Source organism: Cytobacillus sp. FSL K6-0129 (assembly GCF_038007625.1).
Lineage (GTDB): Bacteria > Bacillota > Bacilli > Bacillales > Cytobacillaceae > Cytobacillus > Cytobacillus kochii.
The window spans coordinates 1-57,671 of the sequence record NZ_JBBOXM010000001.1; the positions used below are offsets into that span (position 1 = coordinate 1).

The 57,671-nt window shown below is 34.9% G+C and carries 59 protein-coding genes, 1 tRNA gene and 1 pseudogene (1 of these 61 running past the window's edge); 37 read left to right on the forward strand and 24 right to left on the reverse strand.

Going from position 1 to position 57,671, the window contains the following annotated elements:
• Positions 1–317 precede the first annotated feature (317 nt).
• Positions 318–830, reverse strand: a complete 513-nt coding sequence (locus MHI57_RS00005; RefSeq protein WP_095373485.1) for a DUF3231 family protein — start codon at positions 828–830, stop codon at positions 318–320.
• An 874-nt stretch (positions 831–1,704) separates the two neighbouring features.
• Complete coding sequence (locus MHI57_RS00010) at positions 1,705–2,028, reverse strand: DUF378 domain-containing protein (RefSeq protein ID WP_340974246.1); 324 nt, start codon at positions 2,026–2,028, stop codon at positions 1,705–1,707.
• 186 nt (positions 2,029–2,214) lie between these two features.
• On the opposite strand from MHI57_RS00010, the gene MHI57_RS00015 reads away from it, so the two are divergent.
• Positions 2,215–2,406, forward strand: a complete 192-nt coding sequence (locus MHI57_RS00015; RefSeq protein WP_095369764.1) for a hypothetical protein — start codon at positions 2,215–2,217, stop codon at positions 2,404–2,406.
• A gap of 322 nt (positions 2,407–2,728) precedes the next feature.
• Here MHI57_RS00015 and MHI57_RS00020 read toward each other — a convergent pair whose 3' ends face one another.
• Positions 2,729–2,881 (reverse strand): hypothetical protein, encoded by a 153-nt coding sequence (locus MHI57_RS00020; protein ID WP_157733742.1) that lies wholly within the window; start codon positions 2,879–2,881, stop codon positions 2,729–2,731.
• A 145-nt stretch (positions 2,882–3,026) separates the two neighbouring features.
• Here MHI57_RS00020 and MHI57_RS00025 point away from each other — a divergent pair, with 145 nt between their 5' ends.
• Positions 3,027–3,599 carry a hypothetical protein gene (locus tag MHI57_RS00025; RefSeq protein ID WP_095369763.1) on the forward strand — a complete coding sequence of 191 codons (573 nt, stop codon included), beginning with the start codon at positions 3,027–3,029 and terminating at the stop codon, positions 3,597–3,599.
• 386 nt (positions 3,600–3,985) lie between these two features.
• Here MHI57_RS00025 and MHI57_RS00030 read toward each other — a convergent pair whose 3' ends face one another.
• Positions 3,986–4,174 (reverse strand): alpha/beta-type small acid-soluble spore protein, encoded by a 189-nt coding sequence (locus tag MHI57_RS00030; protein ID WP_095369762.1) that lies wholly within the window; start codon positions 4,172–4,174, stop codon positions 3,986–3,988.
• A 251-nt stretch (positions 4,175–4,425) separates the two neighbouring features.
• On the opposite strand from MHI57_RS00030, the gene MHI57_RS00035 reads away from it, so the two are divergent.
• The 7 genes from MHI57_RS00035 (at position 4,426) to MHI57_RS00065 (ending at position 10,963) form a co-directional block, all read left to right on the forward strand.
• A complete protein-coding gene (locus MHI57_RS00035) occupies positions 4,426–5,703 on the forward strand; it encodes an ammonium transporter (RefSeq protein WP_322909183.1) in 1,278 nt (425 codons plus the stop codon).
• Between the two features lie 53 nt (positions 5,704–5,756).
• A complete protein-coding gene (locus tag MHI57_RS00040; RefSeq protein ID WP_340974261.1) occupies positions 5,757–6,737 on the forward strand; it encodes a DUF294 nucleotidyltransferase-like domain-containing protein in 981 nt (326 codons plus the stop codon).
• Positions 6,737–7,456 (forward strand): exonuclease domain-containing protein, encoded by a 720-nt coding sequence (locus tag MHI57_RS00045; protein ID WP_095369759.1) that lies wholly within the window; start codon positions 6,737–6,739, stop codon positions 7,454–7,456. Before MHI57_RS00040 ends, MHI57_RS00045 begins: the two co-directional genes overlap by 1 nt.
• 147 nt (positions 7,457–7,603) lie before the next feature.
• Positions 7,604–8,503: an ABC transporter ATP-binding protein gene (locus MHI57_RS00050; RefSeq protein ID WP_095369758.1), complete on the forward strand. Its 900-nt coding sequence runs from the start codon at positions 7,604–7,606 to the stop codon at positions 8,501–8,503.
• Positions 8,500–9,234 carry an ABC transporter permease gene (locus MHI57_RS00055; RefSeq protein WP_095369757.1) on the forward strand — a complete coding sequence of 245 codons (735 nt, stop codon included), beginning with the start codon at positions 8,500–8,502 and terminating at the stop codon, positions 9,232–9,234. The genes MHI57_RS00050 and MHI57_RS00055 overlap by 4 nt, the downstream gene beginning before the upstream one ends.
• Before the next feature lie 5 nt (positions 9,235–9,239).
• Positions 9,240–10,355, forward strand: a complete 1,116-nt coding sequence (locus MHI57_RS00060) for a sensor histidine kinase (RefSeq protein ID WP_307314758.1) — start codon at positions 9,240–9,242, stop codon at positions 10,353–10,355.
• Positions 10,356–10,360: 5 nt separating this feature from the next.
• Complete coding sequence (locus MHI57_RS00065) at positions 10,361–10,963, forward strand: response regulator transcription factor (RefSeq protein ID WP_340974266.1); 603 nt, start codon at positions 10,361–10,363, stop codon at positions 10,961–10,963.
• Positions 10,964–10,967: 4 nt separating this feature from the next.
• Here the strand turns inward: MHI57_RS00065 and MHI57_RS00070 are convergent, their stop codons facing one another.
• The gene (locus tag MHI57_RS00070) at positions 10,968–11,216 is read right to left on the reverse strand and encodes a helix-turn-helix domain-containing protein (RefSeq protein ID WP_306469957.1); all 249 of its coding nucleotides are present in this window, start codon (positions 11,214–11,216) and stop codon (positions 10,968–10,970) included.
• Positions 11,217–11,444: 228 nt separating this feature from the next.
• Complete coding sequence (locus MHI57_RS00075) at positions 11,445–12,875, reverse strand: carbon starvation CstA family protein (RefSeq protein ID WP_307314746.1); 1,431 nt, start codon at positions 12,873–12,875, stop codon at positions 11,445–11,447.
• Positions 12,876–13,104: 229 nt separating this feature from the next.
• Here MHI57_RS00075 and MHI57_RS00080 point away from each other — a divergent pair, with 229 nt between their 5' ends.
• Together MHI57_RS00080 and MHI57_RS00085 are read left to right on the forward strand one after the other, a co-directional pair.
• Positions 13,105–13,872 carry a protein-glutamine gamma-glutamyltransferase gene (locus MHI57_RS00080; protein WP_095369753.1) on the forward strand — a complete coding sequence of 256 codons (768 nt, stop codon included), beginning with the start codon at positions 13,105–13,107 and terminating at the stop codon, positions 13,870–13,872.
• Positions 13,873–13,967: 95 nt separating this feature from the next.
• Complete coding sequence (locus MHI57_RS00085; RefSeq protein ID WP_307314743.1) at positions 13,968–15,410, forward strand: UDP-N-acetylmuramoyl-L-alanyl-D-glutamate--2,6-diaminopimelate ligase; 1,443 nt, start codon at positions 13,968–13,970, stop codon at positions 15,408–15,410.
• Positions 15,411–15,413: 3 nt separating this feature from the next.
• Here MHI57_RS00085 and MHI57_RS00090 read toward each other — a convergent pair whose 3' ends face one another.
• Both MHI57_RS00090 and MHI57_RS00095 read right to left on the reverse strand, forming a co-directional pair.
• Complete coding sequence (locus MHI57_RS00090) at positions 15,414–16,208, reverse strand: glycerophosphodiester phosphodiesterase (protein WP_095369750.1); 795 nt, start codon at positions 16,206–16,208, stop codon at positions 15,414–15,416.
• 56 nt (positions 16,209–16,264) lie between these two features.
• Positions 16,265–16,564: a hypothetical protein gene (locus MHI57_RS00095; protein WP_095369749.1), complete on the reverse strand. Its 300-nt coding sequence runs from the start codon at positions 16,562–16,564 to the stop codon at positions 16,265–16,267.
• Positions 16,565–16,743: 179 nt separating this feature from the next.
• Here MHI57_RS00095 and MHI57_RS00100 point away from each other — a divergent pair, with 179 nt between their 5' ends.
• Together MHI57_RS00100 and MHI57_RS00105 are read left to right on the forward strand one after the other, a co-directional pair.
• Positions 16,744–17,268: a hypothetical protein gene (locus MHI57_RS00100; RefSeq protein ID WP_322909186.1), complete on the forward strand. Its 525-nt coding sequence runs from the start codon at positions 16,744–16,746 to the stop codon at positions 17,266–17,268.
• A gap of 14 nt (positions 17,269–17,282) precedes the next feature.
• Positions 17,283–18,803 carry a flotillin family protein gene (locus MHI57_RS00105; RefSeq protein WP_095369747.1) on the forward strand — a complete coding sequence of 507 codons (1,521 nt, stop codon included), beginning with the start codon at positions 17,283–17,285 and terminating at the stop codon, positions 18,801–18,803.
• A gap of 53 nt (positions 18,804–18,856) precedes the next feature.
• On the opposite strand, the gene MHI57_RS00110 is transcribed toward MHI57_RS00105, so the two are convergent.
• From MHI57_RS00110 to MHI57_RS00120, 3 genes are read right to left on the reverse strand one after another with little or no spacing between them, the layout of a single operon-like run.
• Positions 18,857–19,744 carry a glycine betaine ABC transporter substrate-binding protein gene (locus MHI57_RS00110; protein ID WP_307314735.1) on the reverse strand — a complete coding sequence of 296 codons (888 nt, stop codon included), beginning with the start codon at positions 19,742–19,744 and terminating at the stop codon, positions 18,857–18,859.
• 12 nt (positions 19,745–19,756) lie between these two features.
• A complete protein-coding gene (locus MHI57_RS00115) occupies positions 19,757–20,596 on the reverse strand; it encodes an ABC transporter permease (RefSeq protein WP_340974286.1) in 840 nt (279 codons plus the stop codon).
• 2 nt (positions 20,597–20,598) lie between these two features.
• Positions 20,599–21,852 (reverse strand): quaternary amine ABC transporter ATP-binding protein, encoded by a 1,254-nt coding sequence (locus tag MHI57_RS00120; RefSeq protein WP_095369744.1) that lies wholly within the window; start codon positions 21,850–21,852, stop codon positions 20,599–20,601.
• 504 nt (positions 21,853–22,356) lie between these two features.
• On the opposite strand from MHI57_RS00120, the gene MHI57_RS00125 reads away from it, so the two are divergent.
• The 6 genes and pseudogenes from MHI57_RS00125 to MHI57_RS00150 all read left to right on the forward strand — a co-directional run.
• On the forward strand, positions 22,357–22,893 hold the full coding sequence (locus MHI57_RS00125) for a GbsR/MarR family transcriptional regulator (RefSeq protein ID WP_095369743.1): 537 nt from the start codon (positions 22,357–22,359) through the stop codon (positions 22,891–22,893).
• A gap of 400 nt (positions 22,894–23,293) precedes the next feature.
• Positions 23,294–23,497: a hypothetical protein gene (locus MHI57_RS00130; RefSeq protein ID WP_340974291.1), complete on the forward strand. Its 204-nt coding sequence runs from the start codon at positions 23,294–23,296 to the stop codon at positions 23,495–23,497.
• Between the two features lie 103 nt (positions 23,498–23,600).
• On the forward strand, positions 23,601–23,801 hold the full coding sequence (locus MHI57_RS00135) for a hypothetical protein (RefSeq protein WP_340974292.1): 201 nt from the start codon (positions 23,601–23,603) through the stop codon (positions 23,799–23,801).
• Positions 23,802–23,906: 105 nt separating this feature from the next.
• Positions 23,907–24,284 (forward strand): hypothetical protein, encoded by a 378-nt coding sequence (locus tag MHI57_RS00140; RefSeq protein ID WP_340974293.1) that lies wholly within the window; start codon positions 23,907–23,909, stop codon positions 24,282–24,284.
• A 467-nt stretch (positions 24,285–24,751) separates the two neighbouring features.
• Positions 24,752–24,856 (forward strand): YjcZ family sporulation protein, encoded by a 105-nt coding sequence (locus tag MHI57_RS00145; protein WP_095369741.1) that lies wholly within the window; start codon positions 24,752–24,754, stop codon positions 24,854–24,856.
• A gap of 113 nt (positions 24,857–24,969) precedes the next feature.
• Positions 24,970–25,050 (forward strand): annotated as a pseudogene (locus tag MHI57_RS00150) (YjcZ family sporulation protein); the annotation flags it as partial.
• Between the two features lie 68 nt (positions 25,051–25,118).
• Here MHI57_RS00150 and MHI57_RS00155 read toward each other — a convergent pair.
• Positions 25,119–29,441 (reverse strand): S8 family serine peptidase, encoded by a 4,323-nt coding sequence (locus MHI57_RS00155; RefSeq protein ID WP_340974295.1) that lies wholly within the window; start codon positions 29,439–29,441, stop codon positions 25,119–25,121.
• A 702-nt stretch (positions 29,442–30,143) separates the two neighbouring features.
• Between MHI57_RS00155 and MHI57_RS00160 the strand changes: the two genes are divergently transcribed.
• From MHI57_RS00160 to MHI57_RS00190, 7 genes are all read left to right on the forward strand, one after another.
• Positions 30,144–30,668: an RNA polymerase sigma factor gene (locus MHI57_RS00160; protein ID WP_307314729.1), complete on the forward strand. Its 525-nt coding sequence runs from the start codon at positions 30,144–30,146 to the stop codon at positions 30,666–30,668.
• Positions 30,669–31,161: 493 nt separating this feature from the next.
• Complete coding sequence (locus MHI57_RS00165; protein WP_180316982.1) at positions 31,162–31,803, forward strand: cell wall hydrolase; 642 nt, start codon at positions 31,162–31,164, stop codon at positions 31,801–31,803.
• A 202-nt stretch (positions 31,804–32,005) separates the two neighbouring features.
• Complete coding sequence (locus tag MHI57_RS00170) at positions 32,006–32,200, forward strand: twin-arginine translocase TatA/TatE family subunit (protein ID WP_095369736.1); 195 nt, start codon at positions 32,006–32,008, stop codon at positions 32,198–32,200.
• Positions 32,201–32,432: 232 nt separating this feature from the next.
• Positions 32,433–34,013: a peptide chain release factor 3 gene (locus tag MHI57_RS00175; protein ID WP_233435266.1), complete on the forward strand. Its 1,581-nt coding sequence runs from the start codon at positions 32,433–32,435 to the stop codon at positions 34,011–34,013.
• 539 nt (positions 34,014–34,552) lie between these two features.
• Complete coding sequence (gene nhaC / locus MHI57_RS00180) at positions 34,553–35,932, forward strand: Na+/H+ antiporter NhaC (RefSeq protein ID WP_340974301.1); 1,380 nt, start codon at positions 34,553–34,555, stop codon at positions 35,930–35,932.
• Between the two features lie 412 nt (positions 35,933–36,344).
• A complete protein-coding gene (gene sigI / locus MHI57_RS00185) occupies positions 36,345–37,100 on the forward strand; it encodes an RNA polymerase sigma-I factor (protein WP_340974304.1) in 756 nt (251 codons plus the stop codon).
• Positions 37,097–38,263 carry an anti-sigma factor domain-containing protein gene (locus MHI57_RS00190; RefSeq protein WP_095369733.1) on the forward strand — a complete coding sequence of 389 codons (1,167 nt, stop codon included), beginning with the start codon at positions 37,097–37,099 and terminating at the stop codon, positions 38,261–38,263. Before sigI ends, MHI57_RS00190 begins: the two co-directional genes overlap by 4 nt.
• A 57-nt stretch (positions 38,264–38,320) precedes the next feature.
• Here the strand turns inward: MHI57_RS00190 and MHI57_RS00195 are convergent, their stop codons facing one another.
• The gene (locus tag MHI57_RS00195) at positions 38,321–38,518 is read right to left on the reverse strand and encodes an alpha/beta-type small acid-soluble spore protein (protein ID WP_095369732.1); all 198 of its coding nucleotides are present in this window, start codon (positions 38,516–38,518) and stop codon (positions 38,321–38,323) included.
• Between the two features lie 197 nt (positions 38,519–38,715).
• On the opposite strand from MHI57_RS00195, the gene MHI57_RS00200 reads away from it, so the two are divergent.
• Positions 38,716–40,080, forward strand: coding sequence for a TrkH family potassium uptake protein (locus MHI57_RS00200; RefSeq protein WP_307314723.1), 1,365 nt, complete (start codon positions 38,716–38,718; stop codon positions 40,078–40,080).
• 43 nt (positions 40,081–40,123) lie between these two features.
• On the opposite strand, the gene MHI57_RS00205 is transcribed toward MHI57_RS00200, so the two are convergent.
• Positions 40,124–40,462, reverse strand: a complete 339-nt coding sequence (locus tag MHI57_RS00205; protein ID WP_095369731.1) for a DUF3905 domain-containing protein — start codon at positions 40,460–40,462, stop codon at positions 40,124–40,126.
• Positions 40,463–40,605: 143 nt separating this feature from the next.
• Between MHI57_RS00205 and MHI57_RS00210 the strand changes: the two genes are divergently transcribed.
• Positions 40,606–40,764 (forward strand): hypothetical protein, encoded by a 159-nt coding sequence (locus MHI57_RS00210; protein ID WP_180316980.1) that lies wholly within the window; start codon positions 40,606–40,608, stop codon positions 40,762–40,764.
• On the forward strand, positions 40,765–40,902 hold the full coding sequence (locus MHI57_RS00215; protein ID WP_322909191.1) for a hypothetical protein: 138 nt from the start codon (positions 40,765–40,767) through the stop codon (positions 40,900–40,902). It abuts the gene before it with no gap.
• Positions 40,903–40,952: 50 nt separating this feature from the next.
• On the opposite strand, the gene MHI57_RS00220 is transcribed toward MHI57_RS00215, so the two are convergent.
• Positions 40,953–42,683 (reverse strand): B12-binding domain-containing radical SAM protein, encoded by a 1,731-nt coding sequence (locus MHI57_RS00220; protein WP_340974310.1) that lies wholly within the window; start codon positions 42,681–42,683, stop codon positions 40,953–40,955.
• Positions 42,684–42,911: 228 nt separating this feature from the next.
• Between MHI57_RS00220 and MHI57_RS00225 the strand changes: the two genes are divergently transcribed.
• Positions 42,912–43,106: a hypothetical protein gene (locus MHI57_RS00225; RefSeq protein ID WP_224937811.1), complete on the forward strand. Its 195-nt coding sequence runs from the start codon at positions 42,912–42,914 to the stop codon at positions 43,104–43,106.
• 74 nt (positions 43,107–43,180) lie between these two features.
• Here the strand turns inward: MHI57_RS00225 and MHI57_RS00230 are convergent, their stop codons facing one another.
• Positions 43,181–43,345, reverse strand: a complete 165-nt coding sequence (locus MHI57_RS00230; protein WP_180316979.1) for a hypothetical protein — start codon at positions 43,343–43,345, stop codon at positions 43,181–43,183.
• A 457-nt stretch (positions 43,346–43,802) separates the two neighbouring features.
• On the opposite strand from MHI57_RS00230, the gene MHI57_RS25010 reads away from it, so the two are divergent.
• Complete coding sequence (locus tag MHI57_RS25010) at positions 43,803–43,949, forward strand: YopX family protein (RefSeq protein ID WP_445293118.1); 147 nt, start codon at positions 43,803–43,805, stop codon at positions 43,947–43,949.
• Positions 43,950–44,083: 134 nt separating this feature from the next.
• Here MHI57_RS25010 and MHI57_RS00235 read toward each other — a convergent pair whose 3' ends face one another.
• The 4 genes from MHI57_RS00235 to MHI57_RS00250 all read right to left on the reverse strand — a co-directional run bounded on the left by MHI57_RS00235 (position 44,084) and on the right by MHI57_RS00250 (position 46,958).
• Positions 44,084–44,635: a DUF3231 family protein gene (locus tag MHI57_RS00235; RefSeq protein ID WP_307314720.1), complete on the reverse strand. Its 552-nt coding sequence runs from the start codon at positions 44,633–44,635 to the stop codon at positions 44,084–44,086.
• 397 nt (positions 44,636–45,032) lie between these two features.
• Positions 45,033–45,332, reverse strand: a complete 300-nt coding sequence (locus MHI57_RS00240) for a hypothetical protein (protein ID WP_095369726.1) — start codon at positions 45,330–45,332, stop codon at positions 45,033–45,035.
• Between the two features lie 323 nt (positions 45,333–45,655).
• Positions 45,656–45,729 (reverse strand) — tRNA-Arg (locus tag MHI57_RS00245).
• Between the two features lie 185 nt (positions 45,730–45,914).
• Positions 45,915–46,958 carry an acyltransferase family protein gene (locus tag MHI57_RS00250; protein WP_095369725.1) on the reverse strand — a complete coding sequence of 348 codons (1,044 nt, stop codon included), beginning with the start codon at positions 46,956–46,958 and terminating at the stop codon, positions 45,915–45,917.
• Between the two features lie 277 nt (positions 46,959–47,235).
• On the opposite strand from MHI57_RS00250, the gene MHI57_RS00255 reads away from it, so the two are divergent.
• From MHI57_RS00255 to MHI57_RS00265, 3 genes are all read left to right on the forward strand, one after another.
• Complete coding sequence (locus MHI57_RS00255) at positions 47,236–49,014, forward strand: methyl-accepting chemotaxis protein (protein ID WP_307314718.1); 1,779 nt, start codon at positions 47,236–47,238, stop codon at positions 49,012–49,014.
• Positions 49,015–49,140: 126 nt separating this feature from the next.
• Positions 49,141–50,592: a PAS domain-containing sensor histidine kinase gene (locus MHI57_RS00260; protein ID WP_095369723.1), complete on the forward strand. Its 1,452-nt coding sequence runs from the start codon at positions 49,141–49,143 to the stop codon at positions 50,590–50,592.
• Positions 50,593–50,713: 121 nt separating this feature from the next.
• Entirely contained in the window at positions 50,714–51,295 is a 582-nt protein-coding gene (locus MHI57_RS00265; RefSeq protein WP_224937820.1) for a DUF2087 domain-containing protein, read from the forward strand.
• A 173-nt stretch (positions 51,296–51,468) separates the two neighbouring features.
• On the opposite strand, the gene MHI57_RS00270 is transcribed toward MHI57_RS00265, so the two are convergent.
• Positions 51,469–52,257 carry a carbon-nitrogen family hydrolase gene (locus MHI57_RS00270; RefSeq protein ID WP_095369721.1) on the reverse strand — a complete coding sequence of 263 codons (789 nt, stop codon included), beginning with the start codon at positions 52,255–52,257 and terminating at the stop codon, positions 51,469–51,471.
• A 253-nt stretch (positions 52,258–52,510) separates the two neighbouring features.
• On the opposite strand from MHI57_RS00270, the gene MHI57_RS00275 reads away from it, so the two are divergent.
• Positions 52,511–52,747, forward strand: coding sequence for an aspartyl-phosphate phosphatase Spo0E family protein (locus MHI57_RS00275; RefSeq protein ID WP_095369720.1), 237 nt, complete (start codon positions 52,511–52,513; stop codon positions 52,745–52,747).
• A gap of 2 nt (positions 52,748–52,749) precedes the next feature.
• On the opposite strand, the gene MHI57_RS00280 is transcribed toward MHI57_RS00275, so the two are convergent.
• The 3 genes from MHI57_RS00280 to MHI57_RS00290 form a co-directional block, all read right to left on the reverse strand.
• Positions 52,750–53,484: a ZIP family metal transporter gene (locus MHI57_RS00280; RefSeq protein ID WP_095369719.1), complete on the reverse strand. Its 735-nt coding sequence runs from the start codon at positions 53,482–53,484 to the stop codon at positions 52,750–52,752.
• A 154-nt stretch (positions 53,485–53,638) separates the two neighbouring features.
• Positions 53,639–54,862, reverse strand: coding sequence for an MFS transporter (locus MHI57_RS00285; protein ID WP_340974328.1), 1,224 nt, complete (start codon positions 54,860–54,862; stop codon positions 53,639–53,641).
• Between the two features lie 389 nt (positions 54,863–55,251).
• Positions 55,252–56,748: an ATP-binding protein gene (locus MHI57_RS00290; RefSeq protein WP_095369717.1), complete on the reverse strand. Its 1,497-nt coding sequence runs from the start codon at positions 56,746–56,748 to the stop codon at positions 55,252–55,254.
• Between the two features lie 139 nt (positions 56,749–56,887).
• On the opposite strand from MHI57_RS00290, the gene MHI57_RS00295 reads away from it, so the two are divergent.
• Complete coding sequence (locus MHI57_RS00295) at positions 56,888–57,322, forward strand: MarR family winged helix-turn-helix transcriptional regulator (protein WP_095369716.1); 435 nt, start codon at positions 56,888–56,890, stop codon at positions 57,320–57,322.
• Between the two features lie 254 nt (positions 57,323–57,576).
• Positions 57,577–57,671: the 5' end (the start) of a M3 family oligoendopeptidase gene (locus tag MHI57_RS00300; RefSeq protein ID WP_340974331.1), read on the forward strand. The gene runs 1,600 nt beyond the window's last position; the window shows 95 of its 1,695 coding nt (coding positions 1–95); its start codon is at positions 57,577–57,579; its stop codon lies off the right edge, out of view.

Here is a 57,671-nt window from a genome sequence, read left to right on the forward strand (position 1 = left end):
TCATACTAAAAGTCTTGATACATCAAGGCTTTTTTTTATGTCTAAATTTCGATGAGTCATACGAAGTATCAGTTTGTCGTTAAAATAGAGGATTTAAAATTGTTCTTCAGTATTAAAATAAAACACAACGAGTTTCAATAGGGACAAAGAATGAGCAATGAGAAAAGGCGCTATAGACTCTTAAAGGAGAAAGTAAAATGAGGTAAATCAGCCACGTTAAATAGCGAGTGTAAACAAGTCTTACTGCGAAGAAAATGCGAAAAGTGAGTGGGGTGTAAATTAGTAAAAAAAGCACCTCATTTCGAGGCGCCTATAAATTATGATTCTGTTCCTTTACTCATGTGCAAAGGAGGCGGGATTAACCAACCTTTTTCCTTATTTAACTTTAACATTTTGGCACCAAACTGAGCTTTATTCATATGGAACTGACCATACATCATTGCGACATCTTCTCTGATTGATTGACCAATTGCTTGACTACATGCAACTAATCCAGCTGCAGTATCAGCAGAGATTGCAGCACTGATCTCTGGGTCAGTGGATCTTGCACCAACAGGAATATCATTTAAATCTGCATTAGGGCGGGCAGGTGGTGCAGGTGGTAACCCGATTCCATTACTTTTTAAAAGCTCTTCTAATTGTTGGTTCTCAGCACGTAACCCTTTAATAGCTTCTTCTATTAGCTTTTTTAAGTCATCATCGCCAGCATGGTTCATAAGTGTCTCATAACCAGATATCGTTCCATTGTTTGTAAAAAGGTTAGTGAATAGTCCATAAACTTCACCATAATGTAGTGGTTCATCTTTTGGATTTCCGCTTAAAATTCCCATAATTACACTCCCTATCTTATTAAGTTTCATGATTTTCTCCTTATGTAAGGATTGGCCACGATAGATAGTTTGTGTATGCAATATATAAATTATTCATGAGTGAAAATAGTTAATAAAGGCCCGTTTTAAAACGAGGCGTTTCTTTAAGCTCTGCTTAATTGGATATAAGAATATAAGTAACAAAGCTCACGATATAAATGATAAAAAATAGAAAAGCGGTTTTGGCGGTTTTAGATTGGAGATATCCTTTTAAATTATTTTTAAAAATACCTGAAATGAAAACTATAAGCGAAATGACGAAAGCTACAATAGCAATTATAAAGGTGAGCTGTTCCATAAAAAATATTCCCCTTTCAAAATAGGTTTCATCAAAAGCTTAAATTGTGGAGGAATTCCACACAATCGAAATACATTACAAAATATGTATTAGTGTGATAATTTCGTCATATTAAGAAAAAGTGGGTAAATAAATTATGATATTACAAAAAGGTAAATTTGAAGTTAAAGATTCCCTATTTTGCCTAACTCACCTTCTTTGCAGAATTCCTCGGTTCAGGATTTTAAGTGTGGTGAAATTCAGATTAAGTAGTAGGTGCCATGTTGTGTTGAGAAAAGTTATTCTGATTTTTTGGAAGATGGAGGTACGAACTAAGCCAAAAACATAAAGACGAATTATGAATGTAGGTAGGTCTATTGGAGAAACTTAAAAACATAATAAAGGAAGCCTCGCTAAACAAGGCTTCTTGGTATTTAGAGTAGGGTAGAAAGAGTTTGTATTCACAGTTTGTTTAAGGATACTACTTTTTGTAGTACCAGTAGGATAGAAGTTAACGCCATAAATACAGCCCGAACATATATGTCCGGACTTTTTTATTTATTGATCTCGATTTTCTTTATCTTCTTCTTTTATATCAGATAAATCATTTTCCTCAGCGAATTCTGTAGAGTAACTCACTTGTCTTCCATCAATAACGCGATTATCGACGTCTCTGTCTTCTTCTTCTGTCATTGGTGCAAAGAGAAGAGATAGGCAAATGAGGCCGCTAATTCCGACTAATGTATAGACAATGCGAGAAAGAATGGCATCTTGGCCTCCGAAAATCGTTGCAACTAAATCAAATTGGAATAATCCAATAAGTCCCCAGTTAATCGCGCCAATAATAACAAGCGCTAAAGCGATGCGTTGTAATGTTTTCATTGTATGATCTCCTTATTTTAATTTTTATTACATCTATATTTTTTGATAACAGGATTTTTTTATACACGAAGACATTTGTGTCTATTTGATATTTTTTCCTAATTATGGTATTATTAGAATAATCAAAAAAATAATGATAGCAATTGTTCTTTTTTTAGGATTTCCTAATAAAGAGGTGATAAAAGAATGTGGTGGTTTCTTATCTTGATTCTTTCCCTTCTAGGATTTGGACTTGTGATTGACTGGGTAGCGAAGAAGAAAGGTTTAACAAAATTTGATCCTGAAGAGAATGAAAAAAATGTCCCAGATTCACAACGTATTTATACGGAGAATTATTTACAACAAATACGAAATCAAGACGATCAAGGTTTCCATTAAAATAATTAGAGGGTGTCCCACAAGGGCAGCCTCTTTTTTCATTAGTATTAGTAAAAATATTTACAAATCCTTGGGGTGTGTCAGGAAGATAAATAGCATAGTTGAACTTAATTATAAGTATTGGGAGAGACAAAACAAATACAGAAGTGCATTTTACTTAGAATCACTGTATTTATTAAAGGAATAAAGACAACTTTGGCAAATAGTTCGAGGTTAATATCGACAGTAGAGAGCACTCGATTATAAAAAGAAGTTAAAGGAATAATCATGAATAGCTTTTTGGTGAGTCTTCTAGCTTTATGAGGACTCACCTATTGTACTTTTAATTTGATTGCTCATCCATAACCGTACTTAACTTTCCTTTGACCTCAGAAATTAAGCTGATTTGAATAATATTAAAAATAATAGATACCGCCAGACTGCCAATAAAGAAACCGAGTAAGGTTTTTAACTTTGCATTGATTATTTTCATCATCTTATTTGCCACTCCTTCCGTTATTATTAGGTATTTTTAGCTTTTATTTGTAAATTATGTATGTCGATAAAGCGATGAACGGTGAATAAAAAACTATCTCTTGAAACATATTGAGAAAGAGGTTAATTGTGAAGGAGGTAAAGTTATGAGTAAGGAGGAATATCTAACAGCATTACATATAGATAGTAAACAATTTCAACAATTGCTATCTGATTATTGGAAGTCATATTCTGACTATACACATTGGCAATTTTGGATGGTACTCTTTCTCTTTATTGCTCCTTTAGTGTTCGTCTATTTTTTTATTGATCGAAAGCGGATATTTGAGGTGTTTTTCTACGGATATACAGTGAATATGTTATGGACCTTTATCGATACAATGTTATTGCGGAAAGGTTTGTTTATTCATAATTATTTTCTCATTCCTTCATTACCTAGTGCAACAAATATGACGACCTCTTTACTTCCGGTTGTTTTTTTATTTGTTTATCAATATTGTACAAATAGACAAAGAAACTTTTATTTATATACAATTATTGTGAGTGCTATTATTGCATTTGGTTTTGCAACGATTGAAGAGAAGGTAGGCTTCGTAAGCTTTTATGGAAGTATGAATCAGTTCTATATATTTTTGATTGACCTAGGGATATGTTTTACTTCATATTGGTTCACTATATTTTTTCTAAGGTTAAAAGAAAATGCGTTTGCCAATAATTGAAAAAGAGATGTTCTAATGCAGTTGGAGTGCTAATTATGGCTCCCCTCTAGGTAATTGACAATAGAAAGGTCTTTATCGTCATGGCTTTTACGATAAAGATCTTTTTCGCTTTGATATACCTCTCACTTAATATCGTTTAACAAGGAAATATAAAAAAAGCTGAACAAATAAGGAGTGTGCATGAGAAGTGGAATGCAGTAAAGAAGCCGAACGAGAAGTATATAATTATTAATTTTTTCATTTATCATTTGCGTGGTAATGGTGAGTACATACAAACAAATTAAAAATAGCGAGGGAGTGAACGTTAAATCGATTCACTTCCTCGCTTTAAGATCCGTGGGAGACCTTTTCTTTGCCTCCCTAGGGCATTGCTTTTTACTTAATGGTTATTTTTGATTACGGAGCTGTTGTTCACCTAAAGCAACCAGTCGTTTAGTCATTTCCCCTCCGACTGATCCGTTAGCACGTGCAGTGGTTTCTGCGCCAAGTTGTACACCAAATTCTTGAGCGATTTCTTCTTTCATTTGATTTAATACTTGACCTGATTCGGGAACGACTAATTTATTTCTGCTCATTGAACAAATCACTCCTTCGTCATTTTGAGCAAGTGAAACATTGCTCTTTTATAAGGTTTCCTAATGTAAGGGCTATCATTCATATGGGTAAAAACTAACAGGTAAAAAGATGAGTAAATTTTCTAAAAAATATAAAATTGAGCATTGACTTATGAGAATTTTGCGATAAAATAAGAATAACTTAATAGATGTCATATAATCTAACATCTATTAGTTAAGTTATATGACGCGGGAAATGGGGGAGAAAAGATATGGATGAAATATTTTATCTGAACAGTGTGTGGACAATGATTGCTGCAATTTTAGTTATTTTTATGATTGGTGGATTTATATTACTTGAAGCAGGATCTACACGAATGAAAAATGCAGGTCATATTACCGGGAAAACTATTTTTACAGTGGGATTAACTTTCCTTGTTTTCTGGGCTGTAGGTTATGGATTTATATTTGGAGGAAACGCGAATTTCTTTGTTGGCATGACGGACTTCTTCTATTCAGGAGCTGAAAGTGGAGATTCAGGTTTATCTGATACGGTTTTCTTTGTATTCCAAAGTGCCTTTGCTGCTATTGCTGTTTGTATCGCCTTAGGTGGTTTTGCTGAAAGAGCAAAGTTCCCAGTCTATGTTGTTTTTACTATTTTATTCTCTGCTGTTATTTATCCGGTTGTTGCACATTGGATATGGGGTGGAGGCTGGTTAGCGGGACATGAGAAGCAAGATTTCGCAGGCTCAACAGTTGTCCATTTAACAGGTGCAATGGCTGCCTTAGCTGCAACTATTTTATTAAAGCCTCGTATCGGGAAGTTCAATAAAGATGGTTCTAGTAACAATATTGCAGGACATAACCAAGTCTATACTTCATTAGCTGTGCTTATTCTTTGGGTAGGATGGTTTGGATTTAATGCAGGTAGTACAACATCAGTTGATGGTGCATTTTTCGGATTTGTTGCACTAAACACAAATTTAGCTGCAGCGATGGGTGCGGTTGCAGCATTAGCTATCTCTTGGATCGTTCTTGGTAAATCTGATATTGTTACAACATTAAATGGTGCACTTGCAGGTTTAGTTGCCATTACGGCATCGTGTGCTTTCGTTGAACCTTGGGCTGCTGTTGTTATAGGTTTAGTTGCCGGACTTTTAGTATTCTTTAGTGTAAAGTTCTTTGATAAAATGAAAATTGATGATCCAATCTTCGCATTATCTGTTCATGGTGCAGCTGGAGTATGGGGTACTTTATCTACAGGATTCTTTGCAACACCAGAATTAGCAGAGCAGGTAACTGGTCAAGCAGGATTATTCTATGGTGGCGGATTTGGCCAATTAGGCGTTCAAGCGTTAGGAGTTGTAACATCAGGACTTTTTGCCTTTGTTGCTTCATTTGTCATTCTCTTCGTAATGAAGAAAATGATGAATGGTCTCCGTGTTAGTGAAGAAGAAGAAGTGATGGGCTTAGACATGAGTGAACATGGTAGCTATGGTTATCCAGAAGAGTTTATGTCAAGTGAGAAACAAACGAAATTAACATCATAAGGTGAAGCCTCCTATAGTGGGAGGCTTTTACCCTCTGTAAGGAAGTGTTGTTTTTGCCGACGGATGATTTTGAGACATATGAAGCGATTAGAGATTGGCGGGATTATGAATTAACTAAGAAAAAGTTTAATCAAGTGCAATTAAACAATTTTCATGATGAAGTAATGAGAGCTACGTTTCATTATGCTGTAAAAAGATTAGGGGAAAAACCACCGAGCGAGTTTGCTTGGTTTATAACAGGTAGCGGTGGAAGAGAAGAACAAGGTTATATAAGTGATCAAGATCATGGGATCATCTATGAAGAAAAAGACGCCACCTTGCAAAGATATTTTCATCAGTTAGGCAAAGAATTAGCCGAGGGGCTCAATATTGTTGGTTACCCATACTGTGACGGTAATATTATGAGTAGTAATCCCCTTTGGTGTAAGTCACAACCTGAGTGGTTTGAGCAACTACAGTCATGGCTAGATGAAAAATCTTGGGCAACAATGAGGCATCTGCAAATATTCTTTGATGCAAGAGTGTTAGTGGGAGAAAGCGAATATATTAATCATTTAAAGAGAAGTGTGCATGAGGCAATTCAAAAAAATCCTTATAACTTAAAGAGATTATTGGATAATATACAGCATATAAAAACCTCTATTGGGCCGTTGGGGCAAATATTAACGGAAAATCATGGATCACATAAAGGGGAAATCAATATAAAGTACGCAGCATTCTTACCTTTCGTTAATGGCATTCGATTACTTTCTATAAAGGAGGGAATAGTTGAAAGCTCGACATTGTCACGGTTAGAAAGATTAATGTGTAAAAAGCCATATAAACACGCATTATTACCGTATCATCATGATTTCCAACAGTTACTAAAATTACGCCATTCACTACTTACCCCTATGTCAACCTATGAAGATGGCCATTATTTAAATGTGAGAAACATGAATAGGGAAGAAAAAAGTAAGATAAAGGTGATTTTGAAAAATGGCAGAAGACTTCATCAATATGTAGAAGATGTAATTGAGCAGGAAGTGAAATAATGGCTTTTGAACCCTTTTTTCAATTTGTCCGAAAGTTAAATCAAACTAGGTTCGGTGGGCTCCAGACGCAAGACTCTAAATCAATGGCTTTCATGAGACAGCTTCAAAAAGATTTAAATCAAGATCGATTGATACAAACGTCATTAAATCAAATGAGTGCTGTAGTTGTCGATATAGAAACAACGGGGTTTAGTCCAGATAATGGTGATCAGATACTATCAATTGGAGCTGTCAAAATCCTAAATGGAAGAATTGATCATGACAATTACTTTTACTCTTTAATACAATATGAAAAAGATTTAGCTTCATCAATAAAGCATTTAACGGGATTGAAGGAAGAGGAGTTAAAAAATGCGCCACCTTTAGCAGATGTGTTAATGGAATTTTTGAAATATACGGAGAGCTTACCTTTCATTGCTCATCATTCAAACCATGAAAAGCGCTTCTTTCAGCATGCGTTTTGGCAGCTTTATCGAACATCATTTAAACATCGCGTATTTGATACCTCCTTTTTATATCGTATCATTGATACAGTGGAACACTCTGTTAGGCTAGAGACATTATGTGAAAAAAATCAGATTGAAGTCAAACATCGCCATCATGCTTTAGGTGATGCCATGTTAACAGCTAAACTTTGGGTATGTTATGTTGAAAAAGTCAAAGAAAAGGGCTGCTTTACAATGCAAGATGTTTATGAAAAGTTAGCTAAATTACCTTAATTGAAGTAATGCCACAGATGATTGAACTGTGGTTTTTTTTATGAAAAGAATTTCAAGTAGTGACATTTGTCATGTGAGGGGGGTGACATCACACACTAAACGGACAAGTAAGCCATCTCATATAATTTTAGTAAGGAGATGGTGTTAATGGAAACAATCATTGCTACGAAACATTTGACTAAAAGGTATAAGGATTTATGGGCAGTTAACGATGTGTCTTTTGAAGTTGAAAAAGGGGAGTTATTAGCTGTACTAGGGAAGAATGGGGCTGGTAAATCAACAACCTTGCTGATGTTATTAGGGTTAGTTAAACCAACCTCAGGAAATATACTGATTTTAAATAAGAAACCTCATGAGCGAGCGGTGAAAGAAAGAATTGGTGTGATGCTCCAAGAGGTCAGTGTCATTGATGCATTGTCTGTGAAAGAAGTATTACTCATGTTTAGTAGTTATTATGAAAACCCTTTACGTTTAGAAGAAGTGTTGGAAATTACAGGTATCCCTATAGAGCTGCTTAAGAAAAAGGCGTATAAACTCTCGGGTGGTCAAAAAAGAAGGTTGAATTTTGCATTAGCCATTATAAGTAATCCACAAATCGTTTTTTTAGATGAGCCAACTGTTGGCATGGATAGTACAGTAAGAAAAAAATTTTGGCAAGCGATACAATATTTAAATGATGAAGGTAAAACGGTTATTTTTACCACTCATTACTTACAAGAAGCTGATGATGTTGCCAAGAGAATTATGTTATTTAATCAAGGAAAGGTGATTGCTGATGGTTCACCTTTACAATTAAAAAGTCATTTGTCTGATGGAGCTATCTCGTTTAAATCAGATCAGGTTGATATCAGCTTGCTACAAACATTTTCTCATGTCATAAGTGCGAAAATAACTGATCAACGGATTGTGTTAACAACTTCTTCCACTGATGCGCTTTTGGGGGAGTTGTTTGAAAAAAAGGTCGTTATGCGAGACATTCATTTACATCGGGCAAGACTTGAAGATGCGTTTGAATTATTAACAGTAGAAAGGGGGATCAGTGAATGAGAGGATGGTTGATGCAGACAAAAGTAGAGGTATTAAGGATATTTAGAAATCCTTATTTTGTTTTTTGGTCTTTATTTATGCCTATCGTTTTTTATTTTGTTTTTACAAATATATTTAATACTGGAATGGGAGACAGTTGGAACAGTCGGTTCTTAATGTCCGTTACTTGTTTTAGTGTGATGGGGACGAGTATTTTGACGTTAGGCATTCGATTAGTAGAAGAAAAGGCTCATGGTTGGTCCACTTTAATGAGAACAACCCCGCTTAGTTCAAGTGTTTATTTCTCAGCAAAAATGGTTGGGCAAACGATGATTCACATTTGTTCTGTAACCATTATTTTTGTTGTTGGTGCGGTGATAAATGGGGTTAATTTGAGCGTTTGGCAATGGCTGACAAGCGCGCTATGGATATTAATTGGCGCTTTACCTTTTCTCGCTATTGGAACAATTATTGGTGCAATGAACAAGGTGGAGACAGCTGCTGGAATCAGTAATTTCTTTTATATGGTCTTAGCTTTCATGGGGGGGTTATTTATGCCAATTGAAGTGTTGCCATCAATTTTTAAGTCCATTGCTAAAGCGATTCCTTCCTATCATTATGGAGCGGGTGTATGGGAGATTACAGAAGGTGGCAACCCTTCTTTGCTGAATATTGCTGTATTAGCAGGATATTTCCTTCTATTTGTAGTATTAAGTATTTATATTAGAAGAAAGCAAGAAGTGGTGGTGTAAGCTTTTTGGGTTATAAGTTATTTCCTGTCAAATATGGTTTTCTCCCATATGTTTTTTTGGTCTATTTAATGTTTCCGATTATTGTTTTAATAAATGAAACAGGGGTAAAGGCAGTGATTGGATGGATGCTTTTATTCCTTTTTTTTCTATCTTATAGGAAACTTTTCTTTGATCCACCAATGTCCTCTTATATGGGTTGGTTAATACTACAATTTATCATTATTATTATTTTTACCTATTTTTATCAACCTTCATTAGTATTGCTCGGGTTCTATTGTGCAAATTTCATCGGGTGGCTGCGTAATTCTAAGATGTTTACAATTAGTATGATTTTATTTGTATTCTCTTCGATTTTACCTGTTATTTTACAATATGAAATGTTGAGCGAATACTTTTATCTCGTCGTAATGGTTGTTGTTATGATTATATCTCCTTTTGGTATTCACTCCATGTCGACGAAAATGGAGTTAGAAGAAAAATTAAATGAAGCAAACGAACAGATTGAAGTATTAATTAAAAGAGAAGAGAGAATGAGAATAGCTCGAGATTTACATGATACACTCGGTCATACACTATCTTATATAACATTAAAATCTCAACTAGTAGCGAAAATGACTAAGCATCAAGCTGATCCCCAAATTGTCACCAAAGAGGTAAATGAAATCGAGCGGACTTCACGGATTGCCTTAAAACAAGTAAGAGAGTTAGTGGCAGACATGCGAGTTTTAACAATTGCTGAAACGATTAGTGATTGCAAAGGGATATTAAATTCAGCCAATATTACGCTGGAGGTAACAGGGCTGAATAGATGTGAAAATATAACATCAATGATGCAAAATATGATCAGTATGTGTATAAAAGAAGGAATTACAAATATCGTTAAGCATTCTCGGGCGACTCATTGTGTAATTGGATTATCGCAAAATAATTTAGGGATAGAGGTAACTATTTCAGACAATGGAATAGGATTTAATCGAGACACGAAATTAGGGAATGGTTTAAAAGGCATGTCTGAACGTCTAGAGTTAGTTGAAGGTAGCTTGAACTTTTTCCATTATGAAACAGGGTTATCTGTCAATGTATTCATTCCAATTGTAGAAAGAAAGTTCGGAGGTACTTAAATGATATGATAAGAGTTTTAATAGCTGAAGATCAGCAGATGTTAAGAGGAGCGTTAAGCACATTATTAAACTATGAGGAAGATATAGAAGTCATAGCGCAAGCGAATAATGGAAAAGAAGCAACAGAATTAATTCATCAAATGGCACCAGATGTATGTTTATTAGATATTGAAATGCCTATAAAAGGTGGATTAGATTTAGCAGAGGAAATATTTGAAGCAAAGTCATTATGTAAAGTTATTATCTTAACAACGTTTGCTAGAACAGGTTATTTTGAAAGGGCAATAGGAGCAGGAGTTCACGGATACTTATTAAAAGATGGACCGAGTGAAGAACTAGCTGAAGCCATTAGGCGTGTGATGAATGGTCAGAGAATGTTTTCTCCGGAACTGGTATTTAATCAATTGAGACAAGATAACCCACTCACTTCCAGGGAAAAGGAAGTGTTGAGGCTTATTGCGTCGGGTTTAACTTCAAAGGAGGTTTCGGCGCACCTTTTTTTGTCTGCTGGGACGGTGCGCAATTATATGTCAGAAATCATTAATAAGTTAGAGGCAAAGAATAGGATTGAAGCAATAACTAAAGCAAAGGAGAAAGGTTGGATATAGTGGCTTACATAAAAGGTGGAACGCCCTTACTAAATTCAGTTATTAATGTAGAAATTGATTGTAATTGTTGATCATCTAAGTCAAATGCTACCTTGACTTTATTTTCTAAATCCGATGTGACTCGTCTTTTTCCCACTTCAACAAGTGCGATGAGCGAGAAGCTGCAGCTCACAATTCGAGCGAAGTCTCGTTGTGTCATATTATAACTTTTTCTAATAAATTTAATCATATCTTTATTCATATTTTTACTCAAATTCATCACCTACTATAATTGCAAATTTAAAATCACGCTCTCTATAAAATTAGCACTTTTTTACGTTGTTTGTCAAAGTATATTGTTGACAAATAACATTTTACCTGTTAGTGAATGAGTTGTTTTCTCATTGTAAGTATATAGTAGACAACAGTTATCTTCATTTTAATTGATTGCCCATAATAATAAAAAGAGACTGGGATTCACACTTTCCCAGTCTGCTTCAGATTAGACAATTTCTATGTTAGTTGTCTTATGACTTCGTGTGTCAATTATTTTCTTGATGTAAATGATTAACACGATGATCGATAAGACTGTCCCAATTGTTAAAGATATTGGATAAGATAATTGCAATCCTTCAGGTGCGTAAAATATATAAGTAGCAGATACTCCTGTCATGAACATAGCTGGAATTCCTGTTATGAGGTGCTGCTTATTAGATTTTAGTAGGAAACTTGTTGCTGTCCAAAGCATAATCGTGGCAGATAATTGGTTGGTCCAACCAACATATCTCCATAAAAAGGAATAATCAATCGTTGCTAAAAGAAATGTTGGAACACCAACTAATAATGTGACAAGTAGTATCTGTCCATTCCCTTTAAAGTTCAAGTACTTCGAAATAGTTTCAGAAAGCATCATTCTCGATGAACGTAACGCTGTATCTCCTGTTGTAATAGGTAGAATAATAACACCAAGTATCGCTAAAATGCCCCCTAGTGTACCTAAAAGTGAAATGGAAATTTCATTCACCACGCCTGCTGGCCCGCCGGTCGCTAAAGCTTCCTGTAAGCCACCTGTTCCTCCGAAGAATGTCATTCCTGCTGCTGCCCAAATAAGGGCGATGATTCCTTCACCAATCATTGCTCCGTAAAATACTTTTCTTCCATCAGACTCTTTTTTTAAAGTTTTTGATACAATTGGACTTTGTGTTGCGTGGAAACCAGATATAGCGCCACATGAAATGGTAACCATTAATAATGGCCAAATTGGCAATTCTTCAGGGTGTAAATTGCTAAAAGTTAAATTTGGAATAGGTTGACCATTAAATAGTAAAGCGATACCAATGGACACAGCCATAAAGATTAATATCGCACCGAATATCGGATAAATTCTACCAATAATTTGGTTAATCGGGAGAACCGCTGCAATAACGAAATAAGCAAATACAATCATTAACGATACAGTAAAACTAAGTGGGGTAATAGAAGAAATCAATTGGGCTGGGCTTGCTGTAAAAGCAGCTGCTACCAAAATCATTAATATAATGGATAATATATTAATAAAAACTTTCATTCCATTCCCTAGATATCTACCAACGAGATTAGGGAATTGTTCTCCCTTATGTTTAAGTGAAAGCATTCCTGAAAAATAATCATGAACAGCTCCAGCGAAAATACAGCCAATAACAATCCATATAAACGCGACAGGTCCGTATAATGCACCCATTAATGCGCCAAATATCGGACCGGTGCCAGCAATGTTTAATAGTTGAATAAGATTTCCTTTCCACCAGCTCATTGGGACAAAGTCCATGCCGTCTGCTTCTGTATACGCTGGGGTTTTTCTACTATCATCGATACTAAAAACTTTCTCTACGAATTTCGAATAAAACATGTATCCAAGAATAAGTAATACAATTGCTACAAGGAATGTTGCCATATTTAAGTGCCTCCTGCTGATGTGATATATTTCTGAAACTTTGGAATATATGATGTATTGTAAGTGCTTTTTTGCTGTAAAGCAATACTTTTTCAGAAAAATGTTATTTTTATATAATTTTCTAATAGATGAACTTATTATTGGCTATTATGAACCTCTGAACGGGGCAGAACATAATTTGGTATTATATGTTGTCAGAAGAAAATTAAATAAAGGGAGGTAAGTGTTTATGACCATTATTATTCAGTCACAGGAGAAGCCCCCTATTCATTCATTTAGTCCTATACAACAAGATATTTATAGAGCACTCGATTCTTCACCACAGCAATTTTTTTATGATTCTGCTTTTGTTTTTGAATTTGAGCTACTCTTAAGAGAAAAACTAATTCAAGCCGCTTACCAGTTACATGAAAGTAAAGCAGAATTCGCTCCATTTGATGTATCAAGATTTAACCCTCAGATTTGGACAAAAACGAAGTACGGTTATGTATTAAAACCATATATATTACCCTCGGATGCGATAAGGGATGTGTTTCATAATAGCCACTTATATGCATTTGAATGTTCTACAGCAATTGTATTGTTATTTTATAAATCAGTATTGGATTCGATTTCGATTAGTCGATTTAACACTTTATTCCAAGGTCTTTTAGTTTGGGATTGGAATTATGATCAAGACTTAGGTATAGATACACGGATAGGAAGAGATTTCATTCCAGGAGATGTTGTTTACTTTTATAATCCCGATTTCGAGCATCCAATATGGACGGGAGAAAATGCAGTCTATTTAGGTAATGACCGATACTTTGGACACGGAGTAGGATTGGAAAGTGAAAGAGGGATGATAGAAGCATTGAATACGCTAAGAAAGCCAGGAGCGACACAGGATGCGTATCTTATTTCACAACATAGTCGCTTAAGTTACAAATACCTTTCACAATTTGCACGTAGAGTACCACATCAGAATTACGATTCTTCTATTTTCCAATTACTTTAATAGTAATACTTAATATGTCTCATAAAGGCATATTTTTTTTGTTCGTGGGCATACAAAAAATAGTAACTTTATTGGTGCCTTAAGGAGTTTTTTATATGAAATTAATTGATGTATTTAACTTATTACAAACGGACTTAAAAGATAGTGGTCATGAAGTAGTGAAAGGTTTAACTACAGATTCAAGGAAAGTAAAACGAGGATATTTATTTATTGCCATTTCCGGTTTTGAAAAGGATGGGCATAAATATATAGAAGAAGCAATTAAAAATGGAGCGATTGCTGTGATAGGGGAAAAGCGATTATCGCTCACTGTTCCGTATATTGCAGTTCAAGATTCTAGGAAAACATTAGGCATTTTAGCAAGCATATTTTATGCCCACCCCAGCAAAAAACATCGCTTAATTGGGATAACGGGCACAAATGGTAAAACAACTACAGCCTATCTCATCCACCATCTCATCAAAGAAGCAGGGTATTCTTGTGGAATGATAGGCACGATAGAAAATAATATTAATAACCAAACAAGAAAAGCTAAAAATACAACTCCAGACGCTTTAGAACTACAATCTTTATTAGCTGAAAGTATGGATGATTTTATCATACTAGAAATTTCATCCCATGCACTCCATCAACATCGTACAGAAGGATTACTGCTTGATATAGCTATTTTTACAAATTTAACTCATGATCATATGGACTATCATCATACGATTGAAGAGTATTACAGCGAGAAAAAGAAAATCTTTTCTTTATTAAAAGATGAAGGCGTTGGATTAGTCAACATTGAGGATACATGGGGGGCGAAAATAGCACTTGAGCAGGAACATAATAAAATAAAAACAATTGGTAAAGCTGGCGATTATGATCTGCAGCTCACGTTTAAAGATGCAAAATATCAGTTAAAAATATCAAGTGTTAAAAAAGATACTATTGTAGCAGATTCACCATTACCGGGGAAACATAATCTTTATAATACAGCTATCGCTATTGCTGCTTGTTTAGAATCGGGCATATCAAAAGAGGTAATATCGCAAGGATTAATGAATTTTAGAGGAGTACCTGGCAGATGGGAGAAATATTACAATAAGAAAGGGGCCGTATTTATTATTGATTATGCTCATACAGAAGATGCTCTCATCTACCTTCTCCAAACAGCTAAAGAAAATAGAGCGAAAAAAATATATATGGTTTTTGGATTTCGAGGAAAAAGGGATAAAAGCAAGCGAATTAAAATGGTTAAGGTGGCATCTACTTATTGTCGGCAGTTTATCCTTACATTAGATGATATAAATGGGGAGAGTAAAACGGTTGTAGAAGAAGAATTATATAACTTAACAAAACCATTTACAAATGGGGAAGTCATAATGGATCGCACTATGGCTATAAAGAAAATGTGGGAAATAGGAGGAAGTGGTGATTGGATATTTGTTATTGGGAAGGGGCATGAGAATTACCAAGATATTTTTCACCTTCAAACGAAAAATGACATTGAAACCATCCAATATTTAATAGAATGGGAAAAAGGTGAAGATCGTTAATATTTACTCCTCACTTTTAGCTAATAACTGTAAATGATCAGTGACAATTGCGTCTATATCCCAACACCTTACACTAGCTAATTGTTTTTTAGTATTAATTGTCCAGATAATTGTTCGTAATTGAGCTTGTTTTATTGCGGACATCACTTTTTTGTTAACCATTGTCCACTTCAAACTCACATAATCAAATTCCTGTGCTATTCTTTTTATGTCTTTAGTTTGAAGGGGGTAATTGACTAATAAGGCCAATTTCACCGAGGGCATGAGCGTTTTTATCTTCCTTAGTGAGTCGAGGTTGAAAGACTGAATTATGATTGAATCAGTAGAATATTGCATAAGTAAAGAATGTAGTAAGCTTTCAATGCCTGGGTTTTTTTCAGGCTTTTTTAATTCAATTAAAACACCTATCTGATTGTAATATTTATTCAATACATCTTTGAGTAATGGAATTTTTTCACCTTGGAATGTTGGAGAGAACCAACTTCCGGCATCAAATTGGCATAACTCTTCATATGTATAATCAGATACTTTACCTGTCCCATTTGTAGTTCGATCAATTGTTGCATCATGTATGACAACGATTTGTCGGTCTTTAGTTAACTGGATATCTAATTCAATCATGTCAGCACCTAATTGAAGCGCACGCTCAAAAGCAATCATGGTATTCTCTGGACATGTTCCGGCAGCACCTCTATGAGCAATTTTTTGAAAGCTGGGATGAAAGAACTTGTTTTGTTTCTTAAACATTAATGCCAATTTAGCATTAATCGTATGATAAGCTCTTCTCACTTGTCTCATTCTGATGCCCCTTTCTCATGATTTTTGCTTATCGTAAATGACGATGACACTTGTTGTCAATCCCAGTCCTCATATTTAATTTTACCACCAGTCAATGCGATTGTTTGATGTTCCCCTTGATATATTAGCTTACCATCCTTCTTTACTACTAATTTTTCATAGGTAAACACTTTTTGTCCTGAAGGTAGTTGAACAACAATTTTCTCGCCATAATCAGTCTTAGGTGCTTCAATAACAATGATACTTCTACTATAAAAGTAAAGGGATGTAATAGCAGTAATCATAAGTGTTATGAGAAGAATCAGTAATTTATCTAAATTAAAATGTTGCTTTCTATTCCTTTCTTGACGTGTCAAACAGTTCCCTCCTATTCTATATTCAACATATTCAGATGGAAGAAAATCATGACAAATAATGAAATATTTGAAACCTATCGCCCGCTCATTCGTATGTATGTTACAACCTATTTTTATACGAGGGGGAGTGTGAATTTGTGTGAAAGAAAGGAAAAGTATAGAAAACAAGGATGATGATGATGGAAGTTTTTAACCTATCCGTTGAAACACTGTATTTGTATGCGTTGATTATCTCAGGTGTACTAATTATTCTTTTATTCTTTTTTGGGGATGTATTAGGTGGAATAGAGGAAGCTAGTCCTTTTCTTAATCCAATATTAATACTTGCCTTTATCGTCTTTTTATCAGCAAGTGGTTATTTATTTGAAGTATTAACTTCGTTGAATAGTATTCTCATTGCATTAATCTCTGTAATTATTGCCTTTATTTTTTCCGTACTATTAAATGTGTTTATACTTGTTCCAATGTCATCTGCTGAAGAATCGCTTGTCTATTCAGAAGACTCGTTAAGGGGACGGGTAGGAGTTATTATCATTCCAATCCCAGAAAAGGGCTATGGTGAAGTATTGATTGAGAGCTATTCAGGTAGAATTTCTAAAACAGCTGAAAGCCTTAATGGGCAGGCAATCGCTAATGGCGAAAAAGTATTAGTCATTGAGGTAAAAGAAAGTCGAGTCATTGTTACGACACATGAACAGATATAAAGGAGGAGAAACTTATGCTTTTAATATGGATTGTTATTGGAATTGTAGCGGTTTTAATTGTTGCGCTATTAGGAATTTTTGTTACGAAATATCGTACTGCTGGACCAGATGAAGCTTTAATTGTGACAGGTAGTTATTTGGGCAGTAAGAATGTACATGTTGATGAAGCAGGTAATCGTATTAAAATTATTCGGGGTGGAGGAGCGTTTGTATTACCTGTTTTCCAGCAAGCAGAGCCTCTTAGCTTATTATCAAGCAAATTAGAAGTCTCAACTCCAGAAGTATATACCGAACAAGGTGTACCTGTTATGGCAGATGGAACGGCTATTATTAAGATTGGTGGCTCGATTGGTGAAATTGCGACTGCGGCAGAACAATTCTTAGGTAAAACGAAAGAAGATCGTGAAAATGAAGCGAAAGAAGTATTAGAAGGTCATTTACGCTCAATACTTGGTTCAATGACAGTTGAAGAAATTTACAAAAACCGTGATAAATTTTCACAAGAAGTTCAGCGTGTCGCTTCACAAGACTTAGCGAAAATGGGTTTAATTATCGTTTCATTTACTATCAAAGATGTAAGAGATAAAAATGGCTATCTGGATTCATTAGGTAAACCGAGGATTGCCCAGGTGAGAAGAGATGCAGACATTGCTACGGCAGAAGCAGAAAAAGAAACGCGAATAAAGCGAGCAGAAGCCGATAAAGATGCACAAAAAGCAGAATTAGAAAGAGCGACGGAAATCGCTGAGGCAGAAAAAGAGAATCAAATGAAAATGGCGGATTATCGTCGTGATCAAGATATCGCTAAGGCACGTGCTGACCAAGCCTATGATTTAGAAACAGCGAGAGCTAAACAAGAAGTAACAGAGCAAGAAATGCAAATAAAAATTATTGAAAGACAGAAATCGATTGAATTAGAAGAAAAGGAAATACTACGAAGAGAAAGACAGTATGATTCCGAAGTCAAGAAAAAGGCAGACGCAGATCGTTATTCAGTGGAACAGTCAGCAGAAGCTGAAAAACGGAAACAAATTGCCCAAGCAGATGCGCATCAATATCGAATAGAATCAGAGGCGCGTGCAGAAGCAGAAAGGGTACGTGCAGATGGGTTAGCCAAAGCAGAAGCACAAAAGGCACAAGGTGAGTCAGAAGCAGAAATTATACGCTTGAAAGGTTTAGCAGAAGCAGAAGCAAAAAGGAAAATCGCTGAGGCATTTGAGCAGTACGGGCATGCGGCGATTATGGATATGGTTATTCAAATGTTACCAGCATATGCGAAAGAAGTGGCAAGTCCTCTTTCTAATATTGATAAAATTACAGTTGTAGATACTGGTAGTGGAGCAAAAGGTGGAGCGAATAAAGTGACAGGCTATGCCACTGACTTAATGACAACAATGCAAGAATCTGTGAAGGCATCGTCAGGCTTGGATATTAAGGAATTAATCGAAAATTTCTCAGGCAAATCTAATATTAAACAAAGCATTGAGCAATTAGGTATGGATATTAAAACGGAAAATCATAAAAAAGAAGCGTAATAGTGGGTAAAAAAACAGCAGTGAGCCTTAACTCACTGCTGTTTTGCATTCATTTATTCAGCTGTTTTTAAATCTTCAATAGAATCAATATCCATATATTCAGGTACAACTATTCCTAATTTCGTTCCTTCTAAGTTAGAACCTAGATCTTCAAATTTACCTTCAAATTTCTCATAATAATCAGCATGAGTTAAAGGTAACCATCCAGCAACATGGGCATCAAGACTACCTTCAGCAACACCAGTCCACATTGGACCCGCCTCAACTTGACTAATATTCACATCGTAACCTAAATCAGTCAAAACTTTACTGATAACATTCGTACTTGCGATTTCAGTATCCCAAGCAACATAGCCTAAGCTAAGTTTTTCACCATCAACTGAATCAACACCATCAGTCCATTCAGATACGAGGTCTTGGTTATTCTCAACCCATTCAGCCGCTGCTTCTGCAGGATCTTGTCCTTCCGAAATCTTCACCATCACATCATTCATGTGTTCTTCAGTCCAATTGAAAGCATCTAATACTTGATAAGCGCTTGGTTTGTCTTCAGCTAGACCATTTCTAACGATTGTATTGATATTTTCCTCTTCTCCAAAAGTACCTTTAGGGTCTTCTAAATATTTTAGATCAAATTGTGAGAACATCCAATGTGGACTCCAGCCTGTAATAATAATAGGTTCTTCAGCATTATAAGCCTTTTTCAATGAAGCTGTCATTGCCGCACTAGAGCCTTCAACTAAAGTCCAATCACTTAATTCATATTCTTCAAGTGTTGTATTTGCCGCCTTCATAATGCCTGCACCAGGATCGATACCGATAATTTCGTGATCAACCTGATCTCCTACAGTTGCATTTTCGTCGGTTTCATTTGATCCACATGCTGCTAAGCCTAATGCGACAGCTGGAACCATTAAGTAAGATAGCCATTTTTTCTTCATGTTAAAGTCCTCCTAGTTTTTTTTCTTTCCTATATTTTGAGTAAGCCTGTCAAGGATAATAGCCATAACGACAATCGCAAGACCTGCTTCAAAACCTGTACCAATTTGAATCTGTGTTACTGCACGATAAACATCCGCACCTAAACCTGGCGCACCAACCATTGATGCGATAACAACCATTGATAAAGAAAGCATAATACTTTGGTTTATACCTGCCATAATCGTAGGTGTTGCTAACGGTAGTTGTACCTTTAGTAATCGTTGTTTTACAGTTGATCCAAAAGCTTCAGTTGCTTCAATAATATCGGTAGGGACTTGTTGAATCCCAAGAATGGTTAAACGGATAGTTGGTGGTACGGCAAAAATAACAGAGGCAACTACACCTGGTACAACCCCAATACTAAAGAAGAATATAGCTGGAATTAAATAAACGAATGCCGGCATAGTCTGCATAAAGTCAAGAATGGGTGTAACAATTTGTTGCACAGTTCTTTTTTGTGAAGCCCAAACACCTATTGGTAGTCCAATAATGACGGTAATAATAACCGATGTTAAGACAAGGGATAGGGTTTGTAACATACCTTCCCAATAGCCGAGATTTTGTATTAATAACAGTCCAATCAATGTGAAAAGAGCAATGCCCTTGCTAGTCAATTTCCACGCGAGGATTGCTAAAATAATGATTAAAATCAATGCTGGGATAGCCATTAACACTGTATTCATACCATTTACAATCGCTTCAAGTGCAATTGTAATACCGTCAAATACAATCGCAAAAGTAACAGTCAGCCAATCTACAAAGGCATCTATCCAGCTAGCGACGGGAATTTTAGGAATAAAGCTTTCTTCCATGATTAGTACACCTCCTTAATAGATTGATCTTGAGTTGTACTCGTATCATGTTCAAAATCATTAATGGCATCGTTATTGCCTGCGAGTGCAGCAATTACCGCACCACGAACGAGAATACCGTTCAAGCGGCCATTTTCGTTTACCACAGCTACAGGAATGGAGGCAGTAGAAACAATATCAAAGAGATCTGTAAGTACGGTATCTTCCGTTACTGTTTGATAACTTGTATCTAATATCTCTTCGATGGTTTTTCCTGAATCAACTGCTTCTTTTGCTGCTGTTGCATGGACAATACCGCGAATGTTTTTCTTTTTATCAACAGCATAAATACTTGAAATACCTAGTTTCTTCATTAGTTGTAGGGCTACTCTTGGCCCTTTATCTACCTGTACGGTTTCCGCTCTCTTCATTACATGTTGAGCTGTAAGTACTTTCGATAAATCCACATCTTCAACGAATCTTTCAACATATTGATTAGATGGGTTCATCAGAATCTCTTCAGGTGTACCAATTTGTACAATGGCACCATCTTTCATCAACGCAATTCTATCCCCGATTCTTAGCGCTTCATCTAAGTCATGTGTAATGAAGACAATCGTTTTTGCCATCGAGCTTTGTAAATCAAGGAGTTCATCTTGCATATCTTTTCGAATTAACGGGTCAAGAGCGCTAAAAGCTTCATCCATTAATAAAATATCCGTATCATTTGCTAAAGCTCTTGCTAACCCAACACGCTGTTGCATACCACCACTTAGTTGATCAGGATATTGATTCTCATAACCTTCAAGTCCAACAAGTTTTAATGCATCAAGTGCTTTTTGTTTACGGTTATCCTTGGCCATTCCTTGAATTTCTAAGCCATATTCTGTATTTTCTAGAATGGTACGATGGGGGAGTAGGGCAAACTTTTGAAAAACCATGCTTATTTTCTTTCTTCGAGTTTCTCTTAGTTCGTCCTTGGACATTTTTGTAATGTTCTTTCCATCAATAAAAATGTCTCCAGTTGTTGGTTCGATGAGTCGGTTGAGGGTTCTTACTAATGTAGATTTACCACTACCAGAAAGTCCCATTATGACGAAGATTTCACTATCATAAACATCAAAATTGGCTTGGTTAACACCAATGGTTGCACCGGTCTGTTTAAGAATTTCATTTTTACTTTGACCCTCATTTAACAGTTGAGTGGCCTTTTTAGTGTTTTTGCCAAATATTTTTGATACTTGACTCACGCTAATTTTTTTTGCTCTCTCATCCATTGTTTCACCTCGTTTAACTTGTATATGTTTGTTTTTACAGGATTTGGATCATATTCGAATGAAAAAATGGTTTTTTCTTATTAGGTACTTTTTGTATTTACCTACTTTGTGAAATATATGGAATCAAACCGTTATATTATTAATTATTTTGTAACAAAAACTACAAAATGAGACAATTTCCATCATTCTTAATTATGAATCCTCGTTCTATTTTCCTGTGAATTACGACCTCCTTAATTGTAGGAGTTTAAAGAAATAAGAGCAAAGTTCATATATGAGCATATTCTATAATATAGTTTGTACAGTAAAAACTGTACGAACTGTATACAGTGAATTCTTATAAATGCTCTTGAATGCTCGATATTCCAATTGATGTGCTTTCTTTACATAGGAGGAAAAAATGATAAGCTAAAATTATAAATTTCTCGACATGACAAGTTTTAGTTAACTATAATGAACAATAATAAATATCAATGAAATAAAAATGGGTGTGATGATGAAACAATGTATGAAGAAAGGTTAGACAAAGCCAGAGAAAGAGTAATTGAAACCATTTCTCAAAATATGAATCTTTACGGGATAACACCATCTGTAGGTAGGTTATATGGTTTATTATATTTTCAAGCAAAACCAATGACGTTAGATGAAATGAAAGAAGAATTAGGTATGAGTAAAACCAGTATGAGTACCTCTGTAAGAAATTTATTAGAATTAAAAATGGTGGAAAAAGTATGGAGAAAAGGGTCAAGAAAAGATCAGTATCAAGCTGAAGAAGATTGGCATCAAACTTTTGTTGATCTTTTTACAACGAAGTGGAGACCGAGTATTTCCATGAATATTTCCGCAATCGAGAAATCATTAAAGGAAATCAATTTATTAATAGAAGAGGAAAATGCCCCAGAAGAGGTTTTAGCAGCAGCTCGTGAAGATGTAACAAAATTACATGAGGCCCTAAATTATTATGATTGGCTAGGGCGATTAGTGAATAGTTTTGAAACAGGTGAAATTTATCAACTTGTGCCAAAGGAAAGAAATTCTTAAATAACGTTTTCTATAATTACTACCCCATCAATATATGTTGTTGTTACGTAACAACAACAATATAACTAAAAAAGAAACAAAGCTCCTTTTTCTTCAAATGAATTTTTGAAAAAGGAGTTTGTCTACACTCTGAAAGCCACAGCTCTTGTTTCTGTGGCTTTTTATGTTGGTTCACATAAAATGTGGTCTCAGTCACTGAGATAGAGGGGGTGGGCAAAAAAGGAGCGTCTCAATATGGAGAATCACGGTTCTCAGGAGAAAAGGAAGATAGCTTCATAGGTGCATACATAACTTATATATTGTTAGCTTAATATTAAACATGCGCTGCATTAAGAGAGGATGGAAATATTAGGAAAAGCCGCGCAGAATGGACATGCGCTATTCAGAAGGAAATCGATGAATGAGTGCTTCGCAAAAGGGATTAGCAGGTCACTCAGAAGGAAAACGAGGAGTGAGTGCTTCGCAAAAGGGGTTAGCAGGTCACTCAGAAGGAAAACTAGGAGTGAGTGCTTCGCAAAAAGAATTAGCAAGTCATTCAGAAGGAAACCGAAGAGTGAGTGCTTCGCAAAGTGAATTAGCAAGTCATTCAGAAGGAACTCCATGAATGAGTGGCTTCGCAAAAAGAATTAGCAGGTCACTCAAAAGAAAATTGATAAATGAGTGCTTCGTAAAAGGGATTAGCAGTTCACTCAGAAGAAAATTGATAAATGAGTGCCTCGCAAAAGGGATTAGCAAGTCCCTCAGAAGGAAACCGAAGAGTGAGTGCTTTGCAAAAGGGATTAGCAAGTCCCTCAGAAGGAAACCGAAGAGTGAGTGCTTCGCAAAAGGGGTTAGCAAGTCCCTCAGAAGGAAACCGAAGAGTGAGTGCTTTGCAAAAGGGATTAGTAGTTCACTCAGAAGAAAATTGATAAATGAGCGCTTCGCAAAAGGGGTTAGCAAGTCCCTCAGAAGGAAACCGAAGAGTGAGTGCTTCGCAAAAGGGATTTGCAGGTCACTCAGAAGAAAATCGGTGAATGAGTGCTTCGCAAAAGGGGTTAGCAAGTCCCTCAGAAGGAAACCGAAGAGTGAGTGCTTTGCAAAAGGGATTAGCAAGTCCCTCAGAAGGAAACCGAAGAGTGAGTGCCTCGCAAAAGGGGTTAGCAAGTCATTCAGAAGGAAACCGAAGAGTGAGTGCTTCGCAAAAGGGATTAGCAGGTCCCTCAGAAGGAAACCGAAGAGTGAGTGCTCTGCAAAAGGGATTAGCAAGTCCCTCAAAAGGAAACCGAAGAGTGAGTGCTTTGCAAAAGGGATTAGCAAGTCCCTCAGAAGGAAACCGAAGAGTGAGTGCTTCGCAAAAAGAATTAGCAGGTCCCTCAGAAGGAAACCGAAGAGTGAGTGCTTTGCAAAAGTGATTAGCAGGTCACTCAGAAGGAAATCGATGAATGAGTGCTTGGTAAAAGGGAATAGCAAGTCCCTCAGAAGGAAACCGAAGAGTGAGTGCTTCGCAAAAGTGATTAGCAAGTCCCTCAGAAGGAAATCGAAGAGTGAGTGCCTCGCAAAAGTGATTAGCAAGTCATTCAGAAGGAACTCGAGAAGTGAGTGCTTCGCAAAAAGAATTAGCAGTTCACTCAAAAGAAAATTGATAAATGAGTGCTTCGCAAAATAGGTTTGCCCGGCATTCAGAACGTAAACCAGAAGAGAAAGTCGAGCAATTTATATATTAACCGGTAAGAGTTGGATGAAGGGGTTCGAGAGACAGAAAATACACTCCTCTTGGATAAGCCTATAGTTATTTGCCCTAAAAATGTGCATTTGACTATCGCACATATTAGGTTAGTTGAATAGGATATATAGAATCAAGATAAAGGAGGTTATTCAAATGTCAGAAGGATTTGGATACGGTGGAGGCTTTGCACTCCTAGTTGTTTTATTTATTTTGTTAGTGATTATTGGAGCTTCTTGGGGATACGGTGGCTGCTGCTAATCACCTAATGGTTTTGGGATAAAGGGTAAATATAAAAAATAGGAGGAGATCTTTTTATGTATGGTTACGGTGGAGGCTGCGGTTATGGCGGTTACGGATACGGTGGCGGATGTGGCGGTTTCGGTGGCGGTTTTGCACTGATCGTTGTATTATTCATCCTTTTAATCATCGTTGGAGCTGCTTGTTTTAGATAATTGCTAAATAAAAAGAGGGGATGCCAATAAAGGCATCTCCCTTTTTTTATTTAATTTGGGCAAAATAATTAATCTATTGGTGCATTAATATAAAGTTTTCCTTCAGCGATTTCAGTCGCTTTATTCCCAAAGCTATCTTTAACAGTGACTTCAATCTCTGCACCAGGAGCTACAACATTAGAAGTTGCAGTATAATAACCAACATAATGACCTGGAGATGTTTCCATAATTGGTAGGTCATTAACGTTTGTGGTTTGCGCACGTAAGTTTGTTAAAGGCATTTTTAATGCAAATGTTGCTTTTAAGCCTGGCTCGCTGTCAAATTCAATTTTCACTGTTTGACCAGCGGCTAATTCTCTATCTTCTCCTGGTTGAAGGTTTTCAATATCAAGGCTTGAGTATTTGGCTTCAATTGTTACAGTTTCAGTCGAAGTGTTACCCGCTTCGTCAGTGGCAACCACTGTAATTTCGTTCGTACCTTCATCTAATAAAATACGTTTAGAGAATGTACCATCAGAAACATTCGCATTTTGGCCATTTACTGTAACAGTATCTAAGTGGTCATCAGAGACTGTACCTTCCACAGTGACTGTTTCTTTATTAGTTTTCGAACCATCTTCAGGACTAGTAATAGCAAGTGCTGGAGCTTCTTGATCTAATATAATTGTCACTGGCTCTGAAGGATCCGTTTCACCAACCTCGCTTACACCAGTCGCAGTTAAGACATTTTCACCTTCATTTAATTCCACATCTAAGCTGAATTCACCCTCTGCACTAGCAGTTGTTGTTCCAGCTTCTTCATCACCATTGTACACTTTAACATCCACATTTGGTTGTGTTGAACCTTCCACAGTTACTGTTTCTTCATTAGTATAACTTCCATCAGCTGGGGAAGTAATAGTTGGTGATGTTAATTCATAGTTTACTACCGCACGAATCATATAGTTTCCTTCAGCAGCAGGTGAAGCTGACCAAGCGCCACCAACTAATTGGAAGCTTCGTCCAGCGTTATCTCCATTCTCATCTGTTCCTAATCCAGGAGCATTAGGGTTAGGGTCTGTTTGAATATAAACCATGAAGAAATCACCATCTACTGTTACACCTTCAGTGGCAAGATCGACATGTGTCCATTCACCATTTCTTAATGCTGTTGCATCAATAGGTCCAGCTAGTTTTTCACCAGGGGTACCATTGTCTGTTGCATCATAAATCGCAACTTGGAAATCTGTTCCACCAGGTGTTGGAAAAGATGTATCCCAGAATCGGAATAAACCGCCAGTAACCATTGCAGATTCTTGACCCTCTTCAAGACTCATACGAACACCCCAGCCATTGCCAGCATCATAGAATGCACGTGCGTTTTCAGCTGTACCATCATCATAGCCAATTTCACCTTCAAAACCGATGAATGGTTTTAGTTCGATATTTACTTCCACGTTTTCTTCATCAAGTGTGACCGTCACATCTTTACTTGAATAAGAGTTAGCCATAACACGTAGAGTGTACTCGCCTTCATAAGCCGTAATTGAATAGTTACCATTTTCATCTGTTGTAACTGGTGTTACTTTTGCATCCTCAACAAGCAGGATAGTTGCTCCAGTAATTGGTTCACCAGTTCTTTCATTTGTTACGGAACCGTTAATCGTTCCTTGCGGTAGTTCATCTAAGACGAAGTTTGCAACTGCTTCTCCATCTGCTTCAACATTTACGGTTTGCGTTTCTGAAGCAAATCCATATGTTTCTGCTAAAAGAGTAAATTCTCCAGCCGCGTGTACTAATTGGTAAGAACCATCAGCAGGGTTCGTATTTACAGATCTACCTGATTCAAGGACACTCACCTTTGCACCAAGTGGTAAAGACATAGGAGTTGCTTTTTTGTCAGATCCTTTTTCAACTGTAGCATTTTCAGTATTAGGTTGGATCTTATCAGCGTTTACTGGTTTCGCGTCTTTTTTTGCTTCAGTTTTCGCATCTTTCTTTTCTAATGTAACTTTTCCAGTTTTCGCAGTTTCAAGTGGTGTGTCTGTTAATGCAACATCATCAATATACCAACCAGGTCTGGTGACAGAACCATCAGTTGTTAAGTTAAAGCCGATATAAATTCTTTGACCTGCATATTCACTTAAATCAACCTGGCCATCAACCCAATCATTTGAAAGATTAGTATATCTAGCAAGTTGAGTCCAATTTTCTTGGTCTGTTGAGACGAAAACATGGCCATAATCATAATTATTTTCAATGTTATACCATTGTTTAAATTGTAAAAAGCTATTTCCTTCTGGTAAATCGATCGGAGGCATAACAAGTGTCATGTTTGCATTACTTGCATATTGACTGTCTAAGCCAGTTGCAAATACTTTTTCTCCAGAGAAAGCACTTTCAGGACCTGTAGTCGGTACACCCCACTCCCAGTTATTAGCGGCGCCAGAAGAAGTCCAGCCAGCTGGAGTTGATTCAAAGTCTGTTGAATAGCCAACTGTAATACCAGGCAATACAGATACCTCATACATGTCACTTTCAACTGTGTTTCCACCGAAGTCAGTCACAATGAATTTATAGGAGACAGAAGGTTCAGCAATGTCATCTCCTGGAATAACTGTACTATACGTGCCAGATTTGTAATCCCCACTGTCACGTGCAGCTGTAACTGTTTTTGTGCTTCCATCAGCAGCTGTATATTCAACGGTTACATTTGTTACACTTACATTGTCAGCAGCTGAAACTTCTAGTGGTAAATCCATACCAGCATAAGTTTCTTCAATTGCTTCATGTTCTACTGTTGGCGCTTCTTCATCTTCGCCATCTTTAGCGACAGTACCCTTAATTGTCCCCAATCCATCTAAGATAGAGTTAACAGCATCGTAAGCGTTTACTAATCCATTACCGAAGCCATTGTTAGGTACTTCTGTATATGTTTCATTTGTTAAAGGTATCGCAGTAGAAGAAATAATTTCTTCCATATCTTCAACAGTTAAACTTGCATTCACTTGTCGAAGAAGAGCTGCAACAGCTGCAACATGCGGACCTGCCATGGAAGTTCCGTTCCAGCCACCTTCATATCCACTGCCAGGTACCGATGAGCGGATATTTACACCAGGAGCTGAAATATCTGGTTTAATAATTCCTCCATAAGGGGAAGGTCCTAATAATGAAAAGCTTCCTAGGTTATCATTGATGTCCGTTGCTCCAGTTGTGTACGCTTCTGGTAAGTTACCAGGATTCGCAACTGAACCAGGACCACCTGGATTAAATAAAGTTGTATTTCCTGCAGAGAATTCAGGGAAGATTTCAGCAGCACGCCATGCTTGAACTACTTCTCTATACCAATCATCGATTCCAGGACCGCCGCCCCATGAATTGTTAACCACATCTGGCGCCATTGCTGGGTTTGGATTACCTTCAGCATCTGTAGGAGCTAAAATCCACTCACCAGCTGCAATTAATTGAGCATCAGAACCGCTACCGCCAGCATCTAATGCTTTAGCAGCAATCCATTCTGCGCCGGGTGCAACACCAATTTGGTTGCCACCGTCTGGCTCAGAACCAACCATAGTACCCGTTACATGTGTACCGTGACCGTGGTCATCATAAGATTCTTCATTGCCACTCACAGCGTCGAAGAAATTGTACTCATGATCTGGTGATTCTGGATTAGCAGGATCATACCCACGATATTTCTCTTTTAATGCTGGGTGATTCCATTGAACACCTGTGTCAATGGAAGCGACAACTGTACCTGAACCGTCTATGCCCATTTCCCACACAGCAGGTGCTCCGATATGATCAATATTCCATTCAATATTATTGATCTTACCAGCTTCTTCCGCTTTTGCTTGCTCTTCTACCGTTGGTGTATGTAGCTTTCTTGTTTCATTTGGTAGAATTTTTTCCACTTCAGGGAAAGTGGCGAGTTGTTCCATTACATCTTTAGTCGCTGTAACAGCAACCGCATTTACGATAAAGAAAGATTGAACTTCTTTGGCGTTTCCTTTCTTTTCTTGTTTTTCAAGGTAAGAAAGCACAGTATCTTGTGATTCAATTGCCACTGTTCTCATATCTGAAACAATAGCTGAGCGTTTCATATATTTTGCTTGAGCAGCAGACTGTTTTTGAGCAGCTGCAGCTTTTTCTGCTTTTTGTGCTGATTTTTGAGGATCAGCTTTTTCTTTGAATTTCACTAAAAATGTTACTTGTTCTTCTTTTTTAAATTCTTTCGTTAATGTTTTGCTTATTTTGTTTTCTGCTACTTCACTAGCTGACTTTGCTACAGAGGTATTTACACCTTTATTACTAGCAGAGCTGATGCTAGGAAACATCATTGGCACGATTAAGAAAGCAATCATAGCCATACTTACTAGACGAAACCAACCATTTTTTCTTTTACGCTTCAAGTAATTCCCCTCCTAAAAATGTTTTCATTATATTTGAATAATCCTTGGTATTCACCTCCTCATATATGAAGGAGTGTTTACTTTTCAAAATAAAAGTAGCTCTCCTTATGATTAACACTCTAGCTAACGAAGGGCTTCAAAGTTGTCGGAAAATGTCGAATTTTTTTGTTCGTTTTTTAAAATGAGTTAATCGTAATAGCGAACAAATCAATAATTAGTACATTTGAAACCAATGCTATGAGAATTTTTGCCGATTCTTTGCTTGTTTTCAAAAAAAAGGACAGATAATTGATCAAATTTTTAGAAAATTAAGTATTTAGTAGTTGTGTTGGAAAATCTTACAATTTTTTATAAGTCTTTTGTTTGCGTTCATAAGTATAGGGTCGATAGTAAGAGGGGAGAGATTTGATGTTCGTTCTGTGGGTAAAAAGAAATATTTTTTTGCATATACAATAGTAGAAATAATTGTTACAGGGTATGTTTCACTTAAAAGGAACTAAATAGATAAAGTATAGGAAAATTAGTACGGAGGTTATGGAAAGTTTTTTGTATTAGGTAAATAGTTTCGATTAAAACTGAAAGTAATCTTGTCTTATTTTCTAGAAAAAACTTGTCGCTTTTTTTAGAAAAGGAAAAGAAGGAAAATTCAAGTTTCTTTGGAATTGTAATATGTAGGAAAGATAAAGAAAGGATGAAAAGGGGTTGGGATCAGACGGCCAATCATTTATTGAAATCTATCGTATTTATCATCATCAAATCTTTAGGTTTATTTATTCAATGATTGAGCAACAAGAAACAGCGGAAGATCTAACGCAAGATACATTTATTAAAGCTTTTATGTCAAAAAATCAGGTTGAGCACCCAGACAAAATCCATAGTTGGTTATTCAGTATTGCTAAAAATACGACGATTGATTTTATTAGAAAACAACAGAAGTTACAACATGAGTTATATTTAAATAAAGCTTGGATAAAAAATCATTCTATTCCAGAAAATCAATTTATTCAGGATGAGGGAGTTCATGCGTTATATCAGGCAATAAACCACTTGAAAACGAATTACCGAAATGTATTAGTGTTAAGAAAAATAAAAGAATGTACCATTAAAGAAACTGCAGAAATTTTAGGTTGGAGAGAGGATAAGGTGAGAATTACCACAACGAGAGCTATTAAATCATTAAAGAAAATTTGGAAAAACACATATGGGGATCAATACCATCTATTATGATAGATGGCTTATTTTTTGTCATCAGGATCGTAAAAGCGTATATCTTATACCTATAGAGAAGACAAGATATACGCTTTTAAATCACCTCGCTTTTTACTCCAATAATCGTTTGATTCTCTCCATTTCCTCCTTTTTATTTTCTTAAAGGAAATAAAAAACGCCCAAAGGATTCACCATGGGCGCATATCAAAAATATATGAATTGTTTTAAATATGTTCCCTACTCTGCTATGAGACAGATCAGGTTCAAAGGGGTCATCATCTAAAACGGATGAAATCTCAACCAGCAATTACTATCCTCCCATATTTTGGTTTATTTGCGTTTTTATTCCACCATTATTGTAGTAGAAGTTTATTATAATGCTAGTCTAAATTAAGCTGGGAGAAATATCCTAATTACCCATGGAAAACATTGCGTTTGAAGTAGTCTTTCTATCCATGTTAGTCTTAATTTTGTTATTTTGATTTAAATGTATATATGAATGGAGGAAAAAATGTTGAAACTGATTGCAGTTATCTTTGCAGCAAGTACATTGTTTTTAGTCCATTTCATCCAATCTGCTGATTTACGCGTTTATGCTGAGACATTAGATGTTTATGATATATATGAGGTTAAAGAGGACGAAACAATTACTTCCATTGCTGATCAATTAGAAGTGTCTGAGGAAGAATTAACAATAATGAATCATTTAGAAGATCGAACTGTTCAGAAAGGTGATAAGCTTATCGTTCCTAAAGTAGAGGAAAAGGTAAAGGAAGAAAAGAAGCCTGACATTTCGTTAACATCTGAGGAGCAGGATCTTTTAGCAAGACTTATCCATGCAGAAGCGAAAGGCGAACCGTTTGAAGGAAAGGTAGCTGTTGCAGAAGTTGTGATTAATCGAGTCCAGGACGAACGTTTTCCTGATACCATTCGCGATGTTATTTATGAAAATAAGCAATTTCAACCTGTTGACAATGGTTCGATTAATAAGCCTGCAGATAAAGAAGCAAAAAAAGCAGTAAAACAAGCAATGAAAAATCATGCATTGCCAGATGAAACGGTCTTTTTCCACAATCCAACAATCGTACCGCAATCTTGGTTGAATACGAGAGAAGTTGTTACAGAAATCGGTAATCACCGTTTTTCTATGTAAAGCAAACCCTTCTATCTTATTGAACGAAGATGAACTAATGATAAGGAGCCAAGGGTGACATCAGTCACATTAGGCTCTTTTTATCGTGTTAAAAAGGATTGTTAAAAAGGAATTTACTTGCCTTTATTTGGTGTTCAATTATAATGGGAATTGAAATATAAATAATCACCTTACGTTATGTCTTACATAAAGGAGTGATACTATGTTATCAAATATTGGTATACCGGGTCTCATTCTTATACTTGTACTGGCCCTCATTATTTTTGGGCCGAAGAAGTTACCTGAAATTGGACGAGCAGTGGGAGAGACGTTGAAAGAGTTTAAAAACTCTGCTAAAGGTTTAGCTAATGATGATGAGGACTCTAATGAAAAGAAGAAAAACAATTTAGAGAAGTAATTTCAACTAAAAGTTGGCATATCTTATGTCAGCTTTTTTGTTTGTAATGAAACAATATTGGATGACAATAGGATTATATATTGTGAATAAAACGTGCAAACTCATTGGTTATCTTTTTAAAGAAAATGCCATATATTGAATACGCATTGCAAAGTTTCTAATACAAGGATAAAATTGAGGGTACGCAGTAGCGACAGATAAGAATTTATACATGTTAGTGAGGAATTTTATTATGAGTACATTTAAAGACGAAGTATTATCACGTCGAACATTTGCAATTATTTCCCACCCGGATGCTGGGAAAACAACCTTAACAGAAAAGCTTCTTTTATTCGGAGGGGCCATTCGTGATGCAGGGACTGTTAAAGGGAAAAAGACAGGGAAGTATGCAACAAGTGACTGGATGGAAATAGAAAAACAACGTGGTATTTCGGTTACGTCTAGTGTTATGCAGTTTGAGTATAATCAAGCTAAAATCAATATCTTAGATACACCAGGACACCAAGATTTCAGTGAAGATACTTATCGTACATTAACAGCAGTGGATAGTGCAGTAATGATCATTGATTCAGCAAAGGGGATCGAGGATCAGACTTTAAAACTCTTTAAAGTTTGCCGTATGAGAGGTATTCCTATTTTTACATTTATCAATAAATTGGATCGACAAGGTAAGATGCCGTTAGAACTTTTAGCAGAATTAGAAGAAGTAATGGGGATTGAATCATATCCGATGAATTGGCCAATAGGAATGGGGAAAGAGTTTCTAGGCATTTATGATCGTTTTAATAATCGCATTGAACAATTTAGGGTAGATGAAGAGGATCGTTTCCTTGAATTGAATGATGAAGGAGAAATTAACGAAGAACATTCTCTAAAACAATCGGGACTTTATGAACAAACGTTAGAAGAAATTATGTTGTTAAATGAAGCGGGTAATGAATTTTCGCGTGACCGCATTGCTTCAGGGGATTTAACACCTGTCTTCTTTGGCAGTGCTTTGACTAATTTTGGTGTGCAAACGTTTTTGGAATCTTATTTACAGTTTGCTCCTTCTCCTCAACCAAGAGAATCGACTGTTGGAGAAATCAATCCTTTAACAGAAGACTTCTCAGGGTTTATCTTTAAAATTCAAGCGAATATGAATCCTGCACATAGGGATAGAATCGCTTTTCTTAGAATTTGTTCAGGTAAATTTGAACGAGGGATGAGTGTAAATATTCCACGTCTGGGTAAACAAGTGAAATTAGCACAATCGACACAATTTATGGCAGATGATCGTAGTACTGTTAACGAAGCTGTAAGTGGCGATATCATTGGGATTTATGATCCAGGAACATATCAGATTGGTGACACATTAACAAGTGATAAAAATGGTTTCCAGTTTGAAAAATTACCTCAGTTCACCCCTGAATTATTTGTTCGAGTGACAGCAAAGAATGTAATGAAGCAAAAACATTTTCATAAAGGGATTCAACAGCTAGTGCAAGAGGGAGCTATTCAGCTCTTTAAAACTGTGAAAACAGATGAGTATTTACTCGGAGCAGTTGGACAATTACAATTTGAAGTATTTGAACATCGTATGAAAAACGAATATAACACGGAAGTATTAATGGAGAGGTTAGGCTCTAAAATTGCAAGATGGGTTGAAGGTGAGGACAATTACGATAACCTTTCTAGCTCACGTAGTTTACTTGTGAAGGACCGATATGAACATCAAGTGTTTCTATTTGAAAATGACTTTGCTCTTAGATGGTTCCAAGATAAAAATCCAGATGTACCATTATATAATCCGATGGATCAGCAGCAACAATAAGTATAATTACAGGCACGCACAATTTTTGTGCGTGCTTTTAATATGCATCTTTAATTTTAGCAATCAACGTACAAGGTTGACATGTTTGGCACGAACATCATCTTGCTTTTTAAAGAAGAAGGTTGATCCACAGACGAGTTTTAGCAACCGTAGTTGTCCGTAAAGTAGAGGCTAAGGTCAAATTATTTATATGAAAATAATGATTGACAGTAAATGAAATACAGATTATAGTATAAATACGTTACAAAAATACTTTAGTGCATAAAAGCGTTTAAGTAAAATAGTATTATTAGTTTTTATATAATTTAACCGGTAGTGCCAGTAGAGGATTTATGAACAGCTAAAGAGACTGAATGGTTGGTGAAAGTTCAGGTCATAAATTTTTCGAATTACACCTACCTATAAAGGTTAAAATAGATGAAGTGGACAAGTGTGGTGTCTTGTCAATTAGGGTGGTACCGCGGAGATCATTCGTCCCTAAATAAGGGATTTATGAGCTCTTTTTTTACGCTTTTAGAAATATTGGAGGTTAATTTATTATGCAACAAGAACCAAGCATCAAAGTAAAAACATGGGAAGCTATACTTATCACAATCATTCTCCTTAGTGGTATAAGTTATTGTATGATTGCCCTTGAGGCACCACCACATATTCCCATTGTATTATCGATGATCATTTTAATTATTTATGGATTATGTAAAGGCGTTAAGTATAGAGAAATAGAACAAGGCATTATGGATGGGACAAAGTCAGGGCTTGGCGCTACATTTTTATTCTTTTTTATTGGTATGTTAATAAGTAGTTGGATGGCAAGCGGGACAATTCCAACGTTCATTTATTATTCTTTAGATATTGTAGGACCGAATTATTTTTATGCCATTAGTTTTGTTGTTACCGCTATTATTGGTATGAGTATTGGCAGTTCATTAACAACAGCAGCGACTATTGGTGTTGCATTTATGGGATTGAGTGGTGCATTAGATTTAAACCCGGCTATTACTGCAGGTGCAATTATCTCAGGAGCATTTTTTGGAGATAAAATGTCTCCACTGTCTGATACAACTAATTTAGCATCCATGACAGTTGGGGTTGATTTATTTGATCATATTAAAACAATGAGTATGACAACAATCCCTGTATTTATCTTATCCTTTATTATTTTTTTCCTAATTTCACCGAAGGGAATAGAAGAAGCCAGCTTAGTAAAAATTAATGAGATGCAGGAAGGTTTATTAGCGCTAGGGTTGGTGCAATGGTATGCAATCATACCTTTTCTTGTATTAGTTGTACTAGCGATAAAGAAAATACCTGCTTTAATTACATTAGCAGCTTCAATCGTTACGGCAATTATTGTTTCATTCTTTGTGCAAAATGAAATGAATTTAGCTAAGCTTATCACTATTTTATTTAGTGGTTATACATCAAATAGTGGGATTGAGGATATCGACTCATTATTAACTAGAGGTGGAATGGAAAGTATGTTTTTCTCTATTTCACTGGTCCTATTGGCTTTAGCAATGGGAGGGTTATTTATTAAATTAGGGATATTAGCAGCACTTATTCGTGGGATTACTGACTACTTATCTAAACGTGGCCCATTAATTTCAGCAACTGCTTCAACGGCAGTTGGTATCAATTTTATTGTAGGTGAGCAGTATTTATCTATCCTATTAACAGGTAACGCTTATAAAGACTCTTTTAGTAAAGCGAACTTGCATCCTCGATATTTATCCAGGGTTTTAGAGGACGCTGGTACAGTGGTTAATCCTCTTGTACCGTGGAGTGTTTGTGGAATCTTTCTAACGACAGTGCTAGATGTTAATACATTAACCTACTTGCCATTTGCCTTATTTTGCTTAATAAGTCCATTAATGACTATTTTATATGGTTGGACAGGTTGGACAATGAAGAAGCAGTAGTCATTCAATTTGTATAATATAAGCCATTTTCTCTTCTAGTTTTCTAATAGATGAAGAGAAAATTGGCTTTTTTATTTTTTTATAAAAGGGATGTAAAATTATTGAAATAAGTTCATAAAATATTCTCGCTTTCCCATTATTTTAGTGAAAGTTGTCTTAGATTTTGATGACGTTTTGATATATTTTAATTTTTGATAACATTTTTTTAGTTATATTTCACAAGTATGAAAGTTGCACAACTTTTGTCATTATATTGTAGTGAATGTGGTATAAAAATATTCTTTACCCCTATAATTTTCTAATTTTACCCGTATATTTGTAAAGATAGGTTAATAAAGTTTGTGGCAAGTCTTCATGCTCAATTCATCTAAATTTCCTGTGTTATAATTTGGGTGAATAAAGAGGTGAATGCATGATTAAATCACTGTTTAGAGGCTTGAAGACACAACATAAAACCATTGAAGAAGAAGTTTTTGCAATTCAAAATGGTGATCGACAATTAAGAGATGTGTTTATAGATAAATTTAAACCTTTTGTAGCAAAGTCGGTATCTTTAGTTTGCAGGAGATTTATATATGATTCCGATGATGAATTTAGCGTGGGTTTAATCGCTTTTAATGATGCTATTAATAATTATAATCGAGCAAAAGGGACAAGTTTCGTTTCTTTTGCTGAGGTTGTTATTAAACGAAGAGTGATTGATTATATTAGACAGCAATCGAAACATCAGAACCTTAGTTTAGATGCAAGCCATCACTATGAGGATGGTTCGAATGAGCAAGCCAGTGCATTAATAGAATCAGAAATATCGATAAGGGGCTACTTAGAAATACAAGATCAACAGGCAAGAAAGGAAGAAATAATTAAGTTCACGAATGATTTATCTCATTTTGGTATTAGTTTCAAAGAGATTGTAAAATGCTCGCCAAAACATGCCGATGCAAGAAGGACAGCTATTGAAATTGCCCAATTAATTGCCAATGATGTGATGTTGAAAGACCTGTTATATTCCACCAAAAAATTACCCATCAAGCATATGGAATCAAGAATAAAAGTAAGTAGAAAAACAATAGAAAGAAATCGTAAATACATTATTGCAATGACATTAGTTCTATGTAATGACTTTGTCTATTTAAAGGATTATTTGAAAGGGGTGTTAGAAACGTGAAAAGAGGAGTGATTGTCGCTATTGATGAACGTTTCTTAACACTTTTAACAAATGAAGGAGAATTTTATTTTAGTTATAAATACGAAGCAATATATGAAATAGGTCAAGAGATTGAGTTTGAGCCTGTGATGAAAAACCATAAGGTAGAATCTGTTAAAAAACCGAAATATGTAAAAATGATTATGATTGCTGCTGTATTTATTCTTTCCTTTTTAGGCTTATCCTTATGGCCTAATCATTCTGAACAGACAATCTACGCTTATATGACCATTGATATTAATCCAAGTATTGAACTAGCCGTAAATGAACAATTCGAAGTGATTCAATTGAAGGGTTACAATGCAGATGGAAAAAAAATCATTCAAGAGATATCGGATTGGAAAAATAAACAGTTTGATACCATATTTTCAGATATCCTTTTAATTTGTAAGAGTCAGGGTTATATGCAAAAAGGAAAAGAATTAACGTTCGCCACAGTTGTCATGTCAGATCAATATTTTAAAGAAGAAAGATTAAGGAAACATACTGACTTTGTTACAAGGGAATTAAATGAAGAAGATGTAAGTTTGCATTTAATTGAAGGCTCTAAAACAGAACGAGAGTTAGCTCAAGAAAAAGGACTTACTCTAGGGGCATACATGGAGTTGAACGAGAAGACTGAATATGACAATACCGCAAAATCGGATGTAAATGAATCTGAGGAAGAAAAAAAGACTGCAAGTGATAAAGAAGAAAGTAAGGAAGATAACAAAGAAAGTGAAATAAAAAAAGAAAAGGAAACATCCATAGAAGTGAAGGAAGAGAAGGGGACAGTGCCCACTTCTGATGATAATGAAGCTATCGATCCAAATATAGAGACAAATGAATCAATACCAAATAATGAGGTTGAAGAGAAGAAGTTTCGTTATAAGAAGCATATTGATGATGAACACAATGACTCTTCGGCTGTCACTAATAAGGAGATTGAAAATAAAAAATTTAAAGGAAAACATAAAAATAAAAATGATGATGATGACGATGATGAGAAAGAACAAAATGATACCGATAATTCCGATGTTCATGACGACGATGAATGGCATAATAGGCATAATCAAGACAAGCACAATAATGAAAAAAGGGATAAACATAATGAAAGGAAAAAATATAATAAAGAATCACCATAATTGCAAGATTTATGGGTATAATAAAAAGTCCGAGTTGAACCTCGGACTTTTGCCATGTTATTTTTGTTTTCCAGAAAGTTCTGCTTGAGCTTGTTGGACTAATCTTTTTGTAATTTCTCCTCCAACTGAACCGTTAGATCTGGAAACAGTATCCGAACCTAACTGTACGCCAAACTCTTGAGCAATTTCATATTTAACTTGATCTAAATATTGTTCAATTCCCGGTACTAAAAGTTTATTACTATTCTTTGGCATGATTACACATCTCCTAAAGATAATTTACAGTAATTGATATCACTGTATTTGTATTATGATGTATTGCGTTTATTTCATGAGTGGTAAATTAGCTGTTTGTATCCTTGTTTTGGCAAAGAAAGAATAATTAGCTTTCAAAACAGGGGTAGATTATATTATTATAGAGTGTAATTGAGTTTAGTTGAGGTGAAAAACGTTTGTTAAAAGATTTAAAAGACTGGATAAATAGGCGTTCGCCAGCACAAATAATCACTGCATATTATTTCTTGTCGATTTCAATTTCTGTAGGACTCCTCTATTTACCAGGTGTGAATCAAAAAGGTGTAGAAGTTAGCTTTATAGATACTGTATTTACTGCTGTAACTGCTGTTAGCGTAACGGGGTTAACCGTTGTTGATTTATCACAAACCTATAGTGTTTTTGGTTATTTTGTGATTATGATTATTATGCAATTTGGTGGAATTGGTATTATGGCATTAGGTACATTCTTTTGGATGTTGTTAGGTAAGAAAATTGGATTGAAGAGTAGAAAACTAATTATGGTTGATCACAATCAGTATGCGCTTTCTGGGCTTGTTCAACTAGTGAAAGAAATAATTAAATTAATGATTCTTATCGAAGTAATAGGAATGTTTATACTTGGCTTTCATTTTTTAAAGTATTATCCTACGTGGGACGAAGCTTTTCTCCACGGATTATTTGCCTCTGTAAGTGCAACAACAAATGGAGGGTTAGATATAACAGGTTCATCAATGATTCCATATGCCCATGATTATTTCGTGCAGTTTATTACAATCATTTTAATCTCTTTAGGGGCAATTGGTTTTCCTGTTTTAATCGAAGTCAAAGCTTTTCTATTAAAACGTAAATGGGAAAACTCTCTCCCGTATCGTTTTTCTTTATTTACTAAAGTAACAACCGTTACATACGCTTTTTTACTCGTTTTTGGAACAATTATTATTTTAGTTATGGAGTTTCAGCATTTTTTTAAAGGGCTATCATGGCATGAAAGTTTCTTTTATGCACTATTTCAGTCAGCGACGACGAGAAGTGGTGGGTTAGCAACAATGGATGTTAGTGAATTTACTTTACCAACCCTCTTGATTATGAGTATTATGATGTTTATTGGTGCTTCACCGAGCTCTGTTGGTGGAGGTATACGGACAACTACCTTTGCCTTAAATATTTTATTTATCTGGAATTTTGCCAAAGGAAATAAACATGTGAAAATCTTCCGCAGAGAAATTCATCAAGATGATATATTGAAATCTTTGGTTATTACAATTTTAGCCACGCTTTTATGCTTTGTAGCAGTGGTGTTGATTAGCATTACCAATACACATTTATCACTTATTTCCATAATATTTGAAGTTTGCTCTGCTTTTGGAACGACTGGTCTTTCCATGGGGATAACAGCTGATTTAAGTAATACTGGAAAAATTGTCATTATGATACTAATGTTTGTCGGTAGAATAGGCTTAACCTCATTTTTATATATCATAGGTGGTAAAGAAGAAAAGCCACATTATCATTATCCAAAGGAAAGAATTATTATTGGATAATTAGGTTGATATGAAAACCAAGCTTAATAAAGAGCTTGGTTTTCTAATCTGCTTTATAACCTGCATCTTTTGTTGGGTGAGAGAAGGGAGCATCCGGTAATTCTTTTTCTTCTATAAGTGCGCGATTCTCAGGGGTATTAAAACCAATATCATTTGTTGGATGAACCCATTTGTCTCCAGCCATCACAGCTGGGTCTACGTCATCACTCCAATTCTCAAGTGGAGACTGCTCTGATACATAATTACTATCCCCAATTGTTACCCCAAATTCGTTTACAAAAGGTGGTTGAAGCTTCTTATGACTTTTTCGAAAGTCAGGTGAAGAAATTTGATGTGGTAAACTTTCTATTTCGCTTCGCTCTTGCTTGTTTTTTCTTTTCACTTATTATCACTCCTCTTTTTATCTTTCTCTTCTGTTTAATCGTTTATGAGATTGAACATGAAGAAATAAAAGGTAAGCATAATGACCCTAAATTAGGCGGAAAATATGTTTGTTCTTACGAAATATGAAGGAGGAGTCAGAAAATGAAGAGAAAAGCTAGCCATCGTGCTGTTGAAAAATATAGTAAGACACCAAAAGCCAATCAAGAAGATGTTGAATTTTCAGCTGAATTTACTAGTGGTGAAAATGTAAATAAAGGTGCCAACCGCAATTCAAAACAAGGAAGAAAAGGGAGAAGTTAAATGTACCAGTTGAAAAATGAGCGGAAACAGAAACAGCCTCCTCAAGTGAATGTTGAGTTCGGGATGGAGTTTGGCGATTTGAACGCTTCAAAGATTTATGAAGTTACAAGTAAAAAAGGCAAGGTTAATAAGAAATGAAAGTACAAGCCAGAAAAGTTCAAACTACTTTTCTGGCTTGTTTTTTCATTCTATGATGCAAACACAGCTGCCTGTTCTTTGGCATAATATACAACCATCACAGATTCATCCATTTCAATGAAACCGGTCTGAATATATTTCTCAAGATTAAATGGAAGCTTCTCTACAATGGAATGCTTATATAGTTCTTTTTCGTTTAAATGTAATTGAGCAAAGTCTTTGCTGACGGAACTTGGATCTTTCAGAAAATGTTGATAAAGCAAAGATCGTTCTTTTTTATCAATTGAGGATGGCCACCAAGGTTTTCTAGGTTTATATTTTTGATTAGATAGGTAATCATATTTCATTAAGCCTTCTATGACCTCTAAATTTTTCACTTTTGTATCCTCTAAGAAAGAAAATAATCGATGGAATAAATCTTCTAATTGGTGGCCAATTCTTGACCAGCCTTTCCCTTCCCAATAACTTCCGAACTCTTGGAAAAAATCAAAAGGGGTAGGGAAAATGTTTGTAACTAAGTATTCAATCGTATGATCCATCCGATGGTCATTCCAATATTTTTCTAATACATCTTCTACTTGTTTGATTCGGATAATATCTTGGAATGATAATACATTGTTTCCAAGGATTTCATAAGGTGATTGATCCATATAAATATATTGGTGATTGGCAGCACTTTGTCTTAACCCTGTACCCCTCAACATTTTTAAAAATCCTAGTTGTAATTCTTCTGGACGCAGAGCAAAAACATCATTGAAGGTCTTCTTGAATGATGCATAATCCTCCTCAGGCAAACCAGCAATTAAATCAAGATGCTGATCAATCTTGCCACCTTCTTTTACCATTGTCACTGTTCGAGTCAACTTCTGAAAGTTTTGTTTTCGCTTCACTAATTCATTCGTATAATCATTAGTTGATTGTACGCCAATTTCAAACCGGAATAAACCAGCAGGTGCGTGATCGTTTAGAAATTGAATGACTTCTGGCCTCATAATATCAGCTGTAATTTCGAATTGAAAAACCACGCCAGGCATATGTTCATCAATAAGAAATTGAAACATTTCTAACGCGTAACTCCGACTAATATTAAATGTTCGATCCACAAATTTAATCGTTTTCACACCGTTTCGCATTAAATAACGAATATCTTCTTTCACCTTTTCACGATCAAAATATCGAACACCAACTTCAATGGAAGAAAGACAGAATTGACAACTAAAAGGGCAGCCCCTACTCGTTTCAATATATGTAACCCTTTTGCCAAGTTCCCTCTTATCCTCTTCAAATCGAAAAGGAGAGGGGAGTTCACGAAGGTTAAGTTTGTTGTTTTGTGGATTAACATGCAATTTGCCATCTTCAAGATAAGCAATGCCGTTCACTTTGCGCCAATCCTTTTCACCATCTATTTGATGAAGTAGCTGTTTAAAAGTTTCTTCACCTTCACCTACAGCGATAAAATCAATCTCTGAAACATTCTCTAACCATTCAGGGACATCATAGGTCACTTCTGGTCCACCAAGTATAATTATTACTTCCGCATTTATTTTTTTGATCATACGAATGACTTTAATTGTTTCTTCAATATTCCATATATAACAACTGAAACCTATGACATCTGGTTGCTTATTAATTAAGTCAGTAACAATATTCATAACTGGGTCTTTAATTGTATATTCAGCTAGTTCAACGTTGAAATCAGGCTCAGCAAATGCTTTTAAATACCGTATGGCAAGGTTAGTATGAATATATTTAGCGTTTAATGTTGACGCAATGACTTTCATTTTCTTCTCCTTTTATATGCATTAAGAAAAGCGGTCGAGGCATAAATACCTAACAGCTTCTTATCTTTGACTAACGTTTTCATTTGACAGTTTTCTAGGCAATACATTTTATTTTATCATAATTTTTATTAAAATCCTAAAGTCAAAAATTAATAAGTTTTAACATTGACTTCATATTGTCTTTAAATTGGTAAGTTATGATTAACCTATCAAAGGAGGAGTGATAAGATGTTAATCGCAGCGATTATACAGTGGCACCGCTTTTGGTTTGTTGGTATAAATTACTTTTTAGAAGGTGATATTCCTGAGTGGTTGTTTCACCGACTATTTTCGAAGTCCATGCATCATCAAGAAAAGCTCATCTTTTTCTTGAAGAAACAGAAGGTCACCTCACGCACAAGGAGAGCATCATTACATGGGTAGTATTGTTATAAATAATATAAAAAAATGGCTATAGACATATACTCATCAAAAGTATAATATCTATAGCCATTTTTTTATTCTTTACGATTGTTTTTTTCTTCTTCAATAATCCCATCATTTCCTTTATCAATTCCAGTAGCCTGATTGATCATCATGGAGAAAAGGTTTAAACCTTGATCCATTGGATCCATTTCATATTGTTTTTGGCCAATTTTTCGAGATTTTTCAATATCACTCATTAAAGGCACCTCCATGTTAATTAGGTTGCACTAGTTAATTTGGCACCATTCATAAATGAAAGAATTAATTATTTTTGGTTAAGGTAATGTTGTAAGCACATGGCACAAGTGATGGAATCTTTACTAATAAACTTTATCCGCCTTAAATCTGAACGATTAACTATTGTAAAGTGGTGATAAGTAAAACCACATTCCGTCTTTTTTTGATTTTTAACAATATGAACTACATTATCTTGTTTACTTACAATTGTTGGAAACATCATAAACGTTTTACTCCTTTTATACCTGGTACTAATATGTGATAATGTAATGATAATCTATTTTGTGTTTTTTGTGAAATGATAAAATAAGGTAATTGAAAGGAAATTTGATACATAATTAGAAATTTATGAAGTGGATAGTGCCGATTAAAATAGTAGTGTTTATTAAGAAGATTTTTAGTCGCAAATTTATTTAGATGACCAAATTAATCGCAGTGTTTTTATTAAATTTAAATAAACAGTCTGTTTATATAGGAATAAAAGACAATAACGGCAAGGAGATTTATGAAGTGGATGTCATTATAGTTACTGACCAAGAACATTTTTATGGTATTAAATTTTGATGAAGCATTCTTTCAACTGCTGAATTTGCTTGAATTAAATGAACAAAGGAATATAAAGAAAGAACTTTAGAGATTATTGCAAACAAAGGGGTACATACATCTAAAGAATTCTTTTATCAAAATGAGCACCAAGATCAGGGTCTAGGTGCTCCGGGAGGATGAAAGTAAGGGGGGATTTTTAGCCAGCCTCTTTTGTGCATTGTGTTTTTAAGATTCATACTAAATATCATTTTTTCTGCATAAAATCTAGCCCACATAAGTCCAATATCATTTCTAATTGATTGAGTCATGTTAGTTGAACACATCATGATATTTGAAGCGATTTTAATACTAATTAAATTTGCAATTTCATCATTTGTAGATTTAACACCTAATGGAATGTTATTCGGATCAGAGTTAGGCTTCGATTGAGCTGTATTTGAAAGAGGGATACCTTCATTTATCATAAAATTTTCTAAGGTTCTTTTTTGGTGTTCAGCTAATCTTTTCGATTCAGTTAATAAATCTAATAACTCTTTATCAGTAGTTGTATTTAAACAAGTTTCTAATGCAGGAATTTCTTCAGCAATTGAAGTGTAGTACAACCAACACCCCATGGCTTCTCCTATATGTGGATTCTGTTTAGGATCATCTTCTATCGATGTTGATTTTATGTAATTTATAACTGCTTGAAAAGCGTTAGGCAATGATCATCCCTCCGTAATCTTTAGTTATTTAATCTAAATTATCTCCAAAAGTTAAATAACTATGTGTGTAATGAGAATATAAGAAAATGTACCATGAAATAAATAAACTAAAGTTGCGCTCAATTGATCAGAGAGGACTTATTAGCAATATATAGTACTCGAACATAAAAACGTAGGAGGATCTTATTCGTTTTCATTAAGTCGGAGAACCCATAAAAACATGCTGATTCTAACAAAATGCTTTCAGATATGAAAAAATAGCAATGCATCGTTAGGAAATGCTACCAATAGAAAAGTTTGCTAACATGGATTAAGTTGAGTTGATTAGGTGATGCCGTAAATTAACAAAAGGTAGCTGGGGTAAATCCAGAGGGCTTGTACCCCTCTGGATCAAAAATTAAATGGCAGTGAATCTATTTACCTTTCCGCCGCTATCCTGAACAATAGCAAGTCCTAATATTGCATTGATTAAATCTGGTATATTAATATCTTGGGCATCTAAAATATAAGCAACAGTACCTCCACCTAATGGGAAACTATTACACCCAATGATATAAAGTTGACCTTGCTCTACTTGATATTCTTTTAGTGCAGGTGCTCCAGAACCTGGAAATGTACAGCTTGATTCAGCAGTTTCACCACCTGAGGTAAGAACAATAACATCACCTAAACCTGGAACAGGAACAGTTATAGCCATAAATATCAAACTTCCTTTCAAATCTAATTGCCAGCTGACTTTGTATCTTATGTTAATCAAATGTGAAAGCTTGGATTTAAAACCTAAAGAAGTAAAAATGATATTAATGACCACTGTATATTAAACAAATAATCGATTGATTGAGCTAAGCTAGGTTTACATATAAATAAGTAAGTAGGAAGGGACATTTTTTGAATAAAAATATTAAAAAATTCATTCCGACCCTAACTATTATTTTTTACTGGAATATAAGAAATGGAAATTAAAAATAAAAGGTCGATAACCCCCTTTAATACCAAGGGTTATCGACCTTTTATAATTAGCGTCCCAGATAGGAATCGAACCTACGACCTACAGCTTAGGAGGCTGTTGCTCTATCCTGCTGAGCTACTGGGACATATATTGTTTTTTTCTTTTGACAATATAAAATTATATACCTATATAAATAAACGGTCAATAATAAAGCCTTTGAAAATTTTTAATGATTTTTATGGTATTAAAATAATGGGGAAAGAGCGCCCATAGATGTATAAATTATAAAAGGCAGTAGTTACATAGCACTGTAACTACTGCCTTACCTATTTAACCAATTCGGTATTTTCTACGATAATATCGAAAGATCGTTCTAATCTGTCTCTTTAGTTGTTTAAACCGTGCAGTGCTTAACTCAATCAGCGGCTGAGTCACTGCGGTGACCCATTTGCTTGATAATAGCAAAGTAAGCACTAAGGCGAGTCCTGCTAACAAGAGAAAACTTCTTGCATCATTGAAGAAATCCTGCACTTCACTTTCTCTAAATACTCGTACGAAAAACCCGTGAAGAAGATAAACGTATAATGTGTTTTTACCTAGCTTTGTAAATGAATAATGTCTATTAGGCACAAAGGCAAAGAAACATGCCATCATCATCAAACTGAGTAAATAGAAACCTAATCTAGTTAACATGGACGAAATAGATGCATCATCAACGACGGAATATGGCTTTGACCCAAGTAACCATTCATAGTTGATGTTTGGATTAAAGTAGAATAACACAAAGACAGCTACAAAAATACCAATCGCACCGATGCGAACCGATGGTCTAAATAAAACTTGGAAATGCTCTTTCTTCATTAAATAACCTAGTAAGAAGAATGGGAAAAACACAAAAGTTCTAGATAAGCTCAAATAGTTTGTAACCCAATCAGCATATCCTACAGCTAGCCCAATCGCAAAAGAGAGGATAATGGCTACACTAGGTTTGAATTTGGCAAATATCAATAACAATAGATGCCAGAAAAATAAAGAAATTAAGAACCATAGCGACCAATGTGGATTAAGCGGATCCACGTTAAAGGCTGCACCTTGATGTAAGAAATAATAAAAGACCGAATAGATTAGTTGGAAAATAAGGTATGGCAAAATCAATTTTTTAGCTATTTTTTGAATATATCCCTTTTGATAATACCCTTTTGCAAAAAAGCCTGAAACTAATATAAATGCAGGCATATGAAATGTATAAATCACTTTGTAAAGCGTATAAATTGTTTCACTATCTTCAATAAAAGAGCGAATCAAATGTCCGAATACCACAAAGAAAATAAGAATAAACTTTGCGTTATCAAAAAAGTAATCACGCTGTCTCATAAATCCTCCTTTATTAAAGACCCCCTAAAACATCACTTATTATATACCCATTATGTAAGAAAATAAATCAATTCAAACATGTGAACGAGTGGATAAAAATCCAAAACATGGACATGTAAAGGTAATATGGCATTGAAATGTATAGGTATATATAACTATTTTTAGTTAAAATACTACTTCAATATCCCCTTTTTATCGATTATAATGTTAGCAGAATCTAGTATAATAGAATCATTATTGTTAAAAGGGATACATTTTTTTAAAAGGAGGAATTATATTGAAATTACTGAAAAAATGGCGTTTAAAACAAAGTAGCATCCCCTTTTTAAATGCGATGTTAATACGGGTGTCCAAGTCAGATAAATGGAGAAAGTTAAAAATCGGTCAAAAGTATGGGGTAGCTTTGTGGCTTACTTTAGGCGTATTCACTATATCAACGATTTTGTCTTTTATTATGCTTGTCTACAGTACCTTTAAACTTAATGAAGCAGAGAAGGCAAGTGAAAGAGCGCTAGAAATCGCTGATATAGGCACAGATTTCTACTTAAAAGGCGGGACAATTGGGAATTATATTATTGATTCTAATCCAAAACATTTAAATACATATGAAGATTTAGAAACAGACATAAAGAATAAACAACAAGAAATACAAGCAATGATCCAATCGGAAACAGCACAGGAAATGTTTGTTAAAATCAATGAATATGATAAAGAAGTAAATCAATTATTTTATGATGAAATCGCACCAAATGTGAAGTTACAACATGTACGCGAATACCGCTTAGGGAAGTTGCAGGTGGATAATTACATCGAGCAAACAATGAATACATTAGATGAACTAACATCTATTATTAAGGAAGAGCAGGAATCTGCCATTAACCAAGCGAGTTGGATGATGATCGTTTCAATTGTTATCTTAGTACTGTCACTAGTACTATCAGCAATTTTCGGATTTTTTAGTCATAAAATCGTGAATAAACAATTAGCTTATCGTCTTACAAAGGTTGTGACAGCTTCAAAGGAAATAACAAAAGGAAACTTAAAAGCTAGTGATATTCATTCGAATAATCAGGATGAAATTACAGAAATCGCAGACGCTTTTAACCAAATGAAACACCAGTTGCGCCAAATGATTCAAGAAATGCTTACAGTTTCACAAAGTTTAAATGAGAGAAGTGTTCACCTTGGTGCCGTTTCATCTGAAGTCGCAGCTGCTAGTCAAGAAATATCGGCGACAATGGAGGAATTATCGGGAGGAGCAGAAGAGCAAGCAAGTGCAAGTGCGGATTTATCAAAAATTATGGAAGATTACTTATCTAAAGTGGAGAATGCAGAAACGAAAAGTGTTTCTATGCGTGAAGCAGCCTCAAATGTGAAGAATATGACATTAGCAGGAAATGAATTGATGGAAAATTCTAAAGAGCAAATGAATAGGATAGATGAAATAATTAATGATTCGATGCATCGAGTGAAAGGGTTAGATCAAGAAACGAAACAAGTAAATAAGTTAATATCTGTGATACATGAGATCGCTAACCAAACGAATTTATTGGCATTAAATGCGGCAATTGAAGCTGCGAGAGCAGGAGAGCATGGCAAGGGCTTTGCTGTTGTTGCGGAGGAAGTAAGAAAACTTGCTGAAAAAGTCTCCTATTCAATAAGTGATATCACTTCAATCGTCAATAAAATTCAGTCAGAGTCTGTTGGAGTCGTAGAATCGTTACAAGCCGGCTATGAGCAAGTAGAGATTGGTAGTAATAAAATTCATCAAACAGCGAATACCTTCCAAAGTATATCAACTGCCATCACTGATATCCATGGAGATATCGAACATATTTCATCAAGTATGGTAGAAATGCTAGATAATTCAGTTGGGATGAGCGAATCTATAGAAAATATTGCTGCGGTTTCTCAACAATCAGCAGCTGCAGTAGAAGAGACGAGTAATTCTGTTACACATACAAATGATTCAATGGAAAACATTCAGCTATATGTACAAAAGTTAGTTGAAATGGCTAATACATTAAGTAAACTTATAGAAAAATTTAAACTATAATGGGGAAAACAAGTATTCTGCTAGTTTAAGCGGGTACTTGTTTTTTTATTATGAATAAAAAGGATTATGGCGATTTTTGTAGAATAACCTCGTGGTAGAATAATTTGTTTTAGGGGGTAAGGTAGTTTGCCAACATCGAATAGTTCTTTTGAAAGACAAAAGTTGTTAGAAAAGCTCTCAAATGATGAAGGAATCTATTCAGAGCTCTTTATGGAAGCCATAGATGGAATCATCCTATGGGAGGATGGTGGTAATATTGTACATGCGAATGAATCAGCGTGTCGAATATTTGAAACTTCATATAATGAAATTACAAAATGTAAGATTGAAGATTTTGTTGTCGATAAAGATAAAAAGTACAAGGAAATCCTAAATGTATTATATAAAAGAGGGGCAATAAGAGATGAAATTCTATTCTTTATGCCTAACGGACAATCTAAGATTTTAGAATTTACAATGAAATTACAATCTTACACTGGTTTTCATATGGGTATTTTTCGTAATGTGAGTGAGCGAAACCAAATGGAACAAGAGTTAAGAAAGAGTGAATTGAAGTTTAGAAGAGTATTCGAGGGTACACTTGAAGGTATCATTTTATGGGATAACGAGGGAGTGGTACAAGACGTTAACCCTTCTGGAGAGAAAATTTTAGGGGCAAGTCGTGAAGAATTAATCGGAAAGTCGTTAAAACATATGATGGCTAGATTTTCTGGGAATTTAGATGAAATGAGAGAGATCATCACACAAATAACAATGAACGGTTCTTATGAAGGAAGGATACAACTACAAGGTAAGGGAAATGAAAATAAATTATTTGAGTATTTAGTTAACTATAATTTGTTTTCAGAGTTTACAATTTCTACATTTAAGGATATAACGGATAAAGTCGAAATGGAAGAAAGATTAAGAAAGTCTGATACACTGAATGTATTAGGACAACTTGCTGCAGGTATTGCTCATGAGGTGCGCAATCCAATGACTGCAGTAAAAGGATTTATACAATTGCTTGAGAACTCATTAAAAAAAGAATCTGATCATGATATGTATTTTAATATTATTTCAACGGAACTCGCAAGAATCGATTCTATTATTAATGAATTTCTTTTTTTAGCAAAACCACAGGCCGTGAGATATATGGAGAATGACATAATTAACATTATGCGCGAAACGGTTAAGTTATTAAATGCTCAGGCCCTACTGAATAATATCCAATTCCGTACTTATTATGAATATGGTTTACCAAAAATGATGTGCGAAGGAAACCAACTAAAAAAAGTTTTTATAAATATTATAAAGAATGCAATTGAAGTAATGCCGGATGGTGGATATATCACAATTACCATTAAACGTCTTGAGGATCAAACTGTAAGAATTTCAATTCAGGATGAAGGTGGAGGAATACCACAGGATAAGTTAGAAAAGCTAGGACAGCCATTTTATACTACAAAAGAAAGGGGAAATGGTCTTGGATTAATGGTTTCATATAAGATTGTTGATGAACATAATGGGGCAGTACAAGTGGAAAGTAGTGAGGGAGTAGGAACAACTTTTCATATTATTCTTCCTATGAATAATTAATTTTTTTAAAATATAAGTAGGAAGAATGTAATTTATGTTTCAAAATTAGATATATATCTAATTAGATATATGTTAAAATGGATTTATTCATAACTGTTGTTAAGAAAAGGAGTGAAGGATTATGCAATTAAACCGCATTGTTGCATTTCATAAAACCATGGGCGATCCAACGAGAATAAGAATTGTTTATTTGTTATCAAAAGGGCCATTACACGGACAAGCAATAGCAGGAAAGTTAGGATTAACACCACCAACGATTACACATCACCTTCATAAATTAAGGGATATTAATTTAGTTTATACAAGAAGAGAAAAAAATACGGTCTATTATTATTTAAACGAAAAGATTATTCTTCATCAAGCTGTTACATTAGAGAAAATCATTAGCCAAAAGGAGGAGTTAGAAGAAATGGAGCAAGACAACGCATATAGAAAGAAAGTACTAGACGCTTTTATTCAAACTGATGGAAAATTAAAATCTATTCCTGCTCAAAGAAAGAAAAAGCTTATCATTTTTGAACATATGGTAAAAGGGTTGAAAAAAGGTGTGAAATATGAAGAGAAAGAGATAAATGAATATATTAAAAATTTTCATGATGACTTTGCCACGATTAGAAGGGAATTTATTACGAATCAATATATGTATCGTGAGAATGGGATCTATGAAGTAAATCCACCAGAAATGTGGGCGAAAATAGAATAGTAGTAGTTGGCCTACTTTAGACGGCAAAATCCACTGTTGTGAGTGCTGGTTGGCCAAGTATAAAAGAAGCTGCGAACCTAATTTGGCTCTAAAAAATACGAGCAAATGCTGACAGATATATAACAGTATTTGCTCGTATTTGATTTTAGCTAGTCATGTATTTCTTGAAAATATTAATAAAATTCAGGTTTGCGATCATCGAAAACAGGGATGGTTTTCCTGACACGATCAACCTCCGAAAGATCAATCGTCGCTGTGACAATCTCTTCTTTTTCCGTACCACTTTCGAGAACTTCCCCCCAAGGATCAATGATCATCGAATGTCCAGCGAATCTATTATTAGGATCCTGCCCTACACGGTTACAAGCAATCACATAACATTGGTTTTCAATCGCTCTTGCCCTTAATAATGTTTGCCAATGATCGACTCTTGGTTTTGGCCATTCTGCTACAACAAAAATAGCTTTGGTCCCGTTTAATGTATGTGCTCGAAACCATTCCGGGAAACGAATATCGTAACAAATCATACCGGCTACTTTCTCACCATTAATATTAAAGCTGCCTTTTTCTTCTCCCGCAGATAAAAATTTATGTTCATCCATTAATTTAAATAAGTGCATTTTATGATATTCTTGTAGCAATTCTCCGTTTTTATCAACTGAAATCATCGTATTAAAGTATTCCTTATCACGCTTAGTAGCAACTGATCCGCCTACGATATGGACTTGATATTTTTTTGCTAAGTTTTTTAAGAATTCAATTGTTTTTTCACCTTTAACATCAGCAGTGGACGACAAATTTTCTAGATCATATCCAGTTGTCCACATTTCTGGTAGGACAATAATATCTGGATATGGTTGAACTTCACAAGCTTCCTTTACTTTTATTTCTACATGCTTATAGTTTTCTTCAGGATGGCCAAATTGTATATCCATCTGTATACAAGCAATATGTAATTTCATCGTTAAAACTCCCTTATTTCAATCTTATTTATACTTTAAATATATACGATTTTTAAAAAGTTTACTACTGTTAATGATTTTAAGTACTTGTCGAAAAGTAATGCAAACTATTCTCAGAAAGTGTCGAATCATGTTGATATAAAAAAAGATTGTCTTATTTTGCGAATCTATTTACTTTTATAAAAATTCTTGTAATAATTTCTCAAGTAGACAAAAAATAATCGAAAGCAGGACAAATTTAGGAGGAGAAAAGTTGAAGTTAAATCAAAGGGAATTATTGGACAAGATTCAAATGAAAAGAGAAATTATGATGAAATGTGCGTGGAAAGTAGGTATTAATGACAAATTAACTATCCAGCATAGTCAGGAACTAGACATGCTTATATATGAATATCAGAAGGCAAAAATAAACTCCGAGCCCCGTAGGACCCGAGAATTTAAGTTAAATATTAAACAATACCATGTAAATATAAAAACAAAAGCTGTATGAAATTAAAAAAGGTCAATTAATAAGATCATGAAAAGTAAACCAATGATAAAAGAATAGGTAGATGTTCTTTCATGACCATCTCCATGGCTCTCTGGGATTAATTCCTTATAAATAATAAATAGCATGGCTCCTGCGGCAAATGAGAGCCCATAAGGGACAAGTGAAGCAACATAAGAGGTTAAATAAAATCCTAATAAGCCTGTGAAAATTTCAATTGTACCTGTTAAAGTGGCAACAATAAATGCTTTAAGTCTACTAATTTTTTGGTTGACCAAAAATAAAGCAACTAAGAATCCTTCAGGTGCATTTTGCAAACCAATGGCAAATGCAATTAAATTACCAGTGTCTCCTCCGTTTTCGGACGCATAACTAACACCAACAGAAAGTCCTTCTGGAATGTTATGAAGTGTAATAGCAGCAACAATTAACATCGCTTTTTCATCAAATTCAATCCCTTTTTTGTTATGAGCGATGTCAATATGTGGAATGTTTTTTTCTAGCAATGTTAAAGTTAAAACCCCTAGAAAAATTCCTACGACTAATGGTAAAAACCCTCCTGCATTTAATGCCTCTGGAATAAGACTCATTGTTGAAGCAGCCATCATAATACCTGCAGTAAATGCGAGTAATATATCACGCCATTTATGTGTCATCGATTGGCCAATAAACAAAATAATCAATGCACCAAGTCCTGTAGACATAGCTGAAAGGATTGTTCCATATAGCACTTCTGTCATTTTATAAATCACCTCTTTAGAATCATCCCTGATTTTTATCAATAAGATGCAGTAATCATTTAGCCTAGTATATGCATAATTAAGGAAAGAGGTCATATAAAAAATGTGACCTCTTCTTTAATGTCAATTATGAATAGTAACTAACATTCATTAATCATTCATTCCATTCAGCAATTTTTTGATCTGATGGTAATGATAGGGTGAGGAACCCGATTAAAGGAAGTAACCCAGTGAACATCATCGTCTGGTTTATACCAACCCAGTCACTTAAATAACCTAATGCAATCGATCCAATTGCACCCATTCCAAATGCAAATCCAACTGTTAAGCCAGACATCATACCGATTTTACCAGGTACTAATTCTTGTGCATAGACAACTGTTACAGAAAAGCTAAGCATCAGTATAAAGCCTGTAAGTGCCAAAAATACAAACGCAATACTAGCTGGCACAAATGGAATGAGTATGGAAAATGGACAAGATAGGGCCAATGATAAAAATATAATTGTCTTACGTCCAAATTTATCTGCTAAAGGTCCTCCGAAGAAGGTACCAATAGCACCAGCTAATAAAAATACAAATAGCATTGTTTGTGCGCCGCTGATAGAGAATTCATAATTCTCAATTGCGTAAAAGGCATAAAAGTTTGTCATCCCAGAAACATACCAAGATCGGGCAAAAATAAGAATGAGCACAATAGCTAATGCTATTTTTACTGATTTAGTAAGTGGTTTATGTGCAGCTACCTTTTTCTTTGCCTTTTTATTAGCTGCTTGCAATCTTAGATTTTTAGCATACCAAATGGCAATATAGGCGAGAAAACAAACAGCTAAAAAAGCGGCAATAGTAAACCATAAAGCTCCTTTTTGTCCAAAAGGAACGAGTACCAAGGCGGTAATTAATGGGGCTAGCGATTGACCGCTATTTCCACCAACTTGATAAATGGATTGGGCTAATCCTCTTCTTGGACCAGCGGCCATGTAAGCAACTCTTGAGCCCTCAGGATGAAAAATAGCAGATCCTAATCCTATAAATATGACGGAAATGATAATCCATTCATACTTAGGCGCAAAAGCCAATCCAATGATACCGAATAAAGTAATGGTTAACCCAATGGGTAAGGCAAAAGGCATTGGTTTTTTGTCTGTCATGTTGCCAATAACAGGTTGAAGAACAGACGAAACAATATTTAATGCAAATGCAATCATTCCTAATTGGGTGAAACTTAGTCCCATTGATCTTTCTAAAATAGGGAACATTGCGGGGATTATCGCCTGAATGGCGTCATTTAGCAAATGACAAAGCCCAATAATAAATAAAATACGATAGCTAGTATTTCCTTGTTTAGGAAGGGCTTTAAGAGAAATAGCTTGGCTCATTGGAAGGACTCCTTTTATGTAATAATAATTCAATATACGAAATAATTATTGGAGTTAAATGAACAAAAATCAAGTCTTTCTTTAAAAAAATTGAAATATTCTAAAAGACATCCTTTTCAGTTACCATTTGTACTTCTATCCTCAAACATTAGTTGTATGTGAAATACAACTATTTTTCATCCTTTTTTATTTCTTATTGCTTGAAAGACTACGTATGTTAGAACTTAGTCGAATCCTATGACATTTAGCTATCATATAAAAAACAAAAAGTAGGAAATGGAAAAAATATAGGTTAATTCCTTTTTTATTAGCCTTTCCAGCAGAAGGAAACATATCCATCTTATAAGGGAAGCAAATCTTTTATAAGGCTTCCCTTATGATTGATATGTTTATGAATCAAATGAATGAGAATCTAGCGGTAAAATGATCGTCACAACTGTACCGTTAGAAGCACTACTTTCGATTGTGATTTCTCCCTTATTTGCTTCGACAATCCTTTTGCATACAACAAGTCCAAGACCTGTACCATAATCTTTAGAAGTGTAAAAAGGTTCAAAGATTCTGTCCATCTCTTTCTTTGGTATACCTACTCCAGTATCCTTAATGGTGAGATAACAATGATGAGCGCTTGTTGTGAGAGATATAGACAAATATCCATTACTACTCATTGACTCAAGAGCATTTTTGGCGATATTTAAAAACACTTGCTTCATTTGATCTTTGTTGCAATATATTCCTACGGGTTCTTCTGGTAAAGAATCTTCATAGTGGATATTGGCTAAGTTGGCTTCAGATTTAATAAGTGGTTCTAGTTCACGTATAATGTCTTGTACATAAATATGTTCTTTCTTTTCAATTGTCGGTTTCCCAAGAATAAGAAACTCACTAACGATTTCATTGATACGACTGATTTCATTATTTATAATAGAGAAATAATACTGATCTTCTTCTTGTTTATGTTTCTCTGATAATAATTGGATCAAACCTTTCACACCAGTAAGTGGATTCCTGATTTCATGGGCTGTACTTGCAGCTAAATTTCCGACTAGCTCTAGTTTCTGTATTTCATTTTCTTTCTCAGCATTTTTGGCATGTTTTTTTAACATGAAATATTTTATAAAGAAAAAGAAAATATGAAGTAATATAAAAAGGGGAAAGAAGAAGATTGCTGTACGCTTAAGTAAATTACCGCTAGCGACATCTGAAACACTCACTTCAATATTCCAAGGTAGACGATCAATTGGTAAAGTATAAACTTGATCATTCTTACCTATACCACCATTCATATTCATTATTTGCTTACCACTAGAGTTCGTAATGGAGATGGAAGCATCAGGAGTAAGCATCCTCATAATATTTTGCATGTAATCTACTCTTAAATGTGCACCTACAATTCTTTCTAGTTGGAAATTAACATCGAGAATAGGGTTTGCAATCCCGATGACCTGTTGTTCAGGTGTTAATGTTTCCACTTCTTCGGATATAATTAAATCATTCGTGCGCATAATTTCTTGGATATACGGATCATTATTAAAGTCATGATCCTTTAATAATTCTGATGTTCCTGTTTCGAAGGTACCTGTTGCGTCAAGGAGAAACATGCTGCCATATCTCATGTCAGTTAATTGTGTGCTTCTTACTACTTCTCGAACAGTTTCCATATCATTTTGAGCGTCAATTGATAATGCTAAAATATCTAATGTGGTAACTGTTTCAGAGATGAATTGATCCCAGTTTTTTTGATGAATGGTTGCAATCCACTTTGCGTCATTTAATCTTTCTGTTTCATCACGGTCTGTTACATAATGATAAATAGTAAGCATTCCTAGAATAGACGGCATAATAACTATAATTACATATAGGAAATAATTATTCTTTCTTTTCATTTTCTTTTTCTTCTCCATAAAATCGGATCCATGAGTATTTTTAGTAAAAATATAGAAATTGACAGTATGCTGTTCGTTACTTATAATTAGTTTGAATTCAATAATCTCTATTTTAAATTATTTTAGGAGGATTGGAGACATGACAGAATCTAGCCAATCACTCAAACTATATATTGTGCTTTCAAGAGCGAATAGAGCGATTAATGAAATTGTTAATCGTAAAATTCAAACCTATGGATTAAATCCAACTGAATTTGCTGTACTAGAATTACTATATCATAAAGGTAATCAACCTTTACAGCAAATAGGTGGTAAAATTTTGCTTGCTAGTGGAAGTATTACGTATGTAGTTGACAAATTAGAAAGTAAAGGGTATTTGCGAAGAGTTGCATGCCCGAATGATCGAAGAGTGACTTATGCTGAAATATCGGAAGATGGTAAGGCGTTTATTGAAGACGTATTTCCAGGCCACGAAGAGTATATTCATGAATTAATGAGTGAATTAGATGCAGAAGAAAAAGAGACAGCTATAAAATTAATAAAAAAACTCGGGTTATCTATTAGTAATCGATAAAAACGGTTCATACAGAATCGTTTTTTTCTTTTATTATAGAGTTGTGAACTTTAGTGAAGTAATTCTATGTTAAAAGAAAATTGAAAATTTCTAATTAAATTTAATCATTGTTGGTCGCTACTTAAGTCCTGAGCATAATTTAATAATAAATATGCAGGATTTTATAATCTATTATAGAAAGAGTTAACTTGCTTAAAATTTTTTTCTTCATGAAAAACATACAAATTAGCGATTATTACTTGGAGGTGTAGGGAATGAAATTTCCTGAATATGAATACAAAAGGCCGCAAATGGACAAAGCAAAAGTTCAATTTGATGCTGCACTACTGGCATTTAAACAAGCAAAAAC

Excerpts from the sequence above, each read along its gene's own strand:
- MHI57_RS25010 (WP_445293118.1), top strand. The coding sequence starts at position 43,803 with ATGACCAAATTAATCGCAGTGTTTTTATTAAATTTAAATAAACAGTCT.
- MHI57_RS00265 (WP_224937820.1), top strand. The coding sequence starts at position 50,714 with ATGCAATTAAACCGCATTGTTGCATTTCATAAAACCATGGGCGATCCA.
- MHI57_RS00080 (WP_095369753.1), top strand. The coding sequence starts at position 13,105 with ATGACCATTATTATTCAGTCACAGGAGAAGCCCCCTATTCATTCATTT.
- MHI57_RS00290 (WP_095369717.1), bottom strand. The coding sequence starts at position 56,748 with ATGAAAAGAAAGAATAATTATTTCCTATATGTAATTATAGTTATTATG.
- MHI57_RS00225 (WP_224937811.1), top strand. The coding sequence starts at position 42,912 with ATGTTAATCGCAGCGATTATACAGTGGCACCGCTTTTGGTTTGTTGGT.
- MHI57_RS00030 (WP_095369762.1), bottom strand. The coding sequence starts at position 4,174 with ATGAGCAGAAATAAATTAGTCGTTCCCGAATCAGGTCAAGTATTAAAT.
- MHI57_RS00280 (WP_095369719.1), bottom strand. The coding sequence starts at position 53,484 with ATGACAGAAGTGCTATATGGAACAATCCTTTCAGCTATGTCTACAGGA.
- MHI57_RS00215 (WP_322909191.1), top strand. The coding sequence starts at position 40,765 with ATGTACCAGTTGAAAAATGAGCGGAAACAGAAACAGCCTCCTCAAGTG.
- MHI57_RS00090 (WP_095369750.1), bottom strand. The coding sequence starts at position 16,208 with ATGAGACAAGTGAGAAGAGCTTATCATACGATTAATGCTAAATTGGCA.
- MHI57_RS00055 (WP_095369757.1), top strand. The coding sequence starts at position 8,500 with ATGAGAGGATGGTTGATGCAGACAAAAGTAGAGGTATTAAGGATATTT.
- MHI57_RS00110 (WP_307314735.1), bottom strand. The coding sequence starts at position 19,744 with ATGAAGAAAAAATGGCTATCTTACTTAATGGTTCCAGCTGTCGCATTA.
- MHI57_RS00270 (WP_095369721.1), bottom strand. The coding sequence starts at position 52,257 with ATGAAATTACATATTGCTTGTATACAGATGGATATACAATTTGGCCAT.
- MHI57_RS00220 (WP_340974310.1), bottom strand. The coding sequence starts at position 42,683 with ATGAAAGTCATTGCGTCAACATTAAACGCTAAATATATTCATACTAAC.
- MHI57_RS00075 (WP_307314746.1), bottom strand. The coding sequence starts at position 12,875 with ATGGCAACATTCCTTGTAGCAATTGTATTACTTATTCTTGGATACATG.
- MHI57_RS00165 (WP_180316982.1), top strand. The coding sequence starts at position 31,162 with ATGTTGAAACTGATTGCAGTTATCTTTGCAGCAAGTACATTGTTTTTA.
- MHI57_RS00105 (WP_095369747.1), top strand. The coding sequence starts at position 17,283 with ATGCTTTTAATATGGATTGTTATTGGAATTGTAGCGGTTTTAATTGTT.
- MHI57_RS00100 (WP_322909186.1), top strand. The coding sequence starts at position 16,744 with ATGGAAGTTTTTAACCTATCCGTTGAAACACTGTATTTGTATGCGTTG.
- MHI57_RS00140 (WP_340974293.1), top strand. The coding sequence starts at position 23,907 with ATGAGTGCTTCGCAAAAGGGGTTAGCAAGTCCCTCAGAAGGAAACCGA.
- MHI57_RS00035 (WP_322909183.1), top strand. The coding sequence starts at position 4,426 with ATGGATGAAATATTTTATCTGAACAGTGTGTGGACAATGATTGCTGCA.
- MHI57_RS00175 (WP_233435266.1), top strand. The coding sequence starts at position 32,433 with ATGAGTACATTTAAAGACGAAGTATTATCACGTCGAACATTTGCAATT.
- MHI57_RS00005 (WP_095373485.1), bottom strand. The coding sequence starts at position 830 with ATGGGAATTTTAAGCGGAAATCCAAAAGATGAACCACTACATTATGGT.
- MHI57_RS00025 (WP_095369763.1), top strand. The coding sequence starts at position 3,027 with ATGAGTAAGGAGGAATATCTAACAGCATTACATATAGATAGTAAACAA.
- MHI57_RS00250 (WP_095369725.1), bottom strand. The coding sequence starts at position 46,958 with ATGAGACAGCGTGATTACTTTTTTGATAACGCAAAGTTTATTCTTATT.
- MHI57_RS00050 (WP_095369758.1), top strand. The coding sequence starts at position 7,604 with ATGGAAACAATCATTGCTACGAAACATTTGACTAAAAGGTATAAGGAT.
- MHI57_RS00010 (WP_340974246.1), bottom strand. The coding sequence starts at position 2,028 with ATGAAAACATTACAACGCATCGCTTTAGCGCTTGTTATTATTGGCGCG.
- MHI57_RS00295 (WP_095369716.1), top strand. The coding sequence starts at position 56,888 with ATGACAGAATCTAGCCAATCACTCAAACTATATATTGTGCTTTCAAGA.
- sigI (WP_340974304.1), top strand. The coding sequence starts at position 36,345 with ATGATTAAATCACTGTTTAGAGGCTTGAAGACACAACATAAAACCATT.
- MHI57_RS00285 (WP_340974328.1), bottom strand. The coding sequence starts at position 54,862 with ATGAGCCAAGCTATTTCTCTTAAAGCCCTTCCTAAACAAGGAAATACT.
- MHI57_RS00210 (WP_180316980.1), top strand. The coding sequence starts at position 40,606 with ATGAAGAGAAAAGCTAGCCATCGTGCTGTTGAAAAATATAGTAAGACA.
- MHI57_RS00115 (WP_340974286.1), bottom strand. The coding sequence starts at position 20,596 with ATGGAAGAAAGCTTTATTCCTAAAATTCCCGTCGCTAGCTGGATAGAT.
- MHI57_RS00230 (WP_180316979.1), bottom strand. The coding sequence starts at position 43,345 with ATGAGTGATATTGAAAAATCTCGAAAAATTGGCCAAAAACAATATGAA.
- MHI57_RS00195 (WP_095369732.1), bottom strand. The coding sequence starts at position 38,518 with ATGCCAAAGAATAGTAATAAACTTTTAGTACCGGGAATTGAACAATAT.
- MHI57_RS00065 (WP_340974266.1), top strand. The coding sequence starts at position 10,361 with ATGATAAGAGTTTTAATAGCTGAAGATCAGCAGATGTTAAGAGGAGCG.
- MHI57_RS00145 (WP_095369741.1), top strand. The coding sequence starts at position 24,752 with ATGTCAGAAGGATTTGGATACGGTGGAGGCTTTGCACTCCTAGTTGTT.
- MHI57_RS00085 (WP_307314743.1), top strand. The coding sequence starts at position 13,968 with ATGAAATTAATTGATGTATTTAACTTATTACAAACGGACTTAAAAGAT.
- MHI57_RS00130 (WP_340974291.1), top strand. The coding sequence starts at position 23,294 with ATGAGTGCTTCGCAAAAGGGATTAGCAGGTCACTCAGAAGGAAAACGA.
- MHI57_RS00015 (WP_095369764.1), top strand. The coding sequence starts at position 2,215 with ATGTGGTGGTTTCTTATCTTGATTCTTTCCCTTCTAGGATTTGGACTT.
- MHI57_RS00120 (WP_095369744.1), bottom strand. The coding sequence starts at position 21,852 with ATGGATGAGAGAGCAAAAAAAATTAGCGTGAGTCAAGTATCAAAAATA.
- MHI57_RS00125 (WP_095369743.1), top strand. The coding sequence starts at position 22,357 with ATGTATGAAGAAAGGTTAGACAAAGCCAGAGAAAGAGTAATTGAAACC.
- MHI57_RS00045 (WP_095369759.1), top strand. The coding sequence starts at position 6,737 with ATGGCTTTTGAACCCTTTTTTCAATTTGTCCGAAAGTTAAATCAAACT.
- MHI57_RS00020 (WP_157733742.1), bottom strand. The coding sequence starts at position 2,881 with ATGATGAAAATAATCAATGCAAAGTTAAAAACCTTACTCGGTTTCTTT.
- MHI57_RS00135 (WP_340974292.1), top strand. The coding sequence starts at position 23,601 with ATGAGTGCCTCGCAAAAGGGATTAGCAAGTCCCTCAGAAGGAAACCGA.
- MHI57_RS00170 (WP_095369736.1), top strand. The coding sequence starts at position 32,006 with ATGTTATCAAATATTGGTATACCGGGTCTCATTCTTATACTTGTACTG.
- nhaC (WP_340974301.1), top strand. The coding sequence starts at position 34,553 with ATGCAACAAGAACCAAGCATCAAAGTAAAAACATGGGAAGCTATACTT.
- MHI57_RS00240 (WP_095369726.1), bottom strand. The coding sequence starts at position 45,332 with ATGGCTATAACTGTTCCTGTTCCAGGTTTAGGTGATGTTATTGTTCTT.